At 68.2% G+C, this 56,365-nt stretch carries 56 protein-coding genes and 2 pseudogenes (1 of these 58 running past the window's edge); 24 read left to right on the plus strand and 34 right to left on the minus strand.

Features of this window, described 5'->3' with window-relative positions:
* Nucleotides 1-127 precede the first annotated feature (127 nt).
* The 5 genes from V9K99_RS11665 to V9K99_RS11685 form a co-directional block, all read right to left on the minus strand.
* Nucleotides 128-1,315 carry a hypothetical protein gene (locus V9K99_RS11665; protein ID WP_337004035.1) on the minus strand — a complete coding sequence of 396 codons (1,188 nt, stop codon included), beginning with the start codon at nucleotides 1,313-1,315 and terminating at the stop codon, nucleotides 128-130.
* Between the two features lie 263 nt (nucleotides 1,316-1,578).
* The gene (locus tag V9K99_RS11670; protein ID WP_337004037.1) at nucleotides 1,579-1,989 is read right to left on the minus strand and encodes a hypothetical protein; all 411 of its coding nucleotides are present in this window, start codon (nucleotides 1,987-1,989) and stop codon (nucleotides 1,579-1,581) included.
* Nucleotides 1,990-2,223: 234 nt separating this feature from the next.
* Nucleotides 2,224-2,946 carry a hypothetical protein gene (locus V9K99_RS11675; RefSeq protein WP_337004039.1) on the minus strand — a complete coding sequence of 241 codons (723 nt, stop codon included), beginning with the start codon at nucleotides 2,944-2,946 and terminating at the stop codon, nucleotides 2,224-2,226.
* Between the two features lie 85 nt (nucleotides 2,947-3,031).
* Complete coding sequence (locus V9K99_RS11680; protein WP_337004041.1) at nucleotides 3,032-3,460, minus strand: hypothetical protein; 429 nt, start codon at nucleotides 3,458-3,460, stop codon at nucleotides 3,032-3,034.
* Between the two features lie 102 nt (nucleotides 3,461-3,562).
* Nucleotides 3,563-4,441 (minus strand): RNA polymerase sigma-70 factor, encoded by an 879-nt coding sequence (locus V9K99_RS11685; protein ID WP_337004043.1) that lies wholly within the window; start codon nucleotides 4,439-4,441, stop codon nucleotides 3,563-3,565.
* A 151-nt stretch (nucleotides 4,442-4,592) separates the two neighbouring features.
* Here V9K99_RS11685 and V9K99_RS11690 point away from each other — a divergent pair, with 151 nt between their 5' ends.
* Nucleotides 4,593-5,081, plus strand: coding sequence for a carboxymuconolactone decarboxylase family protein (locus V9K99_RS11690; RefSeq protein ID WP_337004045.1), 489 nt, complete (start codon nucleotides 4,593-4,595; stop codon nucleotides 5,079-5,081).
* Between the two features lie 82 nt (nucleotides 5,082-5,163).
* Entirely contained in the window at nucleotides 5,164-6,273 is a 1,110-nt protein-coding gene (locus tag V9K99_RS11695; protein WP_337004046.1) for a hypothetical protein, read from the plus strand.
* A 69-nt stretch (nucleotides 6,274-6,342) separates the two neighbouring features.
* Here the strand turns inward: V9K99_RS11695 and V9K99_RS11700 are convergent, their stop codons facing one another.
* Together V9K99_RS11700 and V9K99_RS11705 are read right to left on the minus strand one after the other, a co-directional pair.
* Nucleotides 6,343-7,362, minus strand: a complete 1,020-nt coding sequence (locus V9K99_RS11700) for a lactonase family protein (protein ID WP_337004048.1) — start codon at nucleotides 7,360-7,362, stop codon at nucleotides 6,343-6,345.
* Nucleotides 7,363-7,412: 50 nt separating this feature from the next.
* On the minus strand, nucleotides 7,413-7,934 hold the full coding sequence (locus V9K99_RS11705; protein WP_337004050.1) for a GNAT family N-acetyltransferase: 522 nt from the start codon (nucleotides 7,932-7,934) through the stop codon (nucleotides 7,413-7,415).
* An 18-nt stretch (nucleotides 7,935-7,952) separates the two neighbouring features.
* Here V9K99_RS11705 and V9K99_RS11710 point away from each other — a divergent pair, with 18 nt between their 5' ends.
* Nucleotides 7,953-8,801, plus strand: a complete 849-nt coding sequence (locus V9K99_RS11710) for an arylamine N-acetyltransferase family protein (protein ID WP_337004052.1) — start codon at nucleotides 7,953-7,955, stop codon at nucleotides 8,799-8,801.
* Between the two features lies 1 nt (nucleotide 8,802).
* Here V9K99_RS11710 and V9K99_RS11715 read toward each other — a convergent pair whose 3' ends face one another.
* The 8 genes and pseudogenes from V9K99_RS11715 to V9K99_RS11750 all read right to left on the minus strand — a co-directional run bounded on the left by V9K99_RS11715 (nucleotide 8,803) and on the right by V9K99_RS11750 (nucleotide 16,266).
* Nucleotides 8,803-9,276, minus strand: a complete 474-nt coding sequence (locus V9K99_RS11715) for a hypothetical protein (RefSeq protein ID WP_337004054.1) — start codon at nucleotides 9,274-9,276, stop codon at nucleotides 8,803-8,805.
* A gap of 54 nt (nucleotides 9,277-9,330) precedes the next feature.
* Nucleotides 9,331-10,782, minus strand: a complete 1,452-nt coding sequence (locus V9K99_RS11720; RefSeq protein WP_337004056.1) for an NADH-quinone oxidoreductase subunit N — start codon at nucleotides 10,780-10,782, stop codon at nucleotides 9,331-9,333.
* On the minus strand, nucleotides 10,779-12,332 hold the full coding sequence (locus tag V9K99_RS11725) for a complex I subunit 4 family protein (RefSeq protein WP_337004058.1): 1,554 nt from the start codon (nucleotides 12,330-12,332) through the stop codon (nucleotides 10,779-10,781). Before V9K99_RS11725 ends, V9K99_RS11720 begins: the two co-directional genes overlap by 4 nt.
* Nucleotides 12,329-14,092: an NADH-quinone oxidoreductase subunit 5 family protein gene (locus tag V9K99_RS11730; RefSeq protein WP_337004060.1), complete on the minus strand. Its 1,764-nt coding sequence runs from the start codon at nucleotides 14,090-14,092 to the stop codon at nucleotides 12,329-12,331. Before V9K99_RS11730 ends, V9K99_RS11725 begins: the two co-directional genes overlap by 4 nt.
* Complete coding sequence (gene nuoK / locus V9K99_RS11735) at nucleotides 14,089-14,415, minus strand: NADH-quinone oxidoreductase subunit NuoK (RefSeq protein ID WP_337004061.1); 327 nt, start codon at nucleotides 14,413-14,415, stop codon at nucleotides 14,089-14,091. The genes V9K99_RS11730 and nuoK overlap by 4 nt, the downstream gene beginning before the upstream one ends.
* A 1-nt stretch (nucleotide 14,416) precedes the next feature.
* Complete coding sequence (locus V9K99_RS11740) at nucleotides 14,417-14,917, minus strand: NADH-quinone oxidoreductase subunit J family protein (protein WP_337004063.1); 501 nt, start codon at nucleotides 14,915-14,917, stop codon at nucleotides 14,417-14,419.
* A gap of 158 nt (nucleotides 14,918-15,075) precedes the next feature.
* A pseudogene (locus V9K99_RS11745) lies at nucleotides 15,076-15,303 on the minus strand (4Fe-4S binding protein); the annotation flags it as partial.
* 198 nt (nucleotides 15,304-15,501) lie between these two features.
* Nucleotides 15,502-16,266: a methylenetetrahydrofolate reductase gene (locus V9K99_RS11750; RefSeq protein WP_337004065.1), complete on the minus strand. Its 765-nt coding sequence runs from the start codon at nucleotides 16,264-16,266 to the stop codon at nucleotides 15,502-15,504.
* 75 nt (nucleotides 16,267-16,341) lie between these two features.
* Between V9K99_RS11750 and V9K99_RS11755 the strand changes: the two genes are divergently transcribed.
* A complete protein-coding gene (locus V9K99_RS11755) occupies nucleotides 16,342-16,560 on the plus strand; it encodes a hypothetical protein (RefSeq protein WP_337004067.1) in 219 nt (72 codons plus the stop codon).
* A 27-nt stretch (nucleotides 16,561-16,587) separates the two neighbouring features.
* Here the strand turns inward: V9K99_RS11755 and V9K99_RS11760 are convergent, their stop codons facing one another.
* The 3 genes from V9K99_RS11760 to V9K99_RS11770 all read right to left on the minus strand — a co-directional run bounded on the left by V9K99_RS11760 (nucleotide 16,588) and on the right by V9K99_RS11770 (nucleotide 18,325).
* A complete protein-coding gene (locus V9K99_RS11760) occupies nucleotides 16,588-16,932 on the minus strand; it encodes a hypothetical protein (protein WP_337004069.1) in 345 nt (114 codons plus the stop codon).
* 73 nt (nucleotides 16,933-17,005) lie between these two features.
* On the minus strand, nucleotides 17,006-17,899 hold the full coding sequence (locus V9K99_RS11765) for a DUF4241 domain-containing protein (RefSeq protein ID WP_337004071.1): 894 nt from the start codon (nucleotides 17,897-17,899) through the stop codon (nucleotides 17,006-17,008).
* 78 nt (nucleotides 17,900-17,977) lie between these two features.
* Nucleotides 17,978-18,325: a hypothetical protein gene (locus V9K99_RS11770; RefSeq protein ID WP_337004073.1), complete on the minus strand. Its 348-nt coding sequence runs from the start codon at nucleotides 18,323-18,325 to the stop codon at nucleotides 17,978-17,980.
* Between the two features lie 176 nt (nucleotides 18,326-18,501).
* Here V9K99_RS11770 and V9K99_RS11775 point away from each other — a divergent pair, with 176 nt between their 5' ends.
* Nucleotides 18,502-19,269 carry an aminoglycoside phosphotransferase family protein gene (locus V9K99_RS11775; RefSeq protein ID WP_337004075.1) on the plus strand — a complete coding sequence of 256 codons (768 nt, stop codon included), beginning with the start codon at nucleotides 18,502-18,504 and terminating at the stop codon, nucleotides 19,267-19,269.
* Between the two features lie 154 nt (nucleotides 19,270-19,423).
* A pseudogene (locus V9K99_RS11780) lies at nucleotides 19,424-19,618 on the plus strand (NAD(P)-binding domain-containing protein); the annotation flags it as partial.
* Nucleotides 19,619-19,808: 190 nt separating this feature from the next.
* Here V9K99_RS11780 and V9K99_RS11785 read toward each other — a convergent pair.
* From V9K99_RS11785 to V9K99_RS11815, 7 genes are all read right to left on the minus strand, one after another.
* Nucleotides 19,809-19,970 carry a DUF2716 domain-containing protein gene (locus V9K99_RS11785; protein ID WP_337004077.1) on the minus strand — a complete coding sequence of 54 codons (162 nt, stop codon included), beginning with the start codon at nucleotides 19,968-19,970 and terminating at the stop codon, nucleotides 19,809-19,811.
* Nucleotides 19,971-20,406: 436 nt separating this feature from the next.
* On the minus strand, nucleotides 20,407-20,667 hold the full coding sequence (locus V9K99_RS11790; protein ID WP_337004078.1) for a hypothetical protein: 261 nt from the start codon (nucleotides 20,665-20,667) through the stop codon (nucleotides 20,407-20,409).
* A gap of 142 nt (nucleotides 20,668-20,809) precedes the next feature.
* Nucleotides 20,810-22,078, minus strand: coding sequence for a hypothetical protein (locus tag V9K99_RS11795; protein WP_337004080.1), 1,269 nt, complete (start codon nucleotides 22,076-22,078; stop codon nucleotides 20,810-20,812).
* Nucleotides 22,079-22,302: 224 nt separating this feature from the next.
* Nucleotides 22,303-23,505, minus strand: a complete 1,203-nt coding sequence (locus V9K99_RS11800) for an RNA polymerase sigma factor (RefSeq protein ID WP_337004082.1) — start codon at nucleotides 23,503-23,505, stop codon at nucleotides 22,303-22,305.
* On the minus strand, nucleotides 23,502-23,846 hold the full coding sequence (locus V9K99_RS11805; RefSeq protein WP_337004084.1) for a YciI family protein: 345 nt from the start codon (nucleotides 23,844-23,846) through the stop codon (nucleotides 23,502-23,504). The genes V9K99_RS11800 and V9K99_RS11805 overlap by 4 nt, the downstream gene beginning before the upstream one ends.
* 43 nt (nucleotides 23,847-23,889) lie before the next feature.
* Nucleotides 23,890-25,050, minus strand: a complete 1,161-nt coding sequence (locus tag V9K99_RS11810; RefSeq protein WP_337004086.1) for a sensor histidine kinase — start codon at nucleotides 25,048-25,050, stop codon at nucleotides 23,890-23,892.
* A 41-nt stretch (nucleotides 25,051-25,091) separates the two neighbouring features.
* Entirely contained in the window at nucleotides 25,092-25,748 is a 657-nt protein-coding gene (locus V9K99_RS11815; protein WP_337004088.1) for a response regulator transcription factor, read from the minus strand.
* A gap of 113 nt (nucleotides 25,749-25,861) precedes the next feature.
* Here V9K99_RS11815 and V9K99_RS11820 point away from each other — a divergent pair, with 113 nt between their 5' ends.
* Genes V9K99_RS11820 through V9K99_RS11835 form a run of 4 tightly spaced genes read left to right on the plus strand, consistent with a single transcriptional unit; the run spans nucleotide 25,862 to nucleotide 29,314 of the window.
* Nucleotides 25,862-26,374: a hypothetical protein gene (locus V9K99_RS11820; protein WP_337004090.1), complete on the plus strand. Its 513-nt coding sequence runs from the start codon at nucleotides 25,862-25,864 to the stop codon at nucleotides 26,372-26,374.
* On the plus strand, nucleotides 26,374-27,426 hold the full coding sequence (locus tag V9K99_RS11825; RefSeq protein WP_337004092.1) for a peptidoglycan-binding protein: 1,053 nt from the start codon (nucleotides 26,374-26,376) through the stop codon (nucleotides 27,424-27,426). The genes V9K99_RS11820 and V9K99_RS11825 overlap by 1 nt, the downstream gene beginning before the upstream one ends.
* Nucleotides 27,423-28,088: an ABC transporter ATP-binding protein gene (locus V9K99_RS11830; RefSeq protein WP_337004094.1), complete on the plus strand. Its 666-nt coding sequence runs from the start codon at nucleotides 27,423-27,425 to the stop codon at nucleotides 28,086-28,088. Before V9K99_RS11825 ends, V9K99_RS11830 begins: the two co-directional genes overlap by 4 nt.
* On the plus strand, nucleotides 28,085-29,314 hold the full coding sequence (locus V9K99_RS11835; protein ID WP_337004096.1) for an ABC transporter permease: 1,230 nt from the start codon (nucleotides 28,085-28,087) through the stop codon (nucleotides 29,312-29,314). Before V9K99_RS11830 ends, V9K99_RS11835 begins: the two co-directional genes overlap by 4 nt.
* Here the strand turns inward: V9K99_RS11835 and V9K99_RS11840 are convergent.
* Nucleotides 29,311-30,261: a complex I subunit 1/NuoH family protein gene (locus tag V9K99_RS11840; RefSeq protein ID WP_337004098.1), complete on the minus strand. Its 951-nt coding sequence runs from the start codon at nucleotides 30,259-30,261 to the stop codon at nucleotides 29,311-29,313. The two genes, V9K99_RS11835 and V9K99_RS11840, sit on opposite strands and share 4 nt — an antisense overlap.
* A gap of 61 nt (nucleotides 30,262-30,322) precedes the next feature.
* On the opposite strand from V9K99_RS11840, the gene V9K99_RS11845 reads away from it, so the two are divergent.
* The gene (locus V9K99_RS11845) at nucleotides 30,323-31,483 is read left to right on the plus strand and encodes an SDR family oxidoreductase (protein ID WP_337004100.1); all 1,161 of its coding nucleotides are present in this window, start codon (nucleotides 30,323-30,325) and stop codon (nucleotides 31,481-31,483) included.
* Nucleotides 31,484-31,772: 289 nt separating this feature from the next.
* Here the strand turns inward: V9K99_RS11845 and V9K99_RS11850 are convergent, their stop codons facing one another.
* The 4 genes from V9K99_RS11850 to V9K99_RS11865 are packed head-to-tail and all read right to left on the minus strand — an operon-like array spanning nucleotide 31,773 to nucleotide 34,807.
* On the minus strand, nucleotides 31,773-32,645 hold the full coding sequence (locus V9K99_RS11850; RefSeq protein WP_337004102.1) for a GNAT family N-acetyltransferase: 873 nt from the start codon (nucleotides 32,643-32,645) through the stop codon (nucleotides 31,773-31,775).
* A 53-nt stretch (nucleotides 32,646-32,698) separates the two neighbouring features.
* Entirely contained in the window at nucleotides 32,699-33,394 is a 696-nt protein-coding gene (locus tag V9K99_RS11855; protein ID WP_337004104.1) for an NADH-quinone oxidoreductase subunit C, read from the minus strand.
* On the minus strand, nucleotides 33,391-33,948 hold the full coding sequence (locus V9K99_RS11860; protein ID WP_337004106.1) for an NADH-quinone oxidoreductase subunit B: 558 nt from the start codon (nucleotides 33,946-33,948) through the stop codon (nucleotides 33,391-33,393). Before V9K99_RS11860 ends, V9K99_RS11855 begins: the two co-directional genes overlap by 4 nt.
* A gap of 4 nt (nucleotides 33,949-33,952) precedes the next feature.
* On the minus strand, nucleotides 33,953-34,807 hold the full coding sequence (locus V9K99_RS11865; protein WP_337336388.1) for an alpha/beta fold hydrolase: 855 nt from the start codon (nucleotides 34,805-34,807) through the stop codon (nucleotides 33,953-33,955).
* A 73-nt stretch (nucleotides 34,808-34,880) separates the two neighbouring features.
* On the opposite strand from V9K99_RS11865, the gene V9K99_RS11870 reads away from it, so the two are divergent.
* The 6 genes from V9K99_RS11870 to V9K99_RS11895 all read left to right on the plus strand — a co-directional run bounded on the left by V9K99_RS11870 (nucleotide 34,881) and on the right by V9K99_RS11895 (nucleotide 41,451).
* Nucleotides 34,881-36,344, plus strand: a complete 1,464-nt coding sequence (locus tag V9K99_RS11870; protein WP_337004110.1) for a purine-cytosine permease family protein — start codon at nucleotides 34,881-34,883, stop codon at nucleotides 36,342-36,344.
* Entirely contained in the window at nucleotides 36,344-36,883 is a 540-nt protein-coding gene (locus V9K99_RS11875; RefSeq protein WP_337004112.1) for a cysteine hydrolase family protein, read from the plus strand. Before V9K99_RS11870 ends, V9K99_RS11875 begins: the two co-directional genes overlap by 1 nt.
* A 7-nt stretch (nucleotides 36,884-36,890) precedes the next feature.
* Entirely contained in the window at nucleotides 36,891-37,598 is a 708-nt protein-coding gene (locus V9K99_RS11880; protein WP_337004114.1) for a GntR family transcriptional regulator, read from the plus strand.
* A 155-nt stretch (nucleotides 37,599-37,753) separates the two neighbouring features.
* Nucleotides 37,754-37,912: a hypothetical protein gene (locus tag V9K99_RS11885; RefSeq protein ID WP_337004116.1), complete on the plus strand. Its 159-nt coding sequence runs from the start codon at nucleotides 37,754-37,756 to the stop codon at nucleotides 37,910-37,912.
* Between the two features lie 215 nt (nucleotides 37,913-38,127).
* The gene (locus tag V9K99_RS11890; RefSeq protein ID WP_337002311.1) at nucleotides 38,128-38,256 is read left to right on the plus strand and encodes a hypothetical protein; all 129 of its coding nucleotides are present in this window, start codon (nucleotides 38,128-38,130) and stop codon (nucleotides 38,254-38,256) included.
* A 279-nt stretch (nucleotides 38,257-38,535) separates the two neighbouring features.
* Entirely contained in the window at nucleotides 38,536-41,451 is a 2,916-nt protein-coding gene (locus V9K99_RS11895; protein WP_337002309.1) for a helix-turn-helix transcriptional regulator, read from the plus strand.
* Between the two features lie 170 nt (nucleotides 41,452-41,621).
* On the opposite strand, the gene V9K99_RS11900 is transcribed toward V9K99_RS11895, so the two are convergent.
* A complete protein-coding gene (locus V9K99_RS11900) occupies nucleotides 41,622-41,840 on the minus strand; it encodes a hypothetical protein (protein ID WP_337002308.1) in 219 nt (72 codons plus the stop codon).
* A gap of 181 nt (nucleotides 41,841-42,021) precedes the next feature.
* Complete coding sequence (locus V9K99_RS11905; protein ID WP_337002306.1) at nucleotides 42,022-43,362, minus strand: serine hydrolase domain-containing protein; 1,341 nt, start codon at nucleotides 43,360-43,362, stop codon at nucleotides 42,022-42,024.
* 56 nt (nucleotides 43,363-43,418) lie between these two features.
* Here V9K99_RS11905 and V9K99_RS11910 point away from each other — a divergent pair, with 56 nt between their 5' ends.
* Nucleotides 43,419-44,318 carry an ornithine cyclodeaminase family protein gene (locus V9K99_RS11910; RefSeq protein ID WP_337002304.1) on the plus strand — a complete coding sequence of 300 codons (900 nt, stop codon included), beginning with the start codon at nucleotides 43,419-43,421 and terminating at the stop codon, nucleotides 44,316-44,318.
* Nucleotides 44,319-44,496: 178 nt separating this feature from the next.
* Here the strand turns inward: V9K99_RS11910 and V9K99_RS11915 are convergent, their stop codons facing one another.
* Nucleotides 44,497-44,853, minus strand: coding sequence for an NADH-quinone oxidoreductase subunit A (locus tag V9K99_RS11915; RefSeq protein WP_337002302.1), 357 nt, complete (start codon nucleotides 44,851-44,853; stop codon nucleotides 44,497-44,499).
* Nucleotides 44,854-45,027: 174 nt separating this feature from the next.
* A complete protein-coding gene (locus V9K99_RS11920; RefSeq protein ID WP_337002301.1) occupies nucleotides 45,028-45,849 on the minus strand; it encodes a hypothetical protein in 822 nt (273 codons plus the stop codon).
* A gap of 273 nt (nucleotides 45,850-46,122) precedes the next feature.
* Here V9K99_RS11920 and V9K99_RS11925 point away from each other — a divergent pair, with 273 nt between their 5' ends.
* The 6 genes from V9K99_RS11925 to V9K99_RS11950 form a co-directional block, all read left to right on the plus strand.
* Entirely contained in the window at nucleotides 46,123-48,117 is a 1,995-nt protein-coding gene (locus V9K99_RS11925) for a 2-oxoacid:acceptor oxidoreductase subunit alpha (RefSeq protein ID WP_337002298.1), read from the plus strand.
* Entirely contained in the window at nucleotides 48,114-49,193 is a 1,080-nt protein-coding gene (locus tag V9K99_RS11930; RefSeq protein WP_337002296.1) for a 2-oxoacid:ferredoxin oxidoreductase subunit beta, read from the plus strand. The genes V9K99_RS11925 and V9K99_RS11930 overlap by 4 nt, the downstream gene beginning before the upstream one ends.
* Before the next feature lie 84 nt (nucleotides 49,194-49,277).
* Nucleotides 49,278-51,701 (plus strand): ankyrin repeat domain-containing protein, encoded by a 2,424-nt coding sequence (locus V9K99_RS11935; protein WP_337002294.1) that lies wholly within the window; start codon nucleotides 49,278-49,280, stop codon nucleotides 51,699-51,701.
* A 76-nt stretch (nucleotides 51,702-51,777) separates the two neighbouring features.
* Nucleotides 51,778-54,750 (plus strand): leucine-rich repeat domain-containing protein, encoded by a 2,973-nt coding sequence (locus tag V9K99_RS11940; protein ID WP_337002292.1) that lies wholly within the window; start codon nucleotides 51,778-51,780, stop codon nucleotides 54,748-54,750.
* A 13-nt stretch (nucleotides 54,751-54,763) separates the two neighbouring features.
* The gene (locus V9K99_RS11945) at nucleotides 54,764-55,063 is read left to right on the plus strand and encodes a hypothetical protein (RefSeq protein ID WP_337002290.1); all 300 of its coding nucleotides are present in this window, start codon (nucleotides 54,764-54,766) and stop codon (nucleotides 55,061-55,063) included.
* 355 nt (nucleotides 55,064-55,418) lie between these two features.
* Nucleotides 55,419-56,365: the 5' portion of a GlxA family transcriptional regulator gene (locus tag V9K99_RS11950; RefSeq protein WP_337002288.1), read on the plus strand. The gene runs 13 nt beyond the window's last position; the window shows 947 of its 960 coding nt (coding positions 1-947); it begins with the start codon at nucleotides 55,419-55,421; its stop codon lies off the right edge, out of view.

Below are 56,365 nucleotides of genomic sequence, written 5' to 3' on the forward strand. Positions count from 1 at the left end.
TCGGCTGTTACGCCTTCGCCTCGCTCGGCGGCTTCGGTGCTCGCCGCTGTCGGGTGGTGCCTTCGCTTCGCTCGGCGACGGTCACCCACCGTTGTCGGGTTGGGCCTTCGGCGGGCGGGTCGCGGTTTCAGGTGAGGGCGGCGATCCAGGTGCGGAGGTTCTCGTCGGTTGCTTCGTGGGCCGGGGTCACGTGGGCGAACGTTCCGTCGGAGGCGACCAGCGCGATCGTGACCTGGGTGGGATCCGGCGGGGCTGTGATGTTGCCTGTGAACATCTCGGTGGCGGCGCCCTTGAAGTCGAGGCCGACCGGGACGGGGAAGGTTCCCGCCGACTTGGAGATCGAGTCGGCCAGTTGGTCCACGTCCTCGGGGTTGAGCAACGAGCCCTTCCAATCCTCGGCCGGGAGGACCAGCAGGAAGCCCACGACCGGTGGGGTACCGGCTCGCGTCATCGGCAGGAGACGGCCGATCGCGGTTCGGATCCCGTCCGCCGATCCGGCCACGATCACGAACGGCTGTCCGCGGTACGACGTACCGTTGACGAACCCGCCACCGACGGCGCGAAGCCGGAAGGTGGCGATCTCGTACGGCCCGACGTCACCGCCATCCGGCGGCACCTCGGTCGACTCGGCATCCGGGGGCACGTCGGTCGACTCGCCTTCCGGCGGCACCACGGTCGGGCCCGCGCCCGGCGGCAGCTCGGTCGAGAACGTGTCAGCCTTGATCACGGGGCCGAAAGTCACCTCGGTGATGACCTCCGAGCCGCCGTACACCATCACCAGGCCGGTCTTCTCGTCCAGCGCGATCTCTCTGGCGTCCATGGACGGCACGGACTCACTGGATTCCACCTTGTCGCAGTGGTAGCGGACCGCAGTCCGCCCGAACAACGTCTTCGTGCCAAGCCGCTTCGCCGCGGGACACAGCTGTTCGAACTCCTCGGTGTCCGGCCGGTAGAAGAAGGTGCTGTCGGGGAGCTCGTCTTTGCCCGGATTCTCGATCCGCTGGTATTTCGGGTCCTCGTCGGGGTTGTAGAGCAGCAGTGCCTTGCCGTCCCAGACCTGGTAGTACCCCGGGCCGGTGAGCATCGTCAACCGGAATCGCCTGTTTCCGTCCGCGATCACCTCGAAGGGCTCGGAACCGCCGTCACCGTCCGTGAACACGCCTCGAATCCTGACCAGATCAGGCGACACCGTTGATGTTGCCGACGGCGGCGCCGATCCGCTCCCTGATTGTTGCCCACCACAACCACCGGTCGCCGCGACGGCCAGCACGACCGCGACGATGGTCATCTTTGCTTGCTTCCCCCGCACAGTCATGGCGACTGCGCTCCTCCCTGCCGCTGATGCTCCAGGGACCGGCGGTGGCGACCGGCCGTGATCCTGTGGTGCCCCAGACATACCCTTGGGCGCACCCGGTGCTGTTTCAGCTCAGTCTGCGCGCGGAGAGCCCGCACGGACTGAGTAATAGTGCTCAATTCGCCTTGCGGCGAGGGCCACAGCACGTGCGCCGCCGGACATACGACCTCCGCGCGGATGGAATTCGTGCGGAAAGTCCCGGGAGCTACGCGGTGTCCGGCTGGCTACTTGCGGCCCCTGTCGTCTCTGCGGTGGGTGCCAGGGGTGTTCTTCGTGCGGCGGGCGGCGGGGGCGGCTTCCGTGGGGCGGGCGTTGGCTCGTGGCCAGTCGACCATTCGGCGGAGTCTGTCCACCTCGGTATCGGGGGCTGCTGCCGCAGCTACGCCGGTCGGTTCAGGCTTGCCGACCTGCTCGGTGCTGGAGGCGGGGAGGATGAGGCCGTTGGGTACGCCGGCCTGCTGCCACAGTTCGTCTGCCTTCTGCAGGGACTGGTCGAAGTGGGCTTGGACGTGGGCGCGGGAGTCGGTCGTGCCGTGGGTTGTGTGGTGGTCTAGGGCGTCGGCGGCGCGGGAGAGTTGTTCCAGGGTGATCAGGCGTTCGGGGAGTAGGGGCTTGCCGGGCGGTTCGGCGGCCAAACGACGTACGGCGCTTGGTCAACGCCCGAGCGGACTTGGGCCGTCAGGCCGCCGATGACGCGTCGGCCGTTGGCGGGGTCGACCGTGCTGAGGTCTGGGAAGGTTTGGCGCGTGCCGTTGCTGTTGGCGATTGACTCGTAGCGGTCGATCGCGAAGTGCAGCTTCTCGCGGGCGTCGGCGAGCGGCTGAGGCGAGGCCCCCAGTGCCTGCAGGCGGTCGGTCTCGGCTGCCCAATCACCACCGAGGAAACTCCCGACCCGCCGAGCGCCTTCGCGAGATACCCCGCTGATCGACGCGCTCCTCCAAGGGCCGCCCGCCGTCCTTGGCGCGGTCGAGGATCGCCCGTTCGTCCTCGGTGAGCAGGGTGCGGAGCAGCTTGGCGTTCGGCTGTCCGTCGGCCACGCCCATGGTGAGGGCGAGCTTCCGGATCTCCTTGCGCACCGCGGTACGGCGTACGAAGTCAGCGCGGCCAAGCCGACGTTCCAGCAGACCGCGTTGCCGCAACTCGGCGCGGTGACCGGCGTCCACGGGCCGCTGTACGGCGTCGACGTCAGGTGTCCCGCCCGGACCGAAAACCCGGTCGCCGTCTGTGGCCCGCCCACCGCGGAGGACGGCCGTGGACTCGGCCAGGGCCCGGGCGAGCATCGGCGCGACCTCGTCGTTCACCATCCGGTCGGAGAGCGTGAGGTCGACGGTCGGCACGCCGTCGAAGTCACCGTCGTACCCAGGCATGTCGCCGAGATGGACCGTGTACGCGAGGTTCACGCCGGGATCGACCGGGCCGACGCGCTTGATCAGCCGGAACGTCTCGTCCGTGCCGGTGGTGATCGTGTACACGCCGTTGCCTTCGTGCCGCACAGAGGCGAGGTCGACGGCCAACTGATCCGGCTCGTCCAGCAGCCGGCCGGACTCGGCACTCACCATCACCCAACCGGGACGCAACCGCACCTCCAGCACGAATTAGTTAGGTTAACCTAACTCATGACAAGGTCAGGCCCCTGACCTGCGGAAACGCAAGTCAGGGGCTGTCGCGGCTGTTCCATCAGGCGGCGTCGAGGGCGGCGGTGATCTTGCGGATCATCTCGGTCAGGACCGGGCTCAGGTCGCCCTTGTGGACATGGGCCGCGGTTTCGAGGGCGAGGAGGACCGTGCTGCGGAAGTTGTCGGCCTCGGCCGGGGACTGCTTCTTCAGCAGATCCATGGATGCCGTCAGGGCCGGCAGCACGAGGTCGGCGAGCTCTGCGACGTTCTTGCCGTCCAGGCTGATGTCCTTCGACTTCGCGGCGAGCACGTGCCCGACCGGGCCGGTCGCGGAGGACAGAGCGAGGGAACCCTTGGTGGCGACCTTGTGCGGCTTACCGGTGGCGTCAGCGGCGACCAGCAGCGACACCGCGCCGTACGCCGCGGTCCGCAGGGTGCTCTTGTCGTGGTCGGTGAAGGTGATGGTCGAGTCGTTGCTGTTCTTCGTCATGCAAGCAACTGTCGACGTCCGGCCTGACACCACCCTGACACCGGCCAGACAGGATCACTGACACGGTGTGCACCTGCCAGTCAGCCGATGCCAGGCATACGGTCAGCGGGTCACCGGGTTGGCCTGCTCCACTCGGGACAGCTTCTCGGGGTTGCGGACGATGTAGAGGCCGGTGATGAGGCCGTCGTCGATGCGCATGGCGACCACGTCGTCGATCTCGCCGCCGATCCGGACGATCAGCGCCGGGCAGCCGTTGATCTGAACCGGCTCGACCGAGACGTCGCCGGGGAGCTTGGGGAGGCCGGCGGACAGCAGGCGCACCACCTTGTCGGCGCCAACGATCGGACGCGGCACGGCCTGCTTCACGCCGCCACCGTCGCCCAGGAGTACGACGTCCGGAGCGAGCCGGTCGAGGAGAGTCTGGAGGTCGCCGGTTTCGATGGCGTGCTTGAAAGCGTTGATGGCGCCTTGGGATTCGGCGGCTGACACGACCCCGCGGGGCCGTCGGGCGGCGACGTGGTTCCGGGCCCGGTGAGCGATCTGGCGTACGGCGGCCTGCGTCTTGTCCACGGCTTCGGCGATCTCGTCGTACTCGAGAGCGAAGACGTCGCGCAGTACGAACACCGCCCGCTCGGTCGGGGTGAGCGTCTCCAGGACCAGCAGCATCGCCATCGAGACGCTGTCGGCCAGTTCGACATCCTCGGCCACGTCGGGTGCGGTCAGGAGCGGCTCCGGCAGCCAGGGACCGACGTACGACTCCTTGCGGCGGCCGAGCGTGCGCAGCCGGGTCAGGGCCTGGCGGGTGGTGATCCGGACCAGGTACGCGCGTTGGTCCTGGACGATGCCGAGGTCGACGGTCATCCAGCGCAGCCACGTCTCCTGCAGCACGTCCTCGGCGTCGGCGGCCGAGCCGAGCATCTCGTAGGCGACGGTGAACAGCAGGTTGCGGTGGGCGACGAACGCCTCGGTGGCCGGATCCATCGGTTGCTCCTGGTCAGTTGTCACACGCACAAGACGCCGGTCCACCGCGATCTGTGACACCGGCAACCGGTGGCACACGTCACAGTCACAGAGCTCGAGCGGCCGGCATCTGGTGTTCGTTCAGGCAAACATTACGAGTAAGGACGACATCATGGACGCTCGCTTCAACATGCTCGAGAACGCCTACGCGCTGAAGTTCGGGAAGCGGTTCGCGGGCCTCAACCTGCTGCTCGAGCAGTCGACGCTGCCGCGGGCGACGATGGAACTGGTGATGCTGCGGGTCAGCCAGATCAACGGCTGCGCCTTCTGCTGCGACATGCACACCAAGGACGCCACCGCCGCCGGTGAAACCTCGGTCCGGCTCAACCTCGTCGCCGCCTGGCGCGAGGCGATCGTGTTCACCGAGGCCGAGCGGGCCGCGCTGGCACTGGCCGAGGAAGGCACCCGCCTGGCCGACGCCCACGACGGCGTATCCGACGAGACCTGGGCCCAGGCACGCAAGCAGTACGACGACGACCAGCTCGCCGCGCTGATCGCCGTGATCGCGCTGATCAACGCGGCCAACCGGATGAATGTGATCGTTCGCAACCCGGCAGGCGCCTACCAGCCTGGCATGTTCGGCGACTTCGTCAGCAACTGACGACCGCCCGGGCCCACCGGAATAACGGTGGGCCCGGACGTGGTTTCCTCTGACGACAGTTAGGGCCGAGAGGAGCCGGGCGTTGAAACCCACCGAGTTCGTGAAGGTGAACACTCAGTTCTGGAGCGATCACCTGCGGAGTGTGAGTGACCACCTGCCCGGCAGTCACGGCCGCGAGTTGCCCGGCCAGCTGCTCTACCCGCGGATGATGGTGCTGACCGAGACCCCGGACTGGAACATCCTCGAGCTGGTCGGCGTGAGCCGCGAGTACCGGACCCTCGAGGTACGGCGGCAGAAGGCGCAGAGCGTCGAGGAGTACTTCGGCCTCGGCGACGGATCACCGGTCGTCAGCCTGGCCGGCGAGAACATCATCAAGGACGCGACCGTTGCCACCACGGCCGGTCGCGGTGAGCTGGACGCCAGGTTCCCGAGCGCCCAGAAGATGCTCGGCACCGAGTACGTCGCTCCAGGCGACCAGCTGCTGCGGTTCGCGCCGGGCAACTACTCGACCTTCGACCGGGTCCTGCTCGTGCACGGTGCCAGTCCGTCGATCCGGGTCCACTGGACCTTCTTCGCGGTCGCGATCCACCGGTCGGAGCCGGCCGACAAGTACCTGGACTTCCTCCGGAACTTCGCCTCGGCAGCTCCCCACCTCGACCCGGTCGGCACCTTGAGCGCGCCCCGGGACGACGAGGGCGTCAAGAGCGCGGCATTCACCAGCACCTACCTCGCGCACGGACTCCAGGACGCGACCGCCGAGGAGTTCCTGACCGAGCACGAGAGCATCCTGCTGTCGGCGTTCGACGCGACCAAGCTGATCCAGCGGCCGCTGCTCGAGTGGCGCGACGGTGACGCGACCGACCAGGTCGGCCTCACCCCCGACTTCATCCTGGAGCGCGCCGACGGCACTCACATCATCGGCGACCTCGGTCTCCCCCTCCGCGAGCCCTTGAAGAAGCACCGGCGAGCGGTGACGGTCCGCGAGGGCGCCGCTCAACTCGCCCGGTACGACGACTACGTCAGCACCCCCGAGAACCGTGCCTTCGCCCAGACGAAGTACGGCGTCGACCTCAGCGAACCGCGCAAGCTCCTGGTGATCAGCAGCCAGCAGACCGTCGCCCCCGACGACTTGACGGCCGAGATCATCGACTACGACACGATCCTGCGGCTGTACCTGGCGGCCAAGGCCTAGATCGCTTACGTCCGAGGATGTGTGGGCTACAGACCACACATCCTCGGACGTTGCAGGAGGGGCAGCTGGCTAGATCGGCAGGATGCACACCGGCTTCGGCCAGGCGACCGGGTCGCCGTCCGGGGTCAGGGTGCCGTCGTTGGCATCGATCGCGAAGGTGGCGATCGTGTCGGAGCGTTCGTTCGCGGCGTAGAGGCGGGTCCCGTCGTTGCTGAAGGCAAGGTGACGGGGCCAGTCGCCGCCGGAGTCGACGGTCTGGACGAGCTCGACCGAGAGGCCGTCGGCGGCGACAGCGAAGACCGCGACCGTGTTGTCGCCGCGGTTGGAGCCGTACAGGTGGCGGCCGTCGGCGGAGATCAGCAGCTCGGCCGGGAAGTTCTCGCCTGGGGAGTCGGCCGGCCGGGTTGAGGCGGTCTGCACGATCTGCAGCTTGCCGTCGTTGTAGCTGCAGACGGTCAGCGTCGAGTCGAGCTCGTTGATCACGTACGCCGCGCCCGCGCTCGGGTGGAACACCAAATGCCGCGGACCGGCGCCCGGGTGGATGTGCAGCCGGTCGACTTCCTCCAGCTGCCCGTCCTCGGTCAGCGTGGACACGTAGACCGAGTCCGAGCCGAGGTCGACGTCGAACGTGTAGGTGCCGGACGGGTCGAACGCGACCTGGTGCGCGTGCGGACCCTCCTGGCGCTCCTTGTTCGGCCCGGTGCCCTCGCGCTGCAGCACCTGGGTCGCCTCACCGAGCGATCCGTCCGCGGCGATCGGGTGGATCGCGACCGAGCCGGACGAGTAATTGGCCGACAACAGGAACCGGCCGGACGGGTCGATGTCGAGGTGACACGGGTGGTCGCCGCCGGTCGGCTGCTCGTTCACCAGCTCCAGCCCGCCGTCCGGCTGGATCGCGAACGCGCTGACGTGGCCGTTCTCAGTCTCGTTCGTGGCGTAGAGGAAACGCCCGTCCGTGGACCTGACCAGGAAGGACGGATCGGTGGTCGTCGCAACCACCCCGATCCCCTCCAGCGGCCCGGACGCGATGCCTTCCCCGCCGCCCGGCTGACTCGTGTAGCTCCCGACATAGATCCGCTCAGAAGTCATGCCCCTACCCTGCCAGGTCACGGCTTTACGGGCACGGTGGTGTCCAAAGCTCAGCGAAGGCTTAACCCGTAGAGCGCCGATCCCCAGCCCAGGTCCGGGACGAGCACCCGCCACCCCTTTCGCCGGTACAGCCTGGGCGCGGGCCGATCATCGACGTACGTCGACAGCAGCGCCTTCTCGTGCGAAAGATCAGCCACCAGTACGTCGTGCAGCGCCGAGCCGACCCCGCGTCCCTGCGCCTCGACCGCCACCGCGAGCTCGACGAACTCGAAGTGCCCGCCCACCCACTCCTCGACGATCTCCGCCGACGCGGTCTCCACCAGCCGGTCCGACCACCACTGCCCCCGCTGCCCGGTGAATCCGTACGCGAACCCGACGATCCGCTCGTCGTGCCTGGCGACGACGAGCTTGAACCCGTCCCGCTGTGAGTGCAGTGGCAACTGCTCGTTCCCGAACTGCTCGGCTCGGGCAGGCTCCTCGTCGTACCCGGGCGCCCCGAAGGCAGACAGGTAGACGGCGGCCAGCTCCGGAGCGGATTGAACAGCTTCGGACGGGGAGAGTACGTCGATCACCTGGCCTAGGGTAAGCGGATGGACACCGAGGCGTTCTTGCAAAGGATCGGAGTGCGTGGGTACGACGGCCCGCCTCGGTTGGAAGGTTTGTCGCGGCTGCATGAGGCGTTCGTCGACCAGGTGCCGTACGAGTCCGTGCAGTTCCAGCTGGAGCCGGGCGGGCCACTCGAGCCGGAGGACGCAGCGAAGCGGATCATCGCGCGGGAGACCGGCGGCTACTGCTTCCAGCTGAACGGGTGCTTCGCCCTCCTGCTCACCGAACTCGGCTACCGCGTGAAGATGCACCGCGGCGGCGCGCAGACTCCGACTCGCGCCGGCGACGTCGATGCCAGCCACATGGTGCTCACGGTGAGCGGGCTGGTCGAGGATCCGGATCGCGTCTGGCTGGTCGACGCCGGGCTCGGCGAGACTCTGGTGCGGCCGCTACCGCTCGAGGCGGGCAGCACCTATCAGGACCCGTTCGACCTGCGGTTGCGCCCGTCCGAGAAGGTCGACGGCTGGCGCTTGGACCACGACCCGCGGGCCAATCTGGTCGGCATGGACTTCGAGTCCGCCGCGGTCGGCCTGGATGCCTTCGTCGCCCAGCACGCGAACCTCTCCGCCAGCCCGGAGTCCCCGTTCCGCCGGCTCGCCTCCGCGTTCCGCCGGAAGCCGGCGAGTGTCGTCGTACTGCGCTCTGTCGGTCTGAGCGAGACGTTCGCCGACCGGATCGACTCGACCATCATCGAGAACCCGGCCGATTACTTCGCCATGCTGGCCGATGTGTTCTACCTGCCACTCCCACACCTGGACGCCACTCAGCGCGACCAACTCTGGCGCCGAGTCTGGTCGCAGTACGAAGACTTCCTCGCCAAGCAGCCCGCTTGAGCTATCGCCTGGTCCGGAGGATCACGATGGCGGTGGTGCCTTCGGCGGCTTTGAGCGAGGCGCTGTGCATCGGACCGCCCATCGAGCCCCAGGTGGCGACGCCGGCAGTGCCTTGGACGCTGACGGTGAAGTTCGAGCCGCCGTCCTTGCGGGCGTTGGTGATCGTGATCCGGCCGTCCGCGACGGTCAGGTTCACCTTCCGGCGGTCCAGCGTGATCTGGGCCGCCTTGCGGACCAGGACCTCGCAGTTGCCGTCGCTACAGGCCGCGTAGTTCTGCCCATCCTTCGCAGTCGGGAAGGTCGGGGTTGGCGTCGGGGTCTCCTCCGTCGGCAGACCCGACGGCTCCACCGGCATCTCCGGGGTAGAGACCGTCGTACTCGCGGGCGAGTCACCTCCCGCCGACGTGTCGTTGCCGGCTGAGCAGGCGCCTAGCGCCAGCACCGCCATCACTCCGAGGACTCCACGCGCGATCACCTGCACAACGCTAGGTGGCGACCGATTCAGGCAGCCGTGGTTGTCCTGAAGCTGTCAGGTGGCGAGGGCGAACAGGGTGCTCGGCAGCACTGACAGTACGGCGGCAGTCGCGGCGCAGAGCGAGATCATCGCGACCGCCGGCGACTCGATGTCGACCGAGAACGGGTCCTCGGCGGGCAGCCGGAAGAGCTCGGCGACCCAGCGGAGGTAGACCGCCAGACCGATCATCACGTTGATCGCCATCACGATCGCGAGCCAGCCGAGATGCGCGTCGATGACGGCCTGGAACGCGGCGAACTTGGTGAACAACCCGGCCAACCCCGGCGGCAGACCGGCCAGCACGACCAGGAAGAAGATCAGCGCCACCGCCAGCCCTGGCTCGGAGCGAACCATGCCCCGGTAGTCCGTCAGCAGCCCGCCCGGCCGATGCCGCTGCACCACAGCGACCGAACCGAACGCGCCGAGCGTGACCACGACGTACGCCGCCAGATAGCCGACCACAGCCTGGGCGCTGCCGACCGCGAGCGGCGCGAGCAGGAACCCGACCTGACCGATCGACGACCAGGCGAGCAGTCGTACGGCTTCCACCTGACGCAACGCGGCCAGGTTGCCGACGGTCATCGTCACCGCGGCGAGTACGGCGACCACCGTCCGCAGATCGGATCCGTCCGGCGCGACTCCGGTCGTCACCAGCACCAACAGACCGGCGACACCGGCCGACTTCGACACCACCGCGAGGAACGCGGTCACCTCGACCGGCGCACCGACGTACGTGTCCGGAAGCCAGGCGTGGAACGGCACCGCCGCGATCTTGAACGCGAACCCGACGATCACGAACAGCCCGGCCGCGAACGCGACCCGCTCCAGATCCGGGTCGAGCCCGGTCAGCCGGTTCGCGATGGTGGTCAGGTACAGCGAGCCGGTCACGCCGTACAGGTAAGAAATGCCGAACAGCATCACCGCCGTCGACAGCACCGACACCAGGAAGGCCTTCAGCGCACCCTCGGACCCGCGTCGATCCCGACGCAACGCGACCATCGCGAAGCTCGGCAGCGACACGACCTCGAGACCGATCACGACCGTGGCGAGATCGCGCGCCCCGGCGAGCACGGTCGCACCGACGAGCGCGCTGAGCAGCAGGAAGTGGTACTCCCCGACCGGGATGTCCGAGGCAAGCAACTTGTACGCCGACAGTCCGACGACCCCGAGTCCGCCGATCAGCAGCACCGCCCACAACCCCGCGGTCAACGGCTCGAACACCAGGCTGCACTCGGCCGGCCCTTCGACCGCAGGCCGGCAGAACGCCGGTTTGAAGTCGTCCCGCTGAGCCCACACGAAGACCAGCCCGAACAGGATGACCGCGCCGGTGAGCAGCGTGACCAGGGTGTGCCGCAGCTGCGCGGGTGCGCTGCGCCAGAAGGCGTCGATCAGCAGTACGGCGACCGCCCCGAGCGCCAGCACCAGCGGTACGGCGACCGCCTGCCAATCAGTCCACGTCAGGGTCACAGGGCACTCCATTGGTGCAGGAGGAGGCCAGGCCAGACCCCGAGGAGGACGGTCAGGACGATCAGCGGGGCCCAGGTGATCAGCTCGATCCGGCTGAGGTCGACCGCGAAGGCCGCGGGCGGATGCTCGGCCGGATCACCCTGGCAGAGGTTGCGGACCAGGCGGAGGAAGTACGCGGCGGTCAGCACGGTCCCGAGCCCGGCGATCACCATCAGCACCAGATAAGTTGTCCGGGGCAACAAGTCACTGGGGTCGTAGGCTCCCAGCAGGACGAGCATCTCGCCCCAGAACCCGGCCAGCCCGGGCAGGCCCAGCGACGCCAGGCAGGCGAACGTCAGCAGCGCACCGATCCGCGGCAGCCGTGCGTACAGCGCCCGCCCGATCGTCCGCAGATCGCTCGTGTCGTGCCGATCCTTGATCGCACCGGCCAGGAAGAACAGCAGACCGGTGATGATCCCGTGCGCGATGTTGGCGAACAGCGCACCCCGCAGACCAGCCGGCGACAGCGTCGCGATCCCGAGCCCGATGAAGCCCATATGACCGACACTCGAGTACGCGATCAGCCGCTTCACATCGGTCTGCGCCAGACACGCCAGCGACCCGGCGACGATCGCCACGGTGGAGAACCCGGCCAGGTACGGCGCGATCGTGACAGTCGCATCGGGGAGCACCGGAACCAGGATCCGGATCATGCCGTAGGTGCCGAGCTTCAGCAGCACCCCCGCCAGCAGAACCGACCCGACCGTCGGCGCCTTCGCGTGCGCGTCGGGCAACCAGATGTGCAGCGGCCACAACGGCACCTTGACCGCCAGCCCGACCGCGATCAGCACCGCCGCGGCGAGTGGCACCCCGTGCCCGCCGAGCACCGGCGAGTTGGTCAGCCGGACGATGTCGAACGTCCCCGCCTGCCGGTACACGAGCAGGAACCCCAGCAGCATCAGCGCCGAGCCGAGCACGGTCATCAGCACGAACGTGGTCGCGGCCCGCTTGCGTCCGGCCGGGTCGTGCTCGTCACCCCAGATGTCGATGATCAGCCACATCGGGATCAGCACGATCTCGAAGCAGAGGAAGAACAGAACCAGGTCCATCGCCGAGAAGGTGCCGATCACACCGGCCTCGATCACCAGCAGCAACGCGATCAGCGACCGGGTCCGGCCGATCCGCGGCGTGATCTTCAACGAGTACAGGCAGCACAGGAAGACCAGCAGCGTGGTCAGCACGATCAGCGGCATCGAGATCGAGTCCACCGCGACGTGGAACCGCACCCCGAGCGACGGGATCCACGGCACATCCGTGGCCGCCCGCAGCGGCCGGAAGCCCTCGTCCGGCACCGGCGTGTAGGAAGTCCAGCCGAACTCGGTCCGCGGCCACAGCACCAGCGAACCGATCAGCACGAGCCCCGAGATGATCGATCCGTAGATCGCCGCGAACCGATCACCGAGGCCGACCGGGAGGGCCCACAGCGCCAGCGCGGCCAGAATCGGCAGGATCAGAATCGCCAGCAGGATGAGGCTCATCAGCGAGCCATTCGCAGTCGACACCTCGGTCATGAGCTGATCACCCCGGCCAGTACCGCGAGCGCGACCACGCCGATCACAGCAGCGGTCAAGTACGTCTGCGCGTTCCCCGTCTGCATCCGCCGGAACCCTTGCGACGCCAACGTCCCCGTCCGACCAACCGCCCGCACATAAGCCTCGATCACGTCCCGGTCCCCGATGACGGTCAGCCGCGCCAACCAGCGCACGGGTACGGCGAACATCCGGTGGTACAGCGTGTCGACACCGAACTCACGCTCCAGCACGACCGGCCGCGGATCCGCGCCCCGCGACCACAACGAGTACGCCGGAAGCGCCCCGAGCAACGTCAGCGCGGTCGTCACCAGCCCGACGATCCAGTTGAGATGTACGCCGTCGACGTACCCGAGAACGACCGAGGCGACGGCGAGCAGGATCAGCGGTGACAGCATCACCCACGGCGCGTCGTGGAGCTTGGAGGAGTCGGGCTCCTCGAGGTCGGCCATCGGGTCGTCGTCCTCGAAGGCACCAATGGCGCCGGCGAGCGCGGGGGTCCGGAAGAACACCCACAGCCACAACCGCACGCAGTAGAACGCGGTCATCGCCGCGGTCAGGCCCACCGACACCAGCACGATCCATCCAACAACCGAACCGTCCCGCGCGTGATGCCAGGCCGCCTCGACCACCGTGTCCTTGGAGAAGAACCCGGCGAACCCCGGTACGCCGGCCAACGCCGCCAGACCGACCGTCATCGTCGCGAACGTGACCGGCAGCGCCTTACGCAACCGGCCGCGTCGCGTGTATCGACGCAGTACGACGAACGCCGCGCTGCCGACCTGGTGGAGCAGTACGCCGGCGCAGAGGAAGAGCAGGCCCTTGAACGCGGCGTGGGTGAGCAGATGGAAGAGCGCAGCATGCCGACCGTCCGAAGTGCCTAGGGACAGCGCGGAGAACATGATCGCGAGTTGGCTCACGGTCGACCAGGCCAGCACTCGCTTCACCTCGACCGCGGCCATCGCACAGAGCGCGGCGAACAGCATCGTCAACGAGGCGATGATCGCCAGCACGGTCAAGGTGGTCTCGGAGGCGGCGAAAACGTCGTACAGCCGCGCGATCAAGAAGACGCCGGCGGCAACCATCGTCGCCGCGTGGATCAGCGCGCTGACCGGGCTCGGGCCGGGCATCGCGTCCGGAAGCCAGGTCTGCAACGGGACCTGAGCCGACTTGCCGACCACGCCGACCAGGAGCAGCAGCGTCCCGGTGGTCAGCACACCCGGGGAGATCTGGCTGGGGTCGAGCTCGGAGATCCGGAACGTGCCTGCGCCGACGCCGAGGACGAAGATGCCGAACAGGAAACCGACATCGCCGAGCCGGGTCATCAGGAACGCCTTGACCGCGCCGGAGCGGGCGTCGCGACGCTCCCAGTAGTGACCGATCAGCAGGTACGAGCAGACGCCCATCACCTCCCACCCGATCAGCAGCAGGAACAGGCTGTCCGCGACCACGACCGTCACCATCGCCGCGGTGAACAACGTGACGAGAGCGTGGTACGACGCCGGCCGTTCGTGCAGGTAGCCGATCGAGTAGACCTGGACGCAGGTCGCGATCACTCCGACGACCGCGAGCAACAGGACTGTCAGGTCGTCGGTGCGTACGGCGAATCCGATGGTGAGATCGCCGACGGACGAGTTCAGGAAGTCGGTCTGATCGGGTCCGACGCCGTACAGCAGACCGGCCATGAGTACGACGAGCAGGGAGAAGCCGACGCCGATCACGCGCCACGCGGTCGCGATCACGTGACCGGACCCCTCTCCTGCTCTACCAGGTCCCGCGCGGCGTCCGCGTCGACGTGACCGTGACCGCGGAACAGCAGCAGCACGATCGCGAGCCCGAGACCGATCTCGGCCGCGGCCAGGGTGATGACGAAGACCGCCAGCGTCTGGCCGGTGGCGAGGCCGTCGACCCGCCATGCGTCGAAGGCGACCAGGTTGAGGTTCACCGCGTTCAGCATCAGCTCGAAGGACATCAGCATCGTGATCGCGTTGCGGCGCGCGAGGACGCCGTACACACCGATGCAGAACAGGACGACCGCCAGCAGCAGCGGCACGATCAACGGCATGTCAGTCCTCCTCCGCCTTCTTCCGCTGGGACAAGGCGATCGCACCGATCAACGCGGCCAGCAACAGGACCGACAGGACTTCGAAGGGCAGTACCCAAGTCTTGAAGACCGCTGTGCCCACAGCCTCCGCGGAGCCGTCCGGCACGGGCTTGATCTTCTCGTTGCCGAAGGCAATCACCACGCCGGTGCCGAGGAGCACCGCCAGGACGGCGGCCACGCCGGCGGCGAACGGACTCCGGCGAGTGGTCAGCGCGGGCAGCGGATTCGTCGGCGCCTTGGTGAGCATCAGCGCGAAGAGGACCAGTACGACGATCGCACCGACGTACACCAGGATCTGGACCAGCGCGACGAACTCGGCGTGCAAGGCACCGAAGCAACCGGCGATCGCACCGAGGGCGACGACCAGCCAGAGGGCGGCGTGCACGATCCGGCGGGAGGTGACGACGATGACGGAGGCGATGAGGGCGACTGCTCCGGCAACGCTGAAGAGTGCAGTCGTCACGCCTCGCCCTCCGAGGAGGTCGCCGTCTCTGGCGCGGGCGTGACTGTGGGGCCCGGGTCGATCGGCTGGGGTGCGGGGACGGTCCACATCCAGTCGCGCAGGCGGTCCTTCTCGTGGGTCAGGTTGCGGATGTCGGTCTCGGCGTACTCGAACTCCGGCGACCAGAACAGCGCGTCGAACGGGCAGGCCTCGATGCAGATCCCGCAGTACATGCAGAGGCTGAAATCGATCGCGAACCGGTCCAGCACGTTCCGGCTGCGCTCGCGCGCCTGCTCACCGACCGACGGCGCGGTCTCGGTGTGCGAGTCGATGTAGATGCACCAGCTCGGGCACTCGCGGGCACACAGCATGCAGGAGGTGCAGTTCTCCTCCAGCAGCGCGATCACGCCCCGGGACCGCGGCGGCAGCTCCGGCTGGACATCGGGGTACTGCTCGGTGACGGAGCGGCGGGCCAGTGTCTTGGCCGTGACCTTCAGCCCCTCGATCAACCCCTTGCCAGGTATGCCCACGCCTCCTCCTCCCGTCAGTAGGACCCCTGCTAGCAGGACACTAGTCGGTTCCGGCCCGATCCGGTGCGACCCAGGTCAGAGTTCGCGCTCCAGGCGGGCGGCAACCTGCCGGTATCGGCTGACCGGTATCAGGTGAACGCCCTCGAAGGCCCCCGAGTCACGGATCTTCCGGATCAGCTCACACGCGTGATCGACACCGGCGTCCCGGTCCCGCTCGACCGCCTCGATCAGGGCGTCCGGGATGGTCAGCTGGGGCAGGGCAGCGAGAGCCTGGGCCATCTTCGCGCTGGCGAGCACCATGACCCCGGCGTACACCGGAATATCCAGTACGACGCTGTCCCGCCAGCGCAGCAGCTCGTCCAGGTCGTAGCTGACCTGGACGTACAGGAAGTCGGCCTCAGCCTTCCACCGCGGCACCGGCCGCAACCGGGTCGCCGCACCCACCTGGAACGGCTTGCAGCCCGGGTACGACGTGTCACGCGCCTGCTCGATCATCGTCCGAACGGTCAGCTGGCTGGTCCGCGCACCCTCGGCCGGGTCGTCCCCGTGCACGAACAGGAACTGCTCCACGCCGTACGCCGCCGCAGTGAGCAGGTCGCGGCGGAAACCGAGCAGGTTCCGGTCCCGCGAGTTGAGGCACGCGATCCCGCGCGACCCCATCGCCTGCACCTCGTTCGCGACCGCCACGCTCGACACCGTCGCCCGCCCGATGTGGTTGTCCGGGATCAGGAACGCATCCGCGATCGGACTCATCACCCCGATCTGATGCCGCACCTTCTTCAAATCCGGCCGCGTCGGCGGCTCCACCTCACAAACCACCTCAAACATCTCCCCAGCCATCCCCCGACCCTACTGAACCCCCGATCCCGCCAACCCCACTTCCCACATACCGTCACTGCACCTACCGTCGGGGAGATGGGGAGATATCGGCCACTCGCGGGCGCCGGGATCGGTGCTCTGGTGATGGTCGTCGCCACCGTCGCCTTCGCCTGGTTCGCCACCGCCCCCGACCACTACGAATGGACCGACTCGGCCGTCTTCATGAGCCCCGTCACCGCCCTCATCGGCGCCTACACAGGCGCCGCCCTCGGCCACCTCAGCCGCCGCCGCCTCGAGAAGCAAAAGAACTCCTGAGGTACTGAACGAGAACGCTCGGTTGGTTCAGAGAGGTGTGACCGGGCGATCAGGCATCTCCGGGGTGGGCTCCCAACGAAGGAACACCCACTCCTCATCCTGCTCCAGTTCGAGGCCGGCGTCCGGGACGGCGGTGAAGACCGTGGACAGGTCCTCACCGAAGTCGGCTGCGAAGTATGTTTCGGCCTCGGAGACGCACTCCTTCTGCAGGTCAGCTACTGCACCTTCGTAGAGAAAGCGGACCCGGACGTCTGCGCCCGCATCCAGCTCTCCGGTCCAGGTGACTGCGACACCCCGTAGATCAGGAGTTACCTGCTGCCACAGGGCTCGCTGCAGCGACAGAAGGACCGCGATCCTGAGGTCTTCGGACACAGCCACGAGTATCGCGGACGCCTCCTCGAACCTCGCCCGTGCCACGCGCGCCCACAGGCTGCGGCTGGTCGTGTCAGATGTGTCTGTAACCCCGATGCAGGGTGAGCTCGAGGATCGAGTCTGCTGGCGGTGCTGCTTCCGGTTTCCACGTCTGGCTGTGCATGTCGCCGATCTGGCTGAGACCCAGCCGGTCTCCGTCCATGAGCACGGTGCCATCAGGTGACAGAACCCGGATCTTGCTGATCACGTGACCTCGGCGACTGACGACGTACGACCCACCATCGGCGCTGACCTCGAGGTCGTGATCAGCCAACTCAGGGGAATTCACCTTCCCCAGCCGCCAAGGTACGGCGACCACGCGAACCCTGTCTTCGGCGAGCACCAGGAAGTCGACGACAAGCGACGCGATCGTGCCGTCCTCAGCCACTCCCCAGTAGCACGGGTAGGCGCCGTCGCCGAAGCCACTTGTCACCATGACCGCATCGTTCACGTCGCCGGTGAGACTGAACACCGTGCCTGCAGCATCCAGAAGCCGCGTGGACTGCTCCTGAAACAACTCCTCGATCTGCTGAGCTTCGCAACGCGCGAGCGTCGCGAGATCGAGGATCGCCACGTTGCCGTAATCCACCCCAACGATGTTCGATCCCCCGGTCAGCTCGGCAGGATGCCAACTGATCGCCGGTTCCTCGGAGATGAGCAGGCGCAGTGCGACGTTCGTGCCTGCGGCTGTGGAGACCTCGACCCGGTATGTGCCGGCGTCCAACCGGCGGGCCATCGGTTCCAGGTCAAAATCGCCGTACCCGAAGTCTCGGACGGTGAGCACCCCGGAGCCGCATGTCACCTCTCCGAGGCTGACGACCTCGAGCGAGACAGTTTCGCCCAACAGTGCGACCTGGCGCCCCGCCGCGAACAGACCTGCCACGTTGAGTTCCAGGTCTGAGCGCACCTCGGACAGTTCAGCGTCCAAGCTCGCTGAGTTGAGCAAGGCCTCGGCCTCGGCGGGGTCGACCAGCGGGGATCCCGGTGGGTCCAGGAAGCGGAGAAGCTAACAGATCCTCCACTGCTCGTCCACGCGCACAAGCCGGTATTCGTAGTACGTCGGCACCGAACCGTTCTCCACCACCGAGCACACAGTCGCGCGATCAGCCTCGACCTTCACCTCAGTGATCGTCTCGAGTGACGGATCATGCGCCGAGCTCCCACTGAGCACACCCTCCTCGCCAGTGCTGGCCCCGGTCGTGAAATGAGCACCGACAACCACCGCCAGCTCACCAGCCCACGCCACAGCCGCTTGCTCGAAGTTCGACCCAGGCGGCCTGCCGGCCCGCTCCCACCCCCGATGAAAGTCAGCTACGAAGGCCTCCACCCGTCCACGCACTTCATCCCGGCTCACGGACCGAAGGTACCGGGCGCAAGGCTCCAACAGTTGCCCTGCGGGTGGCGCGGCAGCCAGCTCAGGAGTTCGGTCCCGAGCAGTAGTCACCATCCGGCGCGAAGACGTGACCCTTGTCGGCGGAGCGACAACAATTCCCGATGCGCCGGCTGACTGGTCGCGGCTAGGGTCCGTTCGTGGCCCCGACCGACGACGACATCGATGCTCTGCGCCCGATCTCGATCAAGGACGGTGTCGTCACCAGACCCGCTTCTTCCTGGTCGCCGACCGTACATGCGTTCCTGCGGTACTTGCGCGGACAAGGACTCACGTGCGTTCCAGAACCGATTGCTGTCGACGGCAACGTCGAACGGCTCGTGGTCATCGAGGGTGACTCCGGCGCCGACGGCTGGGCGCACCAGCACTCCGAGGCTGGGCTACGTTCTGCGGCCCGGCTGCTGCGGACAATCCACGACGCATCCATCGGCTGGCAGCCACCACCGGATGCGGTCTTCTGTGCGCCCGACGTGGAATCCGAGGCGGAGACCGTCTGGTGTCACGGTGATGTCGGCCCCTGGAACATGGTGTGGCACGGCGACGAGGCCGTCGGCCTGATCGACTGGGACTTTCTGCATCGCGGACCGCGGCTCGATGACGTCGCCTACGCACTTCAATGGTTCACCCCCGCCCGCAGCGACGAGATGGCGCTGACCTGGCACCACTTCCCGACCGTGCCCGATCGGGCCGCGCGGGTACGCGCCTTCCTGCAGACGTACGGCGGTTTGCCGTCCTTCGACATAGCCGAGGCGATCGCCACCCGGATGGAGACAACCATGGCCATGGAGTTGTCCCTGGCCAAGGCCGGTGTCGAGCCACAGCGGACCTGGGTAGCCGAGGGCAGCCAGGAGCGCGCCGCCGCCGAGGCACGATGGGTACGCGACCACGCCAACCTACTAACGCCCTGACATCACCACGCCCGCGCGAGCCGCGGCGATGTGCGGACGTTCCGTAGTCACGAACGATTGCCCCAGACCTTGCGGTGGAAACAATCGAGGCAGGTGAAGTCGCCGCGCGTGGACGGGCGGTCGGTTGCGTCGCCCCCGGTTGGGAGGCTGTCAGATGAGCGATGTGTCAGTGATCGGGACCGGAGCCATGGGCACCGCGCTGCTGGAAGGGCTGAAGGCCTCGGGCGGCCTGGTGACGGTATGGAACCGGACCAAGGAGAAGGCCGAGGAGGTGTCCGGGCCGCGGGTGCGCGTAGCGGAGTCCGTGGACGACGCCCTGATGTCGAGCCCGCTGACGATCATGTCGGTCTCGGATGCGGAGGACCCCGCGACTGGAGACTGGAAGTGGCGACTGTCCCACGACAGACCGACCGGCCGACGGTCGGGGAAAGTCAGCGGCGACCAGCCGCGCCTGAGGGTTGGTGGGGCTGCCGGGCGAGCACGCGACGCAGGATCGGGCATAGCCGGCTGCGCGGGCAGCTGGCTATGCGGGTGGGCGGTTAGAGGGTTCTTAGGTCGACCACAAGGCAGCGATCGGGCAGTCGAATGGCCGGCTGCGTCTGCTCGTGGTAGTTCGGCCTGAACTCGAAGCGAGCATTGAACGGATCCCAAGCCTCGTCGTCGTCGACAGGGCGCCAGACGTCCTCGATGGATGGCCGCATCCGACGAGGCTAGTCGGCGGATCGAGGCACCCGACTCTCAACATTGTTTGAGGGCTTCTGAAGGTGAGAGGCCTATGATCCGAAGCCTCAGATAGCGGAGTGCCTCCTCGAGGGTCAGGTCCTCGCCATCGGGATCCATAACCCGAGCGCCTTGCACCCAGTCCGCGACTTCATAAAGAAGGCCAGGACCCTCGTGGACCGAAACCCGGACCAAGTACCCCCCGGACGAGGCGATCTGCTCACTGACGGGAGTCACGTCAACGTTCGCCGTGCGACCACAGTCGTTCACGACTTCGCGCACACGCTCGGCGAAAGCGTCGCCAGACCTACCGCCCCACACGTTCGGCCGACCCGTAATGTCCACGCGCTCATGATGCCGCCAGCGCAGAGCCCACCGAATTCGGCATGACCGCACGCGTCGCGGCGGATGAGAGCGTCACAGGCAGATGGCTGCCCACGCGACCAGGCGGTTGGCCAGGCCGTCCACGTCGTGGTCAGCCGGGTCGAGACCGAAGTGATCCTGCAACTCGTACCAGAGGTACTGACTGATGGCGGCAGGCCCTTCACCGGACCCCAATCTGTGGAGCAGCGGACCCACCAGGCAGTCGTACTCATCACTCACAAGGTCCGCTACGCCGATCGGGTCCCACTCGTTGAGCAGGTACCGCAGGTACACCTGCGGATCAACGTCCGTCACAGCGCCAGTGTGACCCAACGCCCCGTCCGCACCCCCGTGCCCTGGCTCAGCCCGGCGGAACCTCCGTCGTCGGCACGACCGCACGCATCGCGCCATGAGGGTGCGTACCGTCGCCTTGCGCGAGCGGGCCTGACCAGTTGATTCAGGAAGTCCGACGACGCCACCACGATCGGCGGCGGGGAACTTCCACGCCTGCCAGCGCGGCGACGACAGCACGGTCGTGGGGGAGCCCAACTTGTCCGAGGACGAGACTTGCGTTGCCCGCGCCCTGCTCCCACGGATCGTCGTTGCGCGCGAGAGCGGCGAGCAGCCGGCGCTGGGTGTTCGACAGATCGTCAGACGACGGCACGTCGATGTACGCAGCCTGTTGCCAGCGGTCCGGGAACAGCCAGGCAAGAAGGCGTCCCCATTCATACGTAGCGCCAAAAGGTCCGTACGCAACCGTCGCGAGCTGCTGTTCGAGACCATCGACCAGCCGACCATCCGCCGCATCGACCGATACGCGATCCAATACAGCCACCAACAGGGCGGACGCGAGCCAAGGTTCGGGACCTATGAACCCACGCGGAAAGGTGGCCCGAACCCAGTTCCGGTCTGCGGCCGCGCCGACAAGAGTCTTCAGGGCCTGCGGATGGTCAGGGCATCCCAGCGCCGCAGCCACCCGAATCGCGCGGTCGTCGTGATCGATCAGGGCATCAACGTCGGTCGTCGCCGGACCCGAGGCGGCAAGTGCGAACGCCGAGGCGGCACGTCTTCCGCTGTCGTCTGGGCCATTGACGAGCGAATGCAACGCGTGAACGAGGGCCGGCGAGGGCGCAAGCCGCACCATCGCGCTTCCCGCACCGATGGCCTCGTCAAGGAAGCGTCGATCGCGCATACAATCCACGACCGTCTGCTCCCAGTCGAGGACGCAGGCGGTGAGTGTGACGACATCCGCCTGGGCTGCGAGGAAGTAGTCATCGTCGACTTGGTTGCCCCGCTTCTGGGCGAGCTCGCGGTCAAATGGCAGGTAGGTTGCCCACAATGGCTGGCCCGCGGCGCTGCGCTGGGGCTCGGGTTCGTTGCCGGGACGGTCAGCTTCGCGCTCGGCAATCCAGCGCAAACCTGTTGCGCTCTCCCCAATGGCCAGCAGGCACCAGGCAAGAGCCGGGTGCGTCGACCCATAGCCGAGGATCCGGCGCGCAATCCAAAGGACGGGCGCTGTGGCGGAGTACGGCGTCCCCTGATGCACGACCGCAGTCAGCAGCCAGTCCTCCAACTCTTCAAGGCCCTCAGACGTACCGTCTTCCACGCCAGCTGCGAGTGCCCGAAGCCACGGCGGCGCATCGAGCGCCACGTCATATGCGTGGGCCAGCCGCGACCACGGAACCGTTTCGATAAGGCCGTCGAGGGCGTGTCCAGGGTCCGTCACAGTTCGCAGTGTGCCCCATGCTCGACTCCCGCCCGGGTATCACTGCCGTGCGCTGACCGCCGTCGGTGGAGGACCTGGGGTGCGGCGGATGGGGGTAGTTTCCGGCGTCAGCACGAGGTTAGCGGCGATGAGCCGCCAAAGGGTGGGAGGGGCTGCCGGGCGCGCACGCGACGCAGGAGCGGGCATAGCCGGCTGCGAGGGCGGTTTGTTGCGAGGGCGGGTTGCTAGAGGGTTTTTAGGCGGGTGTGGAGGAAGGCTTGTTCTGATTGGTTGGCGGTGAGGGATGCGGCTGCTTGGTAGGCGGAGCGGGCCTCGGGGTGGCGGTTCAGGCGGGCCAGGAGGTCGGCGCGGATTGCGTGGAAGAGGTAGTAGGAGCCGAGGTCGAGGTCGTCGATCAGGTCGAGGGCGGCTGCGGGGCCGTCGACCTCGGCGAGTGCGACCGCCCGGTTGAGTGCGACGACCGGGCTCGGGGCGATCGCGAGTAGGTGGTCGTAGAGCTGGAGGATCTGCCGCCAGTTCGTCTCGGCGGCGGTCGCGGCATCACTGTGTACGACGTTGATCGCGGCCTGGAGCTGGTACGGACCAGGCTGGTTTCGGCGGAGGCAGCGTCGTACCAGGTCCTGGCCTTCAGCGATCAACGTGCGGTCCCACAGTGCCCGGTCCTGGTCGGCGAGCAGGACCAGGGAACCGTCCGGGGCGATCCGGGCCGGACGGCGGGAGTGCTGGAGGAGCATCAGGGCGAGTAGGCCGACGGCCTCGGGTTCGTCGGGCATCAGTTCGACCAGCAGGCGGCCGAGGCGGATCGCCTCTGTGCAGAGTTCGTCGCGGACGAGGGTTTCGCCGGACGAAGCGGCGTACCCCTCGTTGAAGATGAGGTAGACGACGGCGAGGACGCCGCGGACGCGCTCCGGGAGGTCGGCCTCGTACGGGACGCGGTACGGGATCCCGGCGGCCCGGATCTTCGCCTTGGCCCGGACCAGCCGCTGCGCCATCGTCGGCTCCGCGACCAGGAAGGCGCGGGCGATCTCGGCCGTGGTCAGGCCGCCGAGCATCCGCAGCGTGAGGGCGACGCGGACGTTGAGGGCCAGCGCGGGGTGGCAGCAAGTGAAGATCAGCCGGAGGCGGTCGTCCTGCACGACGCCCTCCTCCACTGGCTCGTCCTCGGCCTGCAGCAACGCCGCCTGAGCGTGCTTGTCCTCGCGCACCGACTCGCGTCGCAGCCGGTCGATCGCACGGTTCCGCGCGGTGGTGATGATCCACCCGGCCGGGCTCGGCGGTACGCCGGTCGCCGGCCACTTCTCCACCGCCGCCGCGAACGCGTCCTGGACCGCGTCCTCCGCGATCTCCAGGTCACCGAACACACGCGTCAGTACGGCGACCGCCCGCCCGTGCTCGGCCCGGAACACCCCCGCGATGTCGACCTTCACGTCACGAACGGCCGAACCTCGACGGACAGCGGTTCGAGAACGCGAGCCAGCCGGCGCGCCCACTCCAGGGCCGCGTCCAGATCGTCCACCTGGATGACTGTGAAGCCGCCCAGGTGTTCCTTCCCCTCGGTGAACGGCCCGTCGGTGACGAGCACCTCCTCACCCGAGGCCTTCAGCACGGTCGCGGTCTCCGGCGGATGCAGCCCGGCCGCGAACACCCAGACCCCGGCCGCCTGCATCTCCTCGTTCAGCGCGTTCAGATCACGCATGATCGGCTCGAGAAACTCATCCGAGGGCGCCGGCCCATCAGGCTGATAGATGCTGAGCAGGTACTGGTTCATATCCACCTCCAGGTGAGTGCTGACACCACCTACACGAACGCCCTCACCCCGGATCGACAGCTAATGACACAGTAATTTCCAATCCACCGCCCTGCCGAGGTATCGCGAGCACGGCTCCGTTGTGGGCTTCTGCTACTGAGCGGACGATGGACAGGCCCAGGCCGGCGCCTTTGCCGCCGACGAGGCGTTCGGCGCCCAGGCGGTAGAAGGGTTTGAAGAGGGATTCGACTTCGTACGGCGGGATGTCGGGTCCCGTGTTCGTCACGACGACCTCTACCCGGTCGCCGACCGTCTTGCTGATCACCCGGACCCAGCGGTCGCCGTCCGGCAGGTTGTGCCGGATTCCGTTCTCCACCAGGTTGTGTACCAGGCGTTCGAGCAGCAGGGCGTCGCCGCGGGTCGGGGCCTCGCCAGGTCCGCGGATCACCTCGACCCCGGCCGCGGCCGCGTCGGCGGAGACCTGGCCCGCGACGTGGTTGACGATATCGCCAAGGTTGACCGGGTAAACAGTTTTGAGCTGCTTCTCCGAGTCGGCCAGGATCAGCAGACCCTCGATCAGTTGCTCGTGGCGCGCGTTGATCGTGAGCAGGCTCTCGCCCAGTTCCTTCACATCGGCGGACGCCGTACGGCGATGCATCGCGACCTCGACCAGGGCCCGGCCGAGGGTGAGCGGCGTACGCAACTCATGGGAGGCGTTGGCGACGAACCGGCGCTGGCCGTCGAACGAGTGGTCCAGCCGCTCGACCATGGTGTCGAAGGCGTCGGCCAGGTTCTTCACCTCGTCGTCAGGCCCACGAAGGTCGATCCGCTCGTGCAGGGCCGCTGGTGACGCGGCGATGCGTCGTGCGGTGTCGGTGACCCGGTGCAGCGGTGCCAGCACCCGTCCGGCGACCAGCCAGCCGAAGCCGGCCGCCAACGCGCCGACGACCACCAGGGCGATGCTGCCCTGGGTGAGCAAGGACTTTGTTGCCGCCTGCCGTACCTGCTCCCGCTGCTCCCGAATCACCTGCTCGGCGGCCGGTCCGGTCAGCGTGTCGCCGTCCTTGTTCAGCACGAACAGTTGGTTCGGCGGCTTAGGTGTCGGACTCGCACCAGGAGAAGGCGAGGTGACGTACGTGCCCTGCACCAACACCCGATAGCCCCCGGTGAGGTTGTTGCTGAACAGCACGTAGGTGACACCCAGCAGCAGTACGCCGGCGACCATGAACAGGCCGGCGTAGATCAGCGTCAGTCGTCCTCGAAGGGTCAGGCGATGCGATAGCCGACGCCGGTGACGGTTTCCACCAGTCCCGGCTCCCCCAGCTTCCGCCGCAGCTTCAGGATGGTCAGCCGGACCGCCCCGGTGAACGGATCCACGTGCTCGTCCCATGCCTTCTCCAGCAGTTGTTCGGCCGAGACGGTCGCGCCGTCGGCTCGCAGCAGTTCCGCCAGTACGGCGAACTCCTTCTTCGACAGCGGTACGTACCGCCCGTCCCGGAACACCTCGTGCCGCGCCGGGTCCAGGGTCACTCCGGCACGACGCAGTACCGGCGGATCCGCCGGACGACTCCGCCGCCCCAGGGCCAGCACCCGCGCAGCCAGCTCGGCAAAGGCGAACGGCTTGGTCAGGTAGTCGTCAGCACCCAAGCCCAGTCCCTCCACCCGGTCAGTGACAGCAGCCGCGGCCGTCAGCATCAGCACCCGTGTGGTCGACCCGGACTCCACCAACCGGCGGCACACGTCGTCCCCGTGTACGACGGGGATGTCGCGGTCCAGCACGAGTACGTCGTACTCGTTCACCGTCAGCCGTTCCAGCGCCGCGCCGCCGTCGCCGGCCACGTCGACGGCATGTGAGTCGTCCCGCAACCACTCCGCGATCGCTGCCGCCAGCAACGGTTCGTCCTCGACCACCAGAACCCGCACGTCACCCATGATCCCCGACGCCGGTGTTTCCTCCGTGTTATCGCGCTCGGAAACGGCAGGGAAACGGCCCGCGGCGAAGGCTTGGCGGCCAGAACCGACCCCAAGGAGATGTGATGCGCAAGACCACTCTGGCCGCGGCTGCACTGGCGGCCGTCGTACTGCTGACCGGCTGCGGCTCGGAGGAGCCCGACAACCAGGTGGCCTCAGGAGCCGGCGCTCAAGCAGGGGCTACCGCACCCACGAGTGCGACGCCGAGCCTGAGCCGGGACGAGATGGCGATCAAGTTCACCCAGTGCCTGCGTGAGCAGGGGCTGAACGTGCCGGACCCCGAGCCGGGCAAGGGTCCGATGCTCAAGTTCGACAGGGGCTCGGGCGTCACGCAGGAGAAGGTCCAGCAGGCGATGGACGCCTGTAAGGAGTTCAACCCGCAGGGCGAGAGTGGTCCGAACCCGCAGCAGGAGGAGAACGGCCGCAAGTTCGCCGAGTGCATGCGCACCAACGGCGTGGAGAAGTTCCCGGACCCGAAGCCGGGTCAGCGCGGCATCATGATCGGCCCGGGTGTGGGTGACGACCCCGACTTCCAGAAGGCGCAGGAGACCTGCCAGCCCATCCTGGCGGGTAAGTGATGCGCAGAGCACTGACCGCTGTGGTCGTCCTGGCCGCCGGAGGGGCAGCGAGCGCCTTCCTGGTGAACCGGGGCGACACCAGCCAGGCAGCGGACCAGACGGCCGCCGCAGTACCCGTCAACACCGCCAAGGTCGCGCAACAGACACTCAAGGACACCGAGACGGCAGACGGCGAACTCGGCTTCGGTACGACGTCCGCCGCGGTCAACCGCACCGCCGGAACCATCACCGGCGTACCCGACAGTGGACAGGAACTCCGACGCGGCAACACCGTCTACAGCGTCGACAACAAGCCCACCACCCTCCTGTTCGGCGCTCTGCCGGCGTACAGGAGGCTCGCAGACGGCACCGAGGGTACGGACGTCCTGCAGCTTGAGCAGAACCTCAGTGCGATGGGTTACACCGGCTTCACCGTTGACGACGAGTACACCGACGCGACAGCCGAGGCGGTCGAGGAGTGGCAGGAAGACCTCGGTCTGGACGAGACAGGTGTCGTCGAACTCGGCAGTGTCCTGTTCGCACCCGGTCACATCCGGGTGGACAGCGTGGAGGCGCAGGAGGGCGCACCACTCGGCCCCAACCAGAACGTCCTCACCTACACCGGGACCAAGAAGGCCGTGACGGTCCAGCTCGACGCCGCCGACCAGCGCCTGGCGAAACCGAACGCGAAGGTCGACGTCACCCTCCCCGACGGCGCGACCGTGCCGGGCCGGGTGGAGAAGGTGTCGACGGTGATCATCCCGGCCGAGAGCCCGGACAAGGACCCGGAGACCAAGGTCGAGGTGATCGTTGCCATCGACAACCAAAAGGCGGTGGCGGCCTGGTCGCTGGCCTCCGTCGACGTCACCTTCACCGCGTCGGAACGCAAGAACGTGCTGACCGTCCCGGTGTCCGCGCTGGTCGCCTTGCGCGAGGGCGGATTCGGCGTCGAGGTCTCCGACGGTACGGCGTCGCACTACGTACCGGTGAAGACCGGGCTGTTCGCGAACGGTCAGGTCGAGATCAGCGGCACCGGGATCAAGGCCGGCACCGTGGTGGGGATCCCCAAGTGATCGAACTGACCGAGGTGACCAAGGTGTACCCGGGCGGCGTGACGGCCCTCGGCGGGGTCAGCGTCCGGATCGACCGCGGCGAACTCGTCGCGATCGTCGGGCCGTCCGGCTCGGGCAAGTCGACGATGCTCAACGTCCTCGGCACCCTGGACCGGCCGACCTCCGGCACGGTCCGGATCGACCGGTACGACGTGGCGCGGTTGTCCGACTCGGGTCTGTCCGCGTTGCGGGCGACCCGGATCGGGTTCGTGTTCCAGCAGTTCCATCTGGCCTCCGGCGTACGGGCGCTGGACAACGTGGCGGACGGTCTCCTGTACTCCGGGTTGCGGCCGTCGGTACGGCGGAAACGGGCGGCTGCTGCATTGGAGCGGGTCGGTCTCGGGCACCGGATGGACCACGAACCGCATGAGCTCTCCGGCGGTGAGCGGCAACGGGTCGCGGTGGCGCGGGCGGTCGCGGGCGAGCCCGCCGTACTGCTGGCCGATGAGCCGACCGGGGCGCTGGATTCCGCGTCGGGAGCGGGAGTGATGCAGTTGCTGCGCGATCTGCATGCGGCGGGCACGACGGTCGTCATCATCACCCACGACCGGGACATCGCGGCGTCACTCCCCCGGCAGGTGCGGATGCGGGACGGCCGGATTCTCGAGGAGGTGCTGACATGAGCGGCGAGCCGACGCCGGCGCGGAGGGCCGGCGAGTTGAAACCGGCGAAGCTGTGGCCGCGGGATGTCGTCAGAGTCGGGGCGGTCGGGCTGCGGACCCGGCCGATGCGGGCCTTCCTGTCCGCGCTCGGCATCGCGATCGGGATCGCGGCGATGGTCTCGGTGGTCGGCATCTCGTCGTCCTCGCGGGCCGAGCTGGACGGCCAACTCGATGCGCTGGGCACCAATCTGCTGACCGTCGCGCCGGGTACCCGGCTGACCGGCGAACAGGCCCAACTGCCGCTCACCGCGGAGGCGATGGTCGGCCGGATCAAACCGGTCCGGACACAGTCGGCGGTCGGCCGGGTCGACGACGCGTCGGTCTACCGGAGCAACAAGATCCCGGCGATCGAGACCAACGGCATCATCGCGTACGCCGCCCGGTCCAACCTGCTCGACACGATCGGCGCGACCGTCCGCAGCGGCAAATGGATCGACGCGGCGACCGGCCGCTACCCGGCGACCGTGCTCGGGGCGAGCGCCGCCGAACGGCTGGGCATCACGAAGGCGGGTCCGGACACTCAGGTGCTGATCGGCAACAAGTGGTTCACGGTTCTCGGCATCCTCGAGCCGGCCGCGTTGGCTCCCGAGCTGGACAGTGCCGCGCTGATGGGGTGGCCCGCGGCGGACACCACGCTCGGCTTCGACGGGCATCCGACCACCATCTACACCCGATCGGACGACAAGCTGGTGGAGGCGGTCCGATCGGTGCTCGGGGCAACGGCCAACCCGGAGGCACCGAACGAGGTCGAGGTGTCCCGGCCGTCCGACGCGCTGGCCGCCAAGCAGGCCGCGGGTGAGGCGTTCACCGGGCTGCTGCTCGGACTCGGCGCGGTCGCGCTCCTCGTCGGCGGGGTCGGGGTCGCGAACATCATGGTGATCTCAGTGCTGGAACGACGGGCGGAGATCGGGTTGCGGCGGTCGCTCGGTGCGACGCGGGGCCAGATCCGGACCCAGTTCCTCACCGAGTCGCTCCTGCTGTCCGCACTAGGCGGCGTCGGCGGCGCCCTCCTAGGATCCGCAGTCAGCGCCGGCTACGCGTCGTACCAGAACTGGCTCACGGTGATCCCGCTATGGGCCCTGGCCGGCGGTATCGCAGCCACCCTGATCATCGGCGGCCTAGCCGGCCTCTACCCCGCAATCCGCGCGTCCCGCCTGTCACCGACGGAGGCCCTAGCAACACCTTAGAAGAAGACAGTGACCCCGATGCCGGTGAGTGCTAGTTGGAGGAGTGCCACCGGCACGAGGGCCTGCCAGGCCAGTTTCTGGAGTTGGTCGGCGCGCATGCGGGGGAACGAGACCCGGACCCAGATCACTACGACCGACACGAACGCGATCTTCAGGATCGACCAGATCCAGCCGATGGAGTCCGGCCCGGGGCCACTCCAGCCGCCGAGGAACAAGACCGTGGTGAGGCCGGCCAGTACGACGATGCCGGCGTACTCGGCGAGCAGGAACATCGCGAACCGGAGACCGGTGTACTCCGTGTACGGACCGAAGATCACCTCGGAGTCCGCGACCGGCATGTCGAACGGCGGTCGCTGCAGCTCGGCGAGGCCGGCGATGAAGAACACGATCAGGCCGGGCAGTTGCCAGAGCAGCCACCACGGGTTCCAGGCATCCGCGATGCCCGTGAGGCTCAGCGAACCCGCCGCGACCGCGACACTCGCGGCCGACAGCACGAAGGGCAGCTCATAGCTCATCAGCTGCGCCGCGACCCGGAGACCGCCGAGCAGGCTGTACTTGTTGCCGCTCCCCCAGCCCGCCATCAGCGAGCCGAGCACGCCGATGCTCATCACAGCAAGCACGAAGAACAGACCGGAGTCCAGGTCGGCGCCGACGATGCCGGGCGCCAGCGGGATCGCGGCGATCGCGGCCAGGTACGGCAGGATCGCGACAATCGGGGCCCACTCGAACACGCGCCGATCCGCGGCGGCCGGGACCACGCTCTCCTTCTGCACGAACTTCACGCCGTCCGCGACCAGTTGAGCCCAGCCGTGGAACGCACCGGCGTACATCGGGCCGAGTCGCGACTGCATGTGCGCCATCACCTTGTGCTCGGCCTGACCGACCAGCAAGGGCGCCACCAGGAAGGCGACCACGACGGCCACCACCCGCACCACGAACTCGACCATGACGGCACCCTACCGACTCCAACTTGACCTCAACCAAGGTTGAGGCCGAAGGGTGGGTCATATGGAGATGCAGAAAACCACCGTTCTCGTCACTGGAGCCACCGGGCGCGTCGGCCGGCATGTCGTGGCCGGCCTGCAAGCGGCCGGTGCGACGGTCCGGGCCTTGGTCCGTACGCCGGACCTGGCCGGCCTGCCACCGGACGTCGAACTGATCCAGGGCGACGTCTACGATCCAGCCGCCGTACGGCGCGCCGCGGATGACGTGGACGCGGCCTTCCTGTTGTGGCCGTCGTTCAGCGCTGATGGAGCTGCGCCGATCGTCGCGGAGTTGCCGCGGCGGGTCGTGTACCTGTCGTCGTTGAACGCGTCGGCCGGTGGGGTGTGGGGCGATGTCGAGGAGCTGCTGCGCAAGGAGGGCAAGGACTGGACGTTCCTGCGGCCAGGCGGCTTCGCCGTGAACGCGCAGGGTTGGGCCGAGGAGTTCCGCACCGGCGACGTCGTCCGGTTGCCGTCCCCAGAGGCCGGCCGGTCCCTCATCCACGAACGTGACATCGCGGCGGTCGCCGTACTGACGTTGCTCGACGATCACCACATCGGCCGGACCTACGACCTCACCGGCCCCGAGGTCCTGACCCAGGCAGAACAGGTCGCAACCATCGCGCGTGCCATCGGCAAGCAGATGCGAGTGGAAGAGATGCCCGCCACCGAAGCCCGCCAGGCGATGCTCGACATCGGCGCCGACCCGGACCTTGCCGACAGCTCAGTCGCCTACTGGGCCTCCCTGGTCGAAAACCCCGAACCAGTCACCACCACAGTCACCAAACTCACCGGCCACCCCGCACTGACCTTCGCCGAATGGGCCGAGGACCACGCCGACGAGTTCCGCATCCTCACCACCGCCGAGGTTGCCAGCCGCTACGTCACCGCCCTGAAGACCGGCCGCGTCGACCAGGCCCTCGCGCTGACCGCACCCGAGACGGTCCGCGTCGCACCCCTCGAAACCGGTGGCGAGGAGATCGAGGTCAAGGGCGCCGACGCCATCCTCGAGAACGCCCGCCGCCTGAACGCCGACGTCGAGTACCTGGCCATCCACCTCGTCGGCCCCTCCTCCTCGACAACCGCTTCGCCGTCCGCTTCACCTTCGACCAACTCAACGTCCGCACCGGAAAGCACTCCCAAACCACCAAGCTCTCCCTCTGCACCGTCACCAACGGCCAGATAACCCGAGAGGAAGTCTTCTACTACACCCCGCCGCACTCCTGAGATCACTGGAATGCGTGGAAGGGGGGTGCGACGAGCGACGTACTGCCTTAGTGCACATCGACAGGACGTATACGCCCACGACCGGCCACGCCCCGCGTGAGCCCATCGGGTATCCAGCCCGATCGCCGGACACCTCCTGTCGAACTGCACCAATCACACCGGACCGCCCGATTCGGCAGGGCAGATCCCCCGCTCCGGCAGGTACTCGGCACGACGACAAACCTGAACTGGATGCGGCACTAGCTGGGTCAGGGGTGAGGTAACGGAAGCTGAAGCCAGCCGCCTATGTCTTGGCGGCCGGCGTTCAGGGCGGCGGTTCGGGCGCCGGTGTTGGCGGCGTGGATGGTGCCGGTGAGGATGCGGGACTGGTCGGGGAGGGATGCGGCCAGGAGGGTGCTGAGGTGGGGACCGTAGCCGTGGCCTCGGTGGGTAGGGGTGAGGATCAGCTCCTGGACGACGTACGACGGAAGGCCAGTGCCGTTCGAGTTGTCGAGGGTCACGGACACGTAGCCGGCCCACTCGCCGTTGACGGTGACGTCGAAGAGCAGGCCCGCGTCGGCCGCCTCCTGCAGGTCGTCGCGGTCTTGGATGGTCGCCTGCGACCGGTGCTGCGGATGGGCGGCGTCCACCGCGTCGTACGCCTGCTGCGCCTCGTCGTAGTGGTCGACACCCTCAGCACGGGTCAGTGCGAGACCCGGAGGTACGTCGCGAGGCTGCAACTGACTGAGCGGCGCGCCAAGGAACCGGCGGTCGGGATGCGTACCGCGCATCCGCGGCTCGGCGCTCCACAGGCGGACGTAGCGCGGGTGGTGCACGCCGTACGCCTCGAGTGCGGCTGCGGCCAACGCAGGGAGATCCGTCCTACGGGGTGACCGGCTCATCGGCGTCGCGTCGACGAACGGCTTGCTCGGATCCAGGCCCTCGAAGCGCATGCTGAACATGACGCCCAGGTCACCGACAGGCACCCAATAGTTGAGCATCGACTCCGCCGGCTGCCCAGGCGCGAACCGCTCGGCTCGTTCGGCAGCGATGGCGAGATCCGTCGCGAGCAACACGTCCACTTCTTCGTGCTGCTTGGTGAAGGCCGCCAGCAGAGTGGCGTCATCCACCCAGGTACGCACCAGCGGATGCTGGCGTTCGAGCGTGTATTGCGCCAGTTCTGCCGCGGTGGGGATCACGCGTCTGGCGGAGCTTCGGTTTGTTTGCGGGTACGACGCTCCGCACCGGCGCGACGTGGACGCGCCGGGGTGGACGCCGCCTGGGCCGGCGCCAACGGATCCGGGTCGGGAGAGCCGGGCGGGCGCGGACCCCACGTCTCGGGGTCGGGAACACCAGGAGGAAGCGTGCGTCGACGACTGGGTGCGCCGTGCGAGGGAGCGTGATCGGATTCGCCGGGCTCCTTGGCGCCGGGCCACGGTTTGGCGACCCGCGAGGCGAGGACGAACTCCTTGCGCAGCGGGTTGCCTTCGAAGCCGTCGGGAAGCAGCAGCGGCTGCAGATTCGGATGGTTTTCGAAGGTGATGCCGAACATCTCGTACGTCTCACGCTCGTGCCAGTTGGCCCCGGCGTACAACTCGGACAATGTCGGCAGGACCGGCTTGTCCCGCGGGATCAGCGTCCGCACCAGCAGGTGGTCGACATGCGACCCGCCCCAGAAGTCGGCCAGATGCGTCACCACCCGGAAGCCGTCACCGAGCTCGTCCGAAGCGGTCAGGAAGTCGAAGAACGTCAACCCGACCGCGTCCCGCAACACCTCGTGCGCCGTCACCCACGACTCCGCCGGTACGTCGACCGCCGCCGGACCGAAGCTGTCCGCCGACGTCGCGGCGATCCCGGCGCCGGTCAGCGCATCCAGGGCGTCGTTGCTCAAGGCGTCACCAGACCGCGGGTCAGCGCTGCCGCGGACGGCTCGTCGTACCGGCTCGGCATGTTCTCGCCGGCGATCTTCTCCTGCAGTTTGAGGATGCCCTGCAGCAGCGCCTCCGGCCGCGGCGGGCAGCCGGGCACGTAGACGTCGACCGGGATGATCTGGTCGACACCCTTGGTCACGCAGTACGAATCCCAGTACGGACCGCCCGAGTTCGAGCAGGAGCCGAACGAGATGACGTACTTCGGCTCCGGCATCTGGTCGTAGAGCCGCTTGATCGCCGGCGCCATCTTGTCCGTCACCGTGCCCGACACGACCATCAGGTCGGCCTGCCGCGGCCCGGGCGCGAACGGGATCACGCCGAGCCGGATGAAGTCGTGCCGGCCCATCGACGCGGCGATGAACTCGATCGCGCAGCAGGCGAGACCGAAGTTGAACACCCAGAGGGAGTACTTGCGGCCCCAGTTCAGCAGGTACCGGACCGGCTCGGGCGCGAGCTTGGCCAGCGCACCCACGTCCGGGCGCACGATCGGCAACGGCAGCTCGGTCTGGGCCATGAGGTCAGCCTAGTCCGACAATCTCCTCCGCGAGGATCTCCGGGTATTCCAGCGGCGCGTAATGCCCGGCCCCGTCGACGAACCGCAGCCGTACGTCGCTGAAGAAGTCGTCGAGCCGATCCGACCACGCCCGCGGGAACAGCGGGTCGAACTCGGGCCACAGCACCACCGTCGGTACGCCGATCCGGTCGTACGACGCCGGTGCCGACTCGGCCGCCGACATGGCCACCGCCCCCGCACCGGCCCGGTACCAGTTGATCGACGCCGTGAACGCACCCGGCACCGCATACGCCTCGACCAGGTGATCCAGTTCCGGCTCGAACCCGGGCCCGGACCAGTGCGCCCAGAAGTGCTGCAGATACGACCGGACCGCGTCGGGATTGCCGTCGATCAGCTCCTCGATCACCGGCAGCTTGTGAAAGGCCTGGTACCAGAACTCGGCCTGCGCGTGCTCGGAGAAGACCCGCTTCCCGATCCCCGGCAGCGGCGGTGCCACCACCAGGCCGCGGACCAGGTCGGGCCGGCTGCGGGCAATACCCTGCGCAACCCGGCTGCCGATGTCGTACCCGGCGAGGACCGGCCGCTCGAGCCCGAGTTCCTCGATCAGCCCGACCACGCTGCGCCCCTGCCCCGCGACGCCGTACTGCGAAGCATCGCCGAGCGGCTTGTCCGACTCGCCGAATCCGCGGAGATCGGGAACGACCACCTCGAATCCGCGCTCGACCAGGATCGGCGCCAACCGGCGATAGTCGGTGCGGTCGCCGGGCCACCCGTGCAGCAGCACCACCGCCGGCCCTTCCCCGGCCCGGTCGTACGCCAGCCTGAATCCGTCCACCGCGTTGGTCAGCATGCCGCTCATTCTTGACCACCCAGGGGCCCAGGCCTACCGTGATTGGACAGGACTGGACAGGTTCATTCGGGTTGGAGACGGCATGGCCGATCAACTGGGGGTGCGGGGTCCGGAGTCGCGGGCGCTCGCGGTGGAGAGCAACGGGCTGAACGTGATCGCCGACGAGGAGCGGAAGGGCCGGCCCAGTCAGCTGTTCTGGCCGTGGTTCGGGGCGAACGTCTCGGTGCTCGGCCTGAGCTACGGCGCGTTCGCACTCGGGTTCGGCATCTCGTTCTGGCAGGCACTGATCGGCGGCCTCGTCGGCATCGTGTTTTCGTTCCTGCTCTGCGGGCTGATCTCGCTGGCCGGCAAGCGCGGTTCGGCGCCGACGATGGTGCTCAGCCGTGCCGCGTTCGGTGTCCGGGGCAACAAACTGCCGTCGCTGGTGTCCTGGCTGCTGACGGTCGGCTGGGAGACGGTGCTGACGATCCTGGCCACCCTCGCGACCGCGACGGTGTTCGAGCGGCTCGGCTGGGGTGGCGGCGGTCTGACGAAGGTGATCGCACTGGTCGTCGTCGGTGTGCTGATCGTCGCTTGCGGCGTACTCGGGTTCGACCTGATCATGCGGGCGCAGACCATTATCACGATCGTCACCGGCGTCCTGACGATCGTCTACGTCATCCTGGTCGCCGACCGGATCAACTGGAGCACGGTGTCGGGGCTGCCGAGCGGCTCGAGCCAGCAGATGATCGGCGCGCTGGTGTTCCTGATGACCGGCTTCGGCCTCGGCTGGGTCAACCTGGCCGCGGACTACTCGCGTTACCTCCCGCGGCAGTCGTCCGGCGCGGGCGTGGTCGGCTGGACCACCTTCGGAGCGTCCGTCGCACCGGTGATCCTGTTCGGCTTCGGACTCCTGCTGGCCGGCTCCTCGACCGACCTGAGTACGGCGATCGCCGCCGACCCGATCGGCGCACTCGCGGAGGCGTTGCCGACCTGGTTCCTGGTCCCGTTCGTGATCGTCGCCGTACTCGGTCTGGTCGGCGGCGCCGTACTCGACATCTATTCGTCCGGCCTGGCCCTGTTGTCGATCGGACTGCCCGTACCCCGGTACGTCGCCGCGTTCATCGACGGGCTGGTGATGATCGCCGGAACCATCTACGTGGTCTTCTACGGCGACGAGTTCCTCGGTGAGTTCCAGGGCTTCCTGATCACCCTCGGGGTCCCGGTGGCGGCCTGGTGCGGCATCATGCTCGCCGACCTGGTGAGCCGGCGGCGCGACTACGCCGAGGCCGACCTCTACGACCCGCGCGGCCGGTACGGCGACGTGCGCTGGCTGCCGGTGCTCACCATGATCGTTGCCACCGGCATCGGTTGGGGCCTGGTCACGAACACGCTGGCGTCCTGGCTGACCTGGCAGGGATACCTGCTCGAGCCGTTCGGTCTCGGTGGCAAGGATGGCGCCTGGGCCTACGCGAACCTGGGTGTGCTGTTCGCCCTGGTGGCCGGCTTCGTGGTCCAGTTGGCCGGCGGGATGTCCGCCGTACGCAGGCAGGAAAGGGCGGCGTGATGGGGCCGGTTCTCGCACTGATCGACCTGCAGCGGATCTTCGCCCGCCCGGATTCGGCCTGGGCAGCGCCCGACTTCCAGCGGGTGATGGAACCCACCAAGAAGCTGATCGAGATCCTCTCGCCGCAGGTGATCTTCACCCGGTTCGTCGCGCCGGAGAAACCAGTCGGTTCCTGGGTGACGTACTACGAGCTCTACCCGTTCGCGCTGCAGCCGCCGGATTCGGCCGACTACCAACTGGTCGACGAGTTCAGGGGCGCGCCGACGCTGGACAAGACCACCTTCGGCGCCTGGGGGCCCGAGTTGGCGGAGCGGGTCGGGCCGGGCGGTCACCTGGTCCTGGCGGGCGTGACCACGGACTGCTGCGTGATCACCACCGCCCTGGCCGCGGTCGACGCCGGCGTGTACGTCCAGGTGGTCGAGGACGCGTGTGCCGGCTCTGACGACGAGAGCCACCGGAAGGCGATCGACATCATGCGGCTCTACTCGCCGATGCTGGAGATCGTGACCGCCGATCACTTCCGCAGGCTGAACCCGTGAGCCGCCGATGCCAGAGATCTCGCTGAAGCACGAGCGGATCGCAGCCGTGCTGGCCCGGGAAATCCGTTCGGGCCTGGTACGGCGGGGTGCGCAGCTGCCCGGTGAGGTCGAGCTGGCCAAGCGCTTCTCGGTCAGCCGGAACACGATCCGCTCGGCGCTCGCCGTACTGACCGAGGACGGGCTGATCGCCACCCGGACCGGTAAGGGGTCGTTCGTGCTGTTCGACGGGCGGCCGCTGGACGGCCGGCTCGGGTGGACGCACGCGCTGGCCGAACAGGGTGTCGAGACCCGGATGCGGACGGTGAAGATCGCGCTCGAACAGGATCCGGAGCTGGCCGAGCGACTCGGGCTCGGGTCGCCGGAGGTGATCGTGATCGAGCGACTGCGGCAACTCGCGGACGGCCCGGCGATCTCGATCGAACGCAGCCGGATCCCGGCCCTGAAGTCCTTGCGAGACCTACCCGAACGCGGGCTCGAGAACGGCTCGATCACGGCCACCCTGCACCGCGCCGGGTTGCACCTCGACCACTGTGAGCAACGCCTCCGCGGCCGCCCACTGGACGCCGCCGAGGCCGGGCTGCTCGGTCGTCCGGAGGGCACCTGGTTCCTGCACACCGAACGAACCAGCTGGACCGCCGACGACACCTTCGCCGAGCACGCCGACAGCCTGCTGGATCCCGAACACTTCGAACTAAGCCTCACCTACACCACCTAGCCCCCGCGCACCACGCAGCGACGAGGGAGTGGCTGCGTAGTACGCGCGGGTGGGTCTAAGGCACCCGTTGCCCTCGGGCATAGGGAGTAGTGCCGATGTGGGGGGCCTCCTCAGGCGAGCACTGTCTAGTCATCGACAAGCTCCCGGAGGAGATCATGTCTCTCTACTCACCCGACTTTGTCCGGGCAGAGATGAAATACCGCCAGGACCGCATCAAGCGGGACTTCCAGCGCCCCGCATGGCTCCAGCGCAAGCCCAAGCGGCAGGCGCCCGAGCCCTACGCCCCCGAGCTCCGCGCCCGCCCCGCGATGTGAGCACACAGTCACCCCCACCCCGGCGCGGCCGGCTCCCCCACGAGCCGGCCGCGCCACCTCTTTCCAGGGGTACCTAGACGCCTCCTACGCCGTACCTCACCTCCCTAGGACCTCCTAGGGACCAGGGATAGGGAGGAGTTCCGATGTGTGGGCCTACCTCAGACGAGCACATTTAACGCATCGGCAGGAAGCCGACAGACACCAAGGAGCAACAGATGTACACGAACGAATCGGTCAAGGCAGAGGTCGACTACCGCAGGGAGCGCCTCAGCCGTGACTTCCGGCACCACCGGACCACCCGGACCCGCCGGAACCTCGTCCACCTGTTCGGCCGGAAAGCCTGAAGGGAGGGAAACCATGTTTACGACACCTCAATCGGTCAAGGCGGAGACCACGTACCGCCAGCAACACCAGTACCGGGTGACGACCCGCCGGGAGCGCTCGGAGCGCACCCCGCAGCCTGAGCCGCGGCACGCTCGCCGGGCCCTCCGACCCACTCACGCGGCATGACCGCCGAGACCGCCGTCTCTGACCCGATAGCACCGGTCAGGGACGGCGTTTTCGTTGCCAGTGGCGACCACCGGAAGGGATGCCGTCGATTTGTGTCGGCTCCAGGGGCGAAGATGGACGACGTGCCCTGGACTTCGACACCTCTCGTCGGCCGCTCTGCCGAGATGGCCGCCCTGCTCAGCGCCGTCGACGACGCCAAGACGCGTCGCGCCGGCGCCGTCCTGCTGTCCGGTGACGCCGGCGTCGGCAAGACCCGGCTGCTGGACGAGGTGGCCACAGGTGCGCACGAGCGCGGTTTCGGCGTCCTGGTCGGGCACTGCACCGACTTCGGCGACGCCGGCCTGCCGTACCTGCCGTTCTCCGAGGTCTTCGGCCGGCTGGCCGGCGACCGGCCGGACCTGGTCGAGAGCGTGCTCACCAACTTCCCGGCGATCGGCCGGCTGCTGCCCACCCACCGCCTGATCGGCGCCCAGCCGGTGCCGCAGGAGGGCCAGCTGGACCGGGCCGCCCTGTTCGACGCCGTCCTCGGCGCGTTCACCGCGCTGTCCACCAGCGAGCCGCTGCTGGTGATCATCGAGGACGCGCACTGGGCCGACGACTCGACCCGGGACCTGATCGGTTTCCTGATCACCCGGCTGACCGCTCAACGCCTGACCCTGGTCGTGTCCTACCGCAGTGACGACCTGCATCGCCGGCACCCGCTGCGCCGCCCGATCGCCGAGTGGTCCCGCAACCCCCGGGTGCGGCGGGTCAACCTGCTCCCCCTGGACGCCGACGAGTCGCGCACCCTCCTCAGCGCCCTGCTGACCGAGCCGCTGCCGGAGTCCGAGGTACGACGCATCCTCGAGCGGGCCGGTGGGAACGCGTTCTTCACCGAAGAGCTGGTCGCCGCGGCCTCGATGGGCGACGGAGACGCCGTACCGCCTGATCTTGCCGATCTGCTGCTGGTCCGGCTCGACCCGCTGTCCGACGACGCTCGCCAGGTCGCCCGGGTGATCGCGGTCGCAGGCCGGCGCGTTCCGCACAACCTGCTCACCGCCGTCGCGGGGCTGCCCGACCGCGAGCTCGACGAGGCGCTGCGCGAGCTCATCGACGCCCACATCATCGACGTACCGACCAGCGATCGGTACTACTTCCGCCACGCCTTGCTGGCCGAGGCGGTGTACGACGACCTGCTGCCAGGCGAGCGGGTTCGCCAGCACGCGGCGTACGTGCAGGCGCTGAAGGACCAGACCGTCGCGGGTACGGCGGCTGAGCTCGCCGGGCACGCCACCCGGTCGCACAACCTGGCCGAGGCCTTTGAAGCGCGGATCCGGGCAGGTGAGGAGGCCATCTCGGTCGCCGCGCCGCAGGAAGGGCTGAAGCACTACGAGCTGGCCCTCGAGCTGTACCCGAACAGGTCGCCCGAGAGCACCATCGACAAGACCTGGCTGATCGTGCAGACCGCGACCGCGGCGACGCTGTCCTCGCAGCACCTGCGGGCGGTGAAGCTCCTCCGCAAGGCGCTCGCCGAGCTGCCCGCGGACGCTCCGAAGCTGCAGCGTGCCCAGCTGCTGCTGCCACTGGCCGACATCGCGCTGATCATCGATCAGGACCAGGAAGCGAGCGAGGCGATCTCGCAGGCGCTCAAGCTGGTGAACGACGAGCCGGCCAGTGTGTTCAAGGCGCAGGTCGCGTCGCTCTACGCCCGGGTCTCGGACGCGATGGGCCGGCCGATGGATGCCGAGCGCTGGGCCCTGCGGGCGTTGGAGATCGCTCGCGAGGCCGGGCAGGAGTCCGCGATGGGCGACGCCGGCATCACTCTGGCCGTGCTTCGTCGCCGGGCCGGTGACCCGATGGGCGCCGTACAGCAGCTGGAGGAAGCCGCCGTACGGGCGCAACTGGCGGGGGACGCCGCGGCCGAGATGCGGAGCCGGTTCCTGCTCGGCTCGACGCACTACGAGCAGGGAGATCTGCACGCGGCGAAGACCGCGCTCACGCTTGCGACACAGCGGGCCGGCGAGCTCGGGCGGCAGTGGGCCGCGTACGGATTCGACGCGCGGCGGATGCTCGGGCTGACCCAGTTCGTCCTGGGCGAGTGGGACGAGGCGGCAGCGACTACCCGGACCGACTCGATGACGCCGAAAGCGTCCGCGGCCTCGCTGCGCGCGGTGGAGTTCGCCGTCCGGAGTGGGCGCGGCGACACCTCGGTTGCGGAGGAGCTGGAGCGGCTGCGCAAGTGGTGGGACCTGGACGTGATGCTGCCTATCATCGGTCTGCAGCCGGCCGTGGACGCCTACCGGCACCTGGACCAGCCCGCGGAGGCGGAGAAGCTGATCGCCGATGTGTCCGCGTTGTGTGCGGACGTGTTCCAGACCGAGTGGTTCATGGCGCGGATCCGGTTCTCGACGCTCGGGCTGCAGGTGTTGTGCCATCGGGCGGTGGGTGAGCCGTCAGCCGCGCAGGAGTTGGTGGCCAAGGGCGCGGAGTTGGTCTCGGCCGGGCAGGCGACGGCCGAGAAGGGGTTGCCGCCGGGGCGGTTGATGGGTGTCGAGGGTCTGGCGTGGCTGGCGCGGCTGGAGGCGGAGTGGGAGCGGCTGCGGTGGCTGGCCGGCATCGACCCGCCGACGCCAGAGGACCACGTGAGTGTGTGGGAGCGCACCGTCGACGCTTTCGGGTACGGATACCCCTTCGAGCAGGCGTGGTCGCGAGTGCGGTTGTCGGCGGCGCTCCGAGCGGCCGGCCGGGTCGCGGAGGCGAACGAGCAGACGGCACTGGCCGCCGAGGTCGGTCGTGAGCTGGCGTCGAAGCCGCTGCTGGACGAGGTCGGCGGGGTGGAGTCCGGTGGTGGGGCTGGCAGCTTGACGTCTCGGGAGACCGAGGTGCTCGCGCTACTGGCCGAGGGGCGGACCAACCGGCAGTTGGCCCGGGAGCTCTACATCAGCGAGAAGACGGTCAGCGTGCACGTCTCGAACATCCTGGCGAAGCTCGGTGTCCGCTCCCGCACCGAGGCGGCCGCGGTCGCCCGCCGCGACGGCCTACTCGACTGACGCGTCACGGCCTGCTCAGCTGGGCCGAGGGGCTGATCGACTGGTGCCACGGCCGTCGACTGATTGGTCGCCCGAGGTCGCTCACGTTCGGCGCTGTGCGTGTCCGCCGAACGTGAGCGACGGTGTGGGCGGACCCGGGTGTGGGGCCCGGGCGTCTTTGGGGTGTGCTGTCAGCCGTGGCCGCGGCGTGGGCTGACTTCTGGTTCGGTGTGGCGTGCGCGGGCCTGGGCCAGCTCGTCACCGGAAAGACTGGTTCGGCCACTCTCCGTCGAGCGGTCCAGCCGAGTGATGTCGGTGAACACGTGCTGCGCGTGCCGCATTCTGGTCACAGCCAGTATCACGACCCCGGCCGCGATCAGCGTGATCACCACCCAGAGTTGCCACGACATAGCCTCACCGCCCTGTACTCACCCCGTTTCCCCGCGTAATCACCATAGCTGCGTTCTCAGCGATTGGCGACGGGGTGTACGCATTCCGTTATACCGGCGCGAGAAGCCGTGACTTTTGTTGCCGAACGCAAATACAAAGGGTGACCAGGCAACGACCTGTCAGGCTGAGCGAAAACTACGCTCAGTCACCACGCGGCGCGAGCCGGCCGCCCCGGAAGAGGTACGCCGCCCGCCCGTCGACCGGTTCACGGAACGCGATCACCTCGTACACCCCGCGCTCCCGCTCGGCTGCGATCAGCCGGGATTCGTCCAGCGCCACGAAGCGGATCCGCCGAGGCTCGGGCTGCAACACCTTCGCCGTCTCGCTCACGGCCTCCTCCACCACCCAGAACTCGCCGTCCTCGACGCTGACCGTCGCGCTGAACAGCACGCCGTCGTACCGTCCGGTGACGAGTTCGGCCGAGATCTCGACCGGCTCCGACGGCGGCACCGGCCGCTTCGGCAGCTCGACTCCGGCCGTCTCCCGCAGTACGTGGCCGACCAGTTCGTCGTACAGGGCCGTGGTGTCGCCACCGTTGGTGAGCAGCGCGACCGCGACGCCCTTGTCCGGGACGAGCCGGAAGTACGCGGACTGCCCGATCGTCCCGCCGTCGTGACCGTAGAGCGACCTGCCGAAGAGCATCCAGCCGAGTCCCCACTGCTCAGCCGATCCACCGGTCGCCGGTACGTCGACCTGCCGCTCCCACAAGCTGTCGATGGTCGCCCGGTCGAGCAGGGTCGCGTCCAGGTACGCCCGGCCGAACCCGATCAGGTCGCGGGCGGTCATCGCCAGAAGCGACCCGGCCGGCGCCATCGCGTGGATGAGGCTCCACAGCGGCGCGGCCTCCAGCGGCGCACCCGGCGTCGGCGAGATATGCCCGAGCGCGGTGCGATAGAGCAGCGCCTCGTCCGGGATCGTCGCCACGTGCTTCAGCTCCAGCGGTACGACGATGTGCTCGCGGACCAGCTCGTGAAACGGCTTGCCCCGCAGCAACTCCGCGATCCGGCCGAGGATGACGAATCCGGCGTTGTTGTAGGAGAACCCGGTGCCGAGCGGGACCTCCTGCGCGAGCCCGGGGACGACGTCGCGCACGTACAGCTCGACCCCGTCGTCACCACGAGAGGTCGGGGTGAAGGCGTCACCGGAGAAGCCGCCGGTGTGGGTCAGCAGGTGCCGCGGTGTGACGGCGGCGGTCGCGACCTCGTCGGCCAGCTTGAACTCGGGCAGGTAGTCACGCACCGGCCGGTCGAGCTCGACCTTGCCCTCGGCCACCAGCTGCATGATCAGCGTGGTGGTCCACAGCTTGGTGATCGAGCCGATCTGGAACACCGAGTCGGTGGTCGCCTCGACACCGGTGTTCAGATTCAGCACGCCGGCCGCCGCCTCGCTCACTTCCCCGTCGGCGAGCACCGCGATCGATGCGGCCGGTACGTCGTACTTCCCGATCAGCCGGGCGAGATTCTCGTCGAGCCAGGTCTGCACGCTGTCACCCCTTCAGCAGCCGTTCCTTCGGCGGGACCCAGAGTAGCCTCGGGGCGGTGAGAGTTCTTTCCGCTGAGGATGTCCGTCGGATCGTCCCGATGAGTACCGCGATCGACGCCGTACGGGATGCGTTCCGGGAGCTCGCCGAGGGGAACTTCGTGTTGCCCGCGCGGCAGATCTTCGGCGACGGGGCGGTGCTGGTGATGTCGGCGTACCACTCGCCGTCCGGGACCGCGGTGGTGAAGAAGATCGGTATCGCGCTCGACCAGGTGCCGGCGATCCGGGCCACGGTCATCTGGACCGGCGACGGTGAACAGCTCGTTGCCGACGGCACGTCGATCACCACCTTGCGGACCGGCGCGGTCGTCGGCGTCGCCACCGATCTGCTCGCCCCGGCCGACGCGTCCCGGCTCACGCTGATCGGAACCGGTGCTCAGGCTCCGGACCAGGTCCGTGCCGTTCTCGCCGTACGACGGATTGCCGCGGTGACCGTCACCGGCCGGTCGGCCGATCGCGCCGCGGCCCTGAGTACATCGATGGCCGGTGAGTTCCCCGACGTGAAGTTCACGCCCAGCACGTCCATCGACGACGCGATCGCCGACACCGACATCGTCTGCTGCGCCACGTCGTCGTCCACGCCACTCTTCGACGCGGACGCACTGCCGGACCGCGTCCACGTCAACGCCATCGGCGCGTTCCGCCCGACCATGCGCGAACTCCCCCGCGACCTGCTCGCCACCGCATCCGTCGTAATGGTCGACCAACGCGAAGCCGCCCTGGAGGAGTCGGGCGAAATCATCGACGCGACCGAATCAGGCGCCCTCGCCACGGCTGACTTGCTAGAGCTCGGCCCCGCACTCTCACGGATCCCAAACGCCACCGGCCGCACGGTCTTCAAGTCCGTGGGCATAGGCCCCCAGGACTGGGCAATCGCCGCAGCCCTCGCACGCGCATAGCTGCACTTCCACTGAAGCCAGTGTGTCGAGTGAAGGGACCGTGCGGTCGGCAAGCGCTTGGCAGCGACACACCTCTCACACTCGACACACTGGCTTCACTCGACGCAGCACGGCGGCTTCACTCGACGCAGCACGGCGGCTTCACTCGATGTGGCACGGTGGCTTCGGCGGGCGTGGCTCAGGTCCAGCGGAGGACGTCTTTGCGGTAGGCGTAGAGCAGGCCGACCGCAACGAACGCCAGGAAGATGAACATCTCGATCAGCGTGGCGAAGCCGAGGGCAGCGAAGATGGTCGCCCAAGGAAAGAGGTAGATCGCGTCCACGGCGAAGATCACGTAGAGGTACGCGAACAGGTAATACCGGATGTGGACCTGGGCCCAGCCCTCGCCGACCGGGTCGACGCCGGACTCGTAGGTCTTGAGCTTGCCCTCGGTCGGATAGGTGACGGTGAGCGCCTTGTTCAGCGCGAACGCGCCGATCAGCCCGGCCAGGCCAAGTACGACGACCGCCGCGATGACCCCGTAGCTCTCCGACACAGACAGCAGCTTAGCCTCGCTCCGTGGAGCCTGGCAGCAGCGAGCAGGTGCTCGGCGGAGTGCAGCGCAAGGCGGAGGGCGAGGCTCGGAGTGGGGTTCTCCGTGCCTCGCCCTCCAACGCCGCGATGTGCCCGCCGAGTGCCGCGCAGCGCGGCAGGCTCCACGGAGGGAGGCTTAGTTCGTGCAGAGCAGAATCGAGTCGACTGCGACGTACGGGCCGTAGCCCGAGCTGACGTCCGCGACCTGGAGCCGCAGCCGGGTGACGCCGAGGATCTTGTAGTTGAGCCAGGTCTCGGTCTCCTGCCTCTGCAGCACCGACGTCATCGCCTTCGTCCCGTTGTGCAGCGACGTACGCACGGTCCCGTCGGTCAGGTTGCCGAGCCAGTTCCGCACGTAGCTGCAGCCGGTCGAGTTGACCTCGCCCCAGACGTACCCGCCCTTGTCCGCCAGTAGATCGGCCTCGGCCCGCCGCGGCCCTTCCTTCGGCGGTATGACGTTGAACTGCGGCGTCCCCACCCCGCCCGCAGCCAGCAGCCCCTTCTTGAAGATCCCGCGCCAGACGTAGTGCTTGAAGCTGATCATCGGAGAGATCGCTGCCGCGTACGGCGCCTGCGGCCCGACCGCGATCCGGTAGGTCCGGACCGATCCGGGCCGCACGGTCTTGATGATCACACTCGAGCCGGACGAGTACCCGTGGGCGATCTCCTGCCACCGTCGTTCGGACGGGATCCACTGGTGCAGCGGGACCCGCGTGCCCGTCTTCGGCGCCGGCGACAGCGTGCCGATCACCGTGATCACGCCCTTGGTCGCGTCCGTGGTCCGGATGCTGTAGATCTTCGCCGTCCGCGCCGCCGAGGCCGCCGTGATCGAGGCCGGCGCCGCGGCCGCCGTACTGCCGAGACTCAGCGCGCTGTCCGCCGGCGCCACCGGGGCGGCGCATCCGGTCAGCGCGAACGCCAACAGTCCGACAACAACGCGGATAGGGCGACGGCCCATGGGGAACTCCAAGAGGGTGGATCACAACTTGATGACGACACCCTGCCGGTTCTCATTCCGGATCGCAAGCGAGCCGCTGCAGAGTGTGACACTGGAGGATTTGGTCCTATCCCACACTGTCCAGTCCCCAACACCGTGTCCCAGGCTGTGGACCACCGGGGCTTCCGCATGGTTCCGTACTAAGGGCGAACTAATATTGGGGTTATCGCCCTGACTGGGGGGATCGACCTGCCGTCCACGAAGCGGCCGGCCGGCCCAAGCTTCGACTTGGAGATGAACAGAACAGTGACCATCGAGGTCAAGCAGCTCGACCGCGTGGTGATCCGCTTCGCCGGCGACTCCGGCGACGGGATGCAGCTCACGGGGGACAGGTTCACAGCGGAAACGGCATCGTTCGGCAATGACCTGTCGACGTTGCCCAACTTCCCAGCAGAGATCCGGGCACCAGCCGGAACACTGCCGGGCGTGTCGTCGTTCCAGCTCCACTTCGCCGACCACGACATCCTGACGCCTGGTGATGCGCCCGATGTGCTGGTCGCGATGAACCCGGCCGCACTCAAGGCGAACCTGCCCGACGTCCCGCGCGGCGCCACCCTGATCATCGACACCGCGGACTTCACTGCCCGGAACCTGAAGCGGATCGGGTACGACGAGAACCCGCTGGAGACCGGTGAGCTCGACGGCTATCACGTCGTACCGCTGAACCTGACGGGCATGACGGTCGAGTCGGTCAAGGAGTTCGGGCTGACCCGCAAGGACGCGTCCCGGGCGAAGAACATGTACGCCCTCGGCCTGGTGTCCTGGTTGTTCCAGCGACCGGTCGAGTCGACGATCACGTTCCTGGAGACCAAGTTCGCGTCCAAGCCGGACATCCGCGACGCCAACATCGCGGCGTTCCGGGCGGGCTACAACTTCGGCGAGACGGCCGAGGAGTTCTCGGTCCGGTACGAGGTGAAGCCGGCCAGCATGGCCACCGGCACCTACCGGAACATCTCCGGCAACCTGGCGCTGGCCTACGGTCTGGTCGCGGGCGCCCAGCGCGCCGGTCTGCCGCTGGTCCTCGGCGCCTACCCGATCACCCCGGCCTCCGACGTACTGCACGAGCTGTCCAAGCTCAAGCGGTTCAACGTCACCACGATCCAGGCCGAGGACGAGATCGCGGGAGTCGGTGCCGCGCTCGGCGCCTCCTTCGGCGGTGCGCTCGGCGTGACCACGTCGTCGGGTCCGGGCATCAGCCTGAAGTCAGAGACGATCGGCCTCGGTGTGATGCTCGAGCTGCCGCTGGTGGTCTGTGACATCCAGCGCGCCGGTCCCTCGACCGGTATGCCGACCAAGACCGAGCAGGCCGACCTGCTGCAGGTGATGTTCGGCCGCAACGGCGAGGCCCCGCTGCCGGTGGTGGCGGCCCAGTCCCCCGCGGACTGCTTCGCGATCGCGGTCGAGGCGGCCCGGATCGCGGTCACCTACCGGACGCCGGTGATCGTGCTGTCCGACGGCTACCTGGCCAACGGCTCCGAGCCGTGGCAGATCCCGGTGATCGAGGACCTGCCGACGATCGACCCGGCCTTCACGGTCGAGCCGAACGCGACCAACGCCAAGGGTGAGCCGACGTACCTCCCCTACCTGCGCGACCCGGAGACCCTGGCCCGCGCCTGGGCCATCCCGGGTACGGCGGGACTGGACCACCGGATCGGCGGTCTGGAGAAGGAGGACAAGACCGGCAACATCTCCTACGACCCGGCCAACCACGACCTGATGATCCGCACCCGGCAGGCGAAGGTGGACGGCATCACCGTCCCGCCGATCGAGGTCGACGACCCGGACGGTACGGCGAAGGTGCTGGTGCTCGGGTGGGGTTCGACGTACGGCCCGATCGGGGCCGGCGTCCGCCGGGTCCGCACGGTCGGCGGAAAGATCGCGCAGGCGCATCTGCGGCACCTGAACCCGTTCCCGTCGAACCTCGGCGACGTGCTGAAGTCGTACGACAAGGTCCTGGTGCCAGAGATGAACCTGGGCCAGCTGGCGATGCTGCTGCGCGCCAAGTACCTGGTCGACGTGGTCTCGTACGCGCAGGTCCGCGGTATGCCGCTCGGCGCCGCGGAGCTGGCCGAGGTGATCGGCAACCTGGTCGAGGAGACCGAAGGCATTGACGACGACGCCCGCCACATGGGCGAGGCAGCGGCCAGCCTGACGCACGGTGAAGCCCTGCGCACCCAGCCGAACGGCCTGACCAACGGCCAACTGCACCACCAGGAGGGAGCGCGATGAGCACGGTCGACCTCGGCCTGCCGGGTCTGCCCGGCGGTCTACGCGGCGTACCGGCCGCGACCGAGCCGCAGAACCGCAAGGAATACATCTCCGACCAGGAGGTCCGCTGGTGCCCGGGGTGCGGCGACTACGCCGTACTGGCGGCTTTCCAGGGGTTCCTGCCGGAGCTCGGGATCAAGCGGGAGAACGTGGCGATGGTGTCCGGGATCGGCTGCTCGTCACGGTTCCCGTACTACCTGTCGACGTACGGCATGCACTCGATCCACGGGCGTGCGCCGGCGATCGCAACCGGTCTCGCGGTGTCCCGGCCGGACCTCAGCGTGTGGGTCGTCACCGGTGACGGCGACGCGCTGTCGATCGGCGGCAACCACCTCATCCACACGCTCCGGCGGAACGTGAACCTGAAGATCCTGCTGTTCAACAACCGGATCTACGGCCTGACCAAGGGCCAGTACTCGCCGACGTCGGAGACCGGCAAGGTGACCAAGTCGACCCCGATGGGCTCGGTGGACAACCCGTTCAACCCGGTCTCGCTGGCGCTCGGCGCGGAGGCGACGTTCGTGGCCCGCACGGTCGACTCCGACCGCAAGCACCTGACCTCGGTACTGCGCGAGGCCGCGGAGCACCGGGGTACGGCGTTCGTCGAGATCTACCAGAACTGCCCGATCTTCAACGACAACGCGTTCGAGGCGTTCAAGGACCCGGAGACCCGGGACGACGCGATCATCCCGCTGGTCCACGGTGAGCCGATCCGCTTCGGCAAGGAAGGCCGCCTCGGCGTGGTCCGCGACGGCTTCGCCTCCCTGGCCGTTCGCGAGGTCGCCGACCTGCCCGGCGGCGAGGCCGACCTGGTCGTCCACGACGCACACACCGACGACCCGGCGTACGCGTTCGCCCTGTCCCGGCTCACCGACGCCGGCATCCTGCACCGCGCCCCGATCGGCGTCTTCCGCTCCGTCGAACGCGCGGCCTACGACGACCTGGTCCGCCAGCAGATCACCACCGCCCAGGAATCCCAAGGCACCGGCGACCTCCAGTCCCTCGTAACCGGCGCCGACACCTGGACCGTCAACTGACGGTAGCCGCGTAACGCCCGACCGCTGTCACTCACGATCCCAGGCCTCTATCGTTGGGGTTTCTGGGGTTGTGAGGGGGCAGGCGTGGGGGCGTACGACGTACTCGCGGAGCTGGTGACGGACGCGCCTGGGCGTGCTGCCGCCGGCAACGCGGTAGAGATACTGCGGCAGTTGGCCATGGCCGGGGACAGTCGAGCTGTCGACACCCTGGCCGGGCTGCTGGCCGATGAGCTGGGTGAGCCGGCGGACTCGCCTCTGCTGCAGGTGTACACCAGCGGCTTCCAGCCGCTCGGCATGCTCGAGAACCTGCCGGCCGTGGCCGCCACTACACGGCTGGTGCGGGACGACCTCGAACCGTTCAAGCGTCTGGTGCGGCGTCACGCCGTACTCGAGGTGGAAGCTCTCAAGGCCTACGTGCTGTGTGCTTTCGCAGGCACCTTCGGAGCCGTTGCCCCTGACGTGGTCTCGACCGCAGAGCAGCTTGCAATCCTCGACCGGGTTCTGACGTCGACCAGGATCGTGCCAGGCGGGGCCGCCGACGATTCGCTCAGCTTCGGTCGCAATTTCCTGCTGACCAGGGCGGACCTGGGTTCGCTCCTCGGCACGATCGGTCACGAGCTCGGCCACCACATCGTCGACGCCGTCACGGCTCCCCGCACCCAGCGTCCGGTTGTTGCCGGTCCTGAGCTGCTGAAGGCGGTTGGCCGAGTACTGCCCGACCTGCTCAGGACCGCGCTGAGCATCCGGAACCGCGCCGTCCAGCCCGGCGATCCACGGGTCAGGCAACTGCCGGGAGGCCTGACCCTGATCTGTAGCCTCGTGCAACAACCACTGGGCGACTATCTCCACTTGTCGCTCAGCGCCGAGGGCGGTCCGATCGACCTGCACGCCGCGGTGCCGATTGCCTACCGCATCATTCGACTGTTCAACGCCGAGCCCGCGCAGACGGCAGCGGCCGTGTCCCGGCGAGGGATCTTCCATCTCGGCATCAGCGGGACGCCGCCACTACCGAGCATCGTCGAGCTTCGGACGCTGGTGGACGTCGGGGACTCCGCGACCGCTGCGCAGGAGTGGTTCGACGGTCTCCCGGCGGCCGGCCGATCGGGAACGGACGAAGGCGATCTTCGCTATCTCCTCGGTGTCGCCGACCGACCGCCCGGCCGTTACGCCCAGAACCTCCGCCGCACCGGGTCGGACCTGGACAACTGCGACGCCGTCGAGGAGGGCGCGGACCTACGCCAAGTCGATCCGGAGAATCTGCCGGAGCTCTTGCGCGTGACCGTGCGCGGCGCCCGCCCCGCCGCCGTGGAGCGAGTCCTCGCCTACTTCCAGGGCACCGACCCCGGCCTCCAGGATCTGGGCGTCAGCGGGTACGTCGAGCAGACCGGAGACCAACTGGAGTACGACGGTCCGGACCTCGGCGCGTTGTGGGCGACGATCAGGCACTTGCGCGACTCCGGACTCAGTCTCGACGGCATCGTCACCGACGACGGACAGACGTTGCTGACCGACGCCGCGACGCGCAGCGCCGACCTGGTCACGCGCCTGCTCGCCGCAGGCGCTCGCATCGATCACCCGAACGCCGAAGGGCAGACTCCGCTGATCGTGGCCGCCACGACCGGGAATGCCGACGCGGTTCGCGTTCTGCTGGAGGCGGGAGCGGACGTCGCGCGTGCGGACTCGGACGGAATGACGGCCTTGCACCACGCGGCGTGGTCCAGCGCGCCCCTGGACGAGTTGATCCGGCGAGGTGCCGATGTGGCGGCGCGCTCAAGCGATGGACGTACGCCGCTCATGCTGGCCCGGTCCCCGCTCGCGGTCGACGTACTCGTCGCGGCCGGGGCCGACCTGGACGCCGCGGACGACCCGGGGATGACCGCGTTGATGCATGCGGCGGCGCACGCCGAGCTCGACGTGGTCAGGGCGCTGCTGCGCGCCGGCGCCGATCCGAGGATGAGCACGGACCTCGGCTGGACGAGCCTCCACTACGCCGTCGCCGCGGGTCGAAGGGTCCGCGAGCTCGCCGACGACCTGCTCGCGCACGGCGCCGACGTCGACGAGGAGACCGACGACGGCGCCACGGCCCTGATGGTCGCCGCCGGCCGGAGCGATCCCGATGCTCTTGCCTATCTGCTCGATCGCGGTGCCCAGATCGATGTCCGGGATCGGCACGGGGCGACTGCTCTGCTGCGGGCGAGTGACGGCCGACGGAACGGGCCGCGGGGAGACTTCGCCTTCGCCGCCCGCGGCGAGAAATGCGTCCGGATCCTGGCGGAGGCCGGCGCGAACATCAACGCCACCAACGACGAAGGCGAGTCCGCGCTGATCCTCGCGAGCCTGGGGATGACGTCCGGGTCGGTCGAGGTGCTGCTGAACTTCGGCGCCGATCCGACCGTACGATCCCGCCGCGGCGCCACCGCGCTGGGGAACGCCCGCGCGAAGGAGCACCACGACACGATCGCGCTGCTGCTGGCGGCCGGAGCGTCCGACGAAGAGGACAGTGCATGAGCGGGCGTAGCGAGCGAACAAAAGGCACAGCTGAGCTCTCGCTCGTGCCGGAGGCGAGCGCCAGCGAGGTGGAGGCATGAGTGAGCAGCCGCCGGGCTACTCAGGCCGGCGGGACGATCAGGCTCGCGCTGAAGCGGCGATCGCGGACCAGTCCTGGATGCGGACCGGGCACTTGTCCTTGCGCCGGTTGGGATTGCCGGCGCTGCCGGACCGGCTGTCGCACGACTACTCCTTCCTGACCAGTCTTGACCTCAGCGGGAACCGGCTGACTGACCTGCCACGCTGGCTGTTCGCGGCGCCGCGACTTCAACGCCTCATCCTGGCCGGCAATCGGCTGGCCGAGCTGCCTGACGAGGTCGGTCTGCTGACCGCGCTCAGGGTTCTCGATGTGTCCGACAATCGGCTGCGGTCGATCCCATCGACGATCCGGAGCTGTCACGAGTTACGCCGGGTCGATGTCTCCGGCAACAATCTCCGCGACATCTCGCCGCTCGCGGAGGTACCGGGCCTGCTGGTGCTCGACGCGGCGAACAACAGGTTGACAGAACTCGCGACGCCGCCGGGCCCGCCGACCCTGACGTCACTGGACCTCAGCGGCAACGACCTCGATGCCCTCCCGGCCGGATTCGATCAGTTGCGTGCACTGCGGCGACTGGACTTGTCCGGCAACTACCTCACGTCGGAGGCGGTCGCCGTACTTCGGGAGTTGCCGCTCGAGGAGCTCTACCTGGACGACAACCGGCTCAGCACGCTGCGCGGCCTGCCGGACGTAGTCCGCCTGTCAGCACTGGGGAATCCCATCCTGCCGCCGGATTACTCCTGGGAAGAGCTTGCTGAAACCTCCTTCCCAGGAGGAGTGGTGAACGAACCTGAGCCCTCCTGGCATGTGCCGGTGGACGAAGGACCGGTGGACGAAGGACCGGCGGATGAGGAGCCAGTGGTGGGGGATCCGGCGGAGATCATTCGGCGCAGCGTCGCCGGTGGATTCGATCCCGGTCGCCGGTATTTCGACACGCCGGCGTCGAGCTTCGAGGTCAGCCTGTCGATCGCGCGGCCGGACGACACGCAGCGCGTGGTGGACCTGTACTACAAGCGATTCAACGGCGTACCGGCGACCGTGGACTTCCACGACGGTGCACGCCTCACGCTGGGCAGCGTCAGCCGCCGTACGGCACTCGAGCACGTGCAGGAGCACCAACCCTCCGGGGCGTTCGCCGAGGTCAATCTGTCTCCGACCAACTCCCGGGTGGAATGGAGCGCCGCGTTCCTCGAACAGTCGGTCGCCAGACTCTCGAGCGGCGAACTCATCCGCCCGGGTCTCGGGCGCCGGCGATTCGTGCAGACCGAGCTCAGTCCGCCGGCCCGGGTGCTCAACGTGGCGCTCACCAACGCCCGGCAGCAGGTGCTCGCGGCGACCACCTCCCTCCGGACCGAAGACCGCTACGGGGTCCGGATCGATGTCGGTCCGCTGGTCGAGGATTCCGTCGTCATCAACCCGGTCCCGGTCCGGGTCGACGAACTGCAACCTGATGACGCCGACGGCTACCAGTTCGACGTCGTCGTCAGCAGCTGCGATGTCGAAGTGGAGTCGCGGCTGCATCGGCTGTTCCTGCCATTGAACGGCGCCAGCCCTTACCTGTACGTCCCGTTCGAGACCACCGAGCAGCTCGGCGCGGCCAGCCTGCGCGTCACGCTGTACCACCGGAACAACGTGATCCAGTCGGTCCGCGTCGACTTCGACGTCCACACCTCCGAGCGCGGCACCAGCCAGATCAAGGGCATCGTCGACTTCGCACTGACCGACGACGCCGCCAGGGCGCCGGAGCTCCCAGGGCGTGCCTTGAGCATCCTGACCAACGACGGTGCGAGCGGGACGCACACGATCGTGGTGAACAACAGCAAGCAGGCGATCGCGGTCACGGTCAGCGACGGCCAGGCCACCACGGTTCTGACCGCGGTCCGCAAACGGCTGACCGAGATCACATTAGGTGCTAGCGGCAACAAATCGCAGTACGACGAGGACAACCGGAAGCGCACCGCCGACTTCATCAACGATCTGCGGCGGATGGCCTTGAGCGGTGCCCAGTTGTGGCAGGCCGTCGTACCGGATGTCCGTGACCGGAGCGATCTGCGCGAGCAACTGGCCTACCGGGCGAAGATCCAGATCAGCCGCGCGACCCGCACGGTCTTTCCGTGGGCGCTGATCTACGACATCCCCCGCGATCCGGAGGAGGACGGCACGCTCTGCCAGATCCTCGAGGATTGGGAGGTCCAGCAGGCCTCTTTGCGGGACTATCCGAGCCGATGCCCGCACGAAGCCTCGCACGGGCTGAACGTCATCTGCCCCTATGGTTTCTGGGGTTTCCGGCACCTGATCGAGCAACCGCCGTCGGTGCGGTCCGGCACGTTGCGCACCAGCATCAAGGTGGCGGCACCGGCCCGGGCGGCCGCGGCTCGCAGCCTGGCGCTGAACCAGACGTTGACCACGACCCACTTCTCCGACCTCGAGCAGTGTCTGGCCGACTGGTTCGAACTGGTGCCCTGCGACGACAGGTCAACTCTGGAGGCGACCCTGGCCGACCCTCGGTTGCCGCTGGCCTACTTCTACTGCCATGGCCGGACCGAGATGCAGGCCGATGTCGTCATGCCGTACCTCGAGATCGGGACGGACACCCGGATCGCGCCGGGCTCCCTCGGCGCCTGGCACGAGGCCGGCGGCTGGGGTTCGAGCCACTGGAGCGAGACGGCGCCGCTGGTGTTCATCAACGGCTGCGAAACGGCCGCGCTGCAACCATCGGACGTGGTCAGCTTCGTCGACGCGTTCGCCGGCCTGCATGCCGCCGGTGTGGTCGGCACCGAGATCTCCGTGTCCCAACGGGTCGCGGGCGAGATGGCACTGAACTTCTACCGGCACTTCGCCGGCCCGGACGGAGTGTCGGTCGGTACGGCGCTCTACCGGGCCCGCATCGACCTGCTCCGGAAAGGCAATATCGCCGGGCTGGTCTACACACCGTTCTGCTCGATGGACCTGATACTGGAGCGGTCCTAGGAAAGGAATCGCGATGTCGATTGCGGGCGTTGGCGCGCTCTGTTTCGGGCTGGTGGTCGGCTGGATCACCTACCGCACACTGATACGACGGTCCGATCGAGCCGCGCTGTCCGACATCTCCACGGTGATCGCCGCGGTCGGCGGTGCCGCCGTCACCGGGCTGTTCAAGGACAAGACCTTGTTCGGCTGGTACTCGATCGGCCTCGCGGCAGGCTTCGTCGTCTACTTCGCCTTGTTCTGGATCATCAACGGCAAGGACGAGGTCGGCGAAGTCATGGGCGGCAAGAAGCCGAGCCCAGGTCGCGACCTTTGAGGAGTGTTGGTACGGCGATTTGATGGTAGAGGGCGGCGCGGTTCGGGATGGCGCGGAGGGCTTCGGCGCAGGGGTGGTTGGGCTCGAAGCGTGGGGTGTTGAGGCGGTGGGCTTGGGTCAGGGCTGTAGTGCGGTTGGCGAAACCTGTTGAGATGCGGGCGATCCAGGGGGCGTCGGAGGGTTCGGGGGCGAGGATCTCGGCGACGCGTCGGCGGTACCACCAGCCGGGTCCGCCGTGGACCAGGACGACGGGCGGGCCGGTGCCGGTGACCGCTGTCCAGAGGCGGCAGCCGTCGTCAGTCGTCAAGTGCGACCACGTCTGTTGCCGGGCAGTCGCTGCGGTTACCTTGGCCGGATGGACGACCGGGTGGTCCTGGTGGTGGGGTACGACGGTGTCGAGTTGCTGGACGTCGCCTGTGTGACGTCGTGTCTGGATATCGCCAATCGGATCGGCGCGAGTCCGCCGTACCGGACTGTGCTGCTGACGCTGGGCGGTCGCGCCATCAAGTGCGACTCGGGTCTGCAGTTGCAGGCCGACGAGGCGCTCGAGCGGTTCACGGAACCCTTCGACACGCTGCTGGTGTCCGGCGGGCTCGGGCACGAGCAGGCCGCGGCGAATCGCAGCTTGATCGGGCACGTACGACGGCTCGCCGCGCTGGCTCGTCGAGTCAGCTCGGCGTGCACGGGTGCGACCGTGCTGGCCGAGGCGGGCCTGCTCAGCGGCCGACGGGTGACGACGCATTGGATGTACGCCGACCAGCTCGCGGCCGGATACCCGGACGTGCAGGTCGACGCCGACCCGATCTACATCCGGGACGGGCACGTCGCGACGTCAGGTGGGGTCACCAGCGCGCTGGATCTGACGTTGTCCTTCATCGAGGAGGATCACGGCGAGGCGCTGGCCCGCGGTGTCGCGATGGGGACAGTCGCGTACCTGCAACGGCCGGGCGGGCAGTCGCAGATGAGCATGTTCGTGGCGACCCGGCTGAGCGGTGATCTGCTGGTCCGCCGCCTTCGCGACCACATCCACAGCCAGCTCAGCACCGACCTGAGTACGCCGGCACTGGCCCGCTTCGCCGGAGTCAGCGAGCGGCACCTGTCGCGGTTGTTCCTGACCCACGTGGAGCAGACGCCGGCGCAGTACGTCCGCGGTGTCCGGACCGAGGCGGCCGCGCACCTGGTGGTGTCGGCCGAGGTCCCGCTCGCGGCGGTCGCGCGGCAGTGCGGCTTCGGCTCGACCGAGTCGCTCCGGCAGGCGTTCCTCGATCGGTACGGCGTCCCTCCGTCGAGGTACCGCCGGGA

This window comes from Kribbella sp. CCNWLW201 (assembly GCF_037203805.1).
Taxonomy (GTDB): Bacteria; Actinomycetota; Actinomycetes; order Propionibacteriales; family Kribbellaceae; genus Kribbella.

Coding starts and splice junctions, on each gene's coding strand:
- V9K99_RS11665 (WP_337004035.1), bottom strand. CDS start 1,315: ATGACTGTGCGGGGGAAGCAAGCAAAGATGACCATCGTCGCGGTCGTG.
- V9K99_RS11680 (WP_337004041.1), bottom strand. CDS start 3,460: ATGACGAAGAACAGCAACGACTCGACCATCACCTTCACCGACCACGAC.
- V9K99_RS11685 (WP_337004043.1), bottom strand. CDS start 4,441: ATGGATCCGGCCACCGAGGCGTTCGTCGCCCACCGCAACCTGCTGTTC.
- V9K99_RS11690 (WP_337004045.1), top strand. CDS start 4,593: ATGGACGCTCGCTTCAACATGCTCGAGAACGCCTACGCGCTGAAGTTC.
- V9K99_RS11700 (WP_337004048.1), bottom strand. CDS start 7,362: ATGACTTCTGAGCGGATCTATGTCGGGAGCTACACGAGTCAGCCGGGC.
- V9K99_RS11710 (WP_337004052.1), top strand. CDS start 7,953: ATGGACACCGAGGCGTTCTTGCAAAGGATCGGAGTGCGTGGGTACGAC.
- V9K99_RS11725 (WP_337004058.1), bottom strand. CDS start 12,332: ATGACCGAGGTGTCGACTGCGAATGGCTCGCTGATGAGCCTCATCCTG.
- nuoK (WP_337004061.1), bottom strand. CDS start 14,415: ATGCCGTTGATCGTGCCGCTGCTGCTGGCGGTCGTCCTGTTCTGCATC.
- V9K99_RS11750 (WP_337004065.1), bottom strand. CDS start 16,266: ATGGCTGGGGAGATGTTTGAGGTGGTTTGTGAGGTGGAGCCGCCGACG.
- V9K99_RS11755 (WP_337004067.1), top strand. CDS start 16,342: ATGGGGAGATATCGGCCACTCGCGGGCGCCGGGATCGGTGCTCTGGTG.
- V9K99_RS11785 (WP_337004077.1), bottom strand. CDS start 19,970: ATGCGGCCATCCATCGAGGACGTCTGGCGCCCTGTCGACGACGACGAG.
- V9K99_RS11805 (WP_337004084.1), bottom strand. CDS start 23,846: ATGAACCAGTACCTGCTCAGCATCTATCAGCCTGATGGGCCGGCGCCC.
- V9K99_RS11810 (WP_337004086.1), bottom strand. CDS start 25,050: ATGGTCGCCGGCGTACTGCTGCTGGGTGTCACCTACGTGCTGTTCAGC.
- V9K99_RS11820 (WP_337004090.1), top strand. CDS start 25,862: ATGCGCAAGACCACTCTGGCCGCGGCTGCACTGGCGGCCGTCGTACTG.
- V9K99_RS11825 (WP_337004092.1), top strand. CDS start 26,374: ATGCGCAGAGCACTGACCGCTGTGGTCGTCCTGGCCGCCGGAGGGGCA.
- V9K99_RS11835 (WP_337004096.1), top strand. CDS start 28,085: ATGAGCGGCGAGCCGACGCCGGCGCGGAGGGCCGGCGAGTTGAAACCG.
- V9K99_RS11840 (WP_337004098.1), bottom strand. CDS start 30,261: ATGGTCGAGTTCGTGGTGCGGGTGGTGGCCGTCGTGGTCGCCTTCCTG.
- V9K99_RS11845 (WP_337004100.1), top strand. CDS start 30,323: ATGGAGATGCAGAAAACCACCGTTCTCGTCACTGGAGCCACCGGGCGC.
- V9K99_RS11860 (WP_337004106.1), bottom strand. CDS start 33,948: ATGGCCCAGACCGAGCTGCCGTTGCCGATCGTGCGCCCGGACGTGGGT.
- V9K99_RS11865 (WP_337336388.1), bottom strand. CDS start 34,807: ATGAGCGGCATGCTGACCAACGCGGTGGACGGATTCAGGCTGGCGTAC.
- V9K99_RS11870 (WP_337004110.1), top strand. CDS start 34,881: ATGGCCGATCAACTGGGGGTGCGGGGTCCGGAGTCGCGGGCGCTCGCG.
- V9K99_RS11875 (WP_337004112.1), top strand. CDS start 36,344: ATGGGGCCGGTTCTCGCACTGATCGACCTGCAGCGGATCTTCGCCCGC.
- V9K99_RS11880 (WP_337004114.1), top strand. CDS start 36,891: ATGCCAGAGATCTCGCTGAAGCACGAGCGGATCGCAGCCGTGCTGGCC.
- V9K99_RS11885 (WP_337004116.1), top strand. CDS start 37,754: ATGTCTCTCTACTCACCCGACTTTGTCCGGGCAGAGATGAAATACCGC.
- V9K99_RS11890 (WP_337002311.1), top strand. CDS start 38,128: ATGTACACGAACGAATCGGTCAAGGCAGAGGTCGACTACCGCAGGGAG.
- V9K99_RS11895 (WP_337002309.1), top strand. CDS start 38,536: ATGGACGACGTGCCCTGGACTTCGACACCTCTCGTCGGCCGCTCTGCC.
- V9K99_RS11900 (WP_337002308.1), bottom strand. CDS start 41,840: ATGTCGTGGCAACTCTGGGTGGTGATCACGCTGATCGCGGCCGGGGTC.
- V9K99_RS11920 (WP_337002301.1), bottom strand. CDS start 45,849: ATGGGCCGTCGCCCTATCCGCGTTGTTGTCGGACTGTTGGCGTTCGCG.
- V9K99_RS11925 (WP_337002298.1), top strand. CDS start 46,123: ATGAACAGAACAGTGACCATCGAGGTCAAGCAGCTCGACCGCGTGGTG.
- V9K99_RS11930 (WP_337002296.1), top strand. CDS start 48,114: ATGAGCACGGTCGACCTCGGCCTGCCGGGTCTGCCCGGCGGTCTACGC.
- V9K99_RS11940 (WP_337002292.1), top strand. CDS start 51,778: ATGAGTGAGCAGCCGCCGGGCTACTCAGGCCGGCGGGACGATCAGGCT.
- V9K99_RS11945 (WP_337002290.1), top strand. CDS start 54,764: ATGTCGATTGCGGGCGTTGGCGCGCTCTGTTTCGGGCTGGTGGTCGGC.